General features: G+C 51.3%; 48 protein-coding genes (2 of these 48 cut by a window edge). 11 read left to right on the forward strand and 37 right to left on the reverse strand.

Going from position 1 to position 57,671, the window contains the following annotated elements; genetic code table 11:
* The 4 genes from ACPYIV_RS09900 to guaB form a co-directional block, all read left to right on the forward strand.
* On the forward strand, positions 1-549 hold the 3' portion of the coding sequence (locus tag ACPYIV_RS09900; protein WP_425886430.1) for a DUF452 family protein. 117 nt of this gene lie to the left of the window's left edge; 549 of the gene's 666 nt are visible here — the last part of the coding sequence; the start codon falls outside the window, past its left edge; its stop codon occupies positions 547-549.
* Entirely contained in the window at positions 537-1,301 is a 765-nt protein-coding gene (gene bioC, locus ACPYIV_RS09905) for a malonyl-ACP O-methyltransferase BioC (protein ID WP_425886431.1), read from the forward strand. Before ACPYIV_RS09900 ends, bioC begins: the two co-directional genes overlap by 13 nt.
* Before the next feature lie 6 nt (positions 1,302-1,307).
* Entirely contained in the window at positions 1,308-1,985 is a 678-nt protein-coding gene (gene bioD, locus ACPYIV_RS09910; RefSeq protein ID WP_293732784.1) for a dethiobiotin synthase, read from the forward strand.
* A 429-nt stretch (positions 1,986-2,414) separates the two neighbouring features.
* Positions 2,415-3,890, forward strand: a complete 1,476-nt coding sequence (gene guaB / locus ACPYIV_RS09915; protein WP_293733289.1) for an IMP dehydrogenase — start codon at positions 2,415-2,417, stop codon at positions 3,888-3,890.
* Between the two features lie 165 nt (positions 3,891-4,055).
* Here the strand turns inward: guaB and ACPYIV_RS09920 are convergent, their stop codons facing one another.
* From ACPYIV_RS09920 to ACPYIV_RS09930, 3 genes are read right to left on the reverse strand one after another with little or no spacing between them, the layout of a single operon-like run.
* Positions 4,056-5,357 (reverse strand): sensor histidine kinase, encoded by a 1,302-nt coding sequence (locus tag ACPYIV_RS09920; protein WP_293739470.1) that lies wholly within the window; start codon positions 5,355-5,357, stop codon positions 4,056-4,058.
* Positions 5,358-5,369: 12 nt separating this feature from the next.
* A complete protein-coding gene (locus ACPYIV_RS09925) occupies positions 5,370-6,743 on the reverse strand; it encodes a sigma-54-dependent transcriptional regulator (RefSeq protein WP_425886432.1) in 1,374 nt (457 codons plus the stop codon).
* A 57-nt stretch (positions 6,744-6,800) separates the two neighbouring features.
* Positions 6,801-8,282 (reverse strand): TolC family protein, encoded by a 1,482-nt coding sequence (locus ACPYIV_RS09930; protein ID WP_293739472.1) that lies wholly within the window; start codon positions 8,280-8,282, stop codon positions 6,801-6,803.
* Positions 8,283-8,446: 164 nt separating this feature from the next.
* Between ACPYIV_RS09930 and ACPYIV_RS09935 the strand changes: the two genes are divergently transcribed.
* The 3 genes from ACPYIV_RS09935 (at position 8,447) to ACPYIV_RS09945 (ending at position 9,704) form a co-directional block, all read left to right on the forward strand.
* Entirely contained in the window at positions 8,447-8,818 is a 372-nt protein-coding gene (locus ACPYIV_RS09935) for a diacylglycerol kinase family protein (protein WP_293733285.1), read from the forward strand.
* Positions 8,819-8,914: 96 nt separating this feature from the next.
* Positions 8,915-9,124 carry a hypothetical protein gene (locus ACPYIV_RS09940; RefSeq protein WP_293733284.1) on the forward strand — a complete coding sequence of 70 codons (210 nt, stop codon included), beginning with the start codon at positions 8,915-8,917 and terminating at the stop codon, positions 9,122-9,124.
* 22 nt (positions 9,125-9,146) lie between these two features.
* Entirely contained in the window at positions 9,147-9,704 is a 558-nt protein-coding gene (locus ACPYIV_RS09945) for a phosphatase PAP2 family protein (protein WP_293739473.1), read from the forward strand.
* Positions 9,705-9,779: 75 nt separating this feature from the next.
* On the opposite strand, the gene ACPYIV_RS09950 is transcribed toward ACPYIV_RS09945, so the two are convergent.
* The 6 genes from ACPYIV_RS09950 to ACPYIV_RS09975 are packed head-to-tail and all read right to left on the reverse strand — an operon-like array spanning position 9,780 to position 17,658.
* Positions 9,780-11,075, reverse strand: a complete 1,296-nt coding sequence (locus tag ACPYIV_RS09950; protein WP_425886433.1) for an ABC transporter permease — start codon at positions 11,073-11,075, stop codon at positions 9,780-9,782.
* A gap of 7 nt (positions 11,076-11,082) precedes the next feature.
* Complete coding sequence (locus tag ACPYIV_RS09955; protein ID WP_425886434.1) at positions 11,083-12,384, reverse strand: ABC transporter permease; 1,302 nt, start codon at positions 12,382-12,384, stop codon at positions 11,083-11,085.
* A gap of 24 nt (positions 12,385-12,408) precedes the next feature.
* Complete coding sequence (locus tag ACPYIV_RS09960; protein WP_425886435.1) at positions 12,409-13,689, reverse strand: ABC transporter permease; 1,281 nt, start codon at positions 13,687-13,689, stop codon at positions 12,409-12,411.
* A gap of 13 nt (positions 13,690-13,702) precedes the next feature.
* A complete protein-coding gene (locus tag ACPYIV_RS09965; RefSeq protein ID WP_425886436.1) occupies positions 13,703-15,010 on the reverse strand; it encodes an ABC transporter permease in 1,308 nt (435 codons plus the stop codon).
* Positions 15,011-15,039: 29 nt separating this feature from the next.
* Entirely contained in the window at positions 15,040-16,305 is a 1,266-nt protein-coding gene (locus ACPYIV_RS09970; protein ID WP_425886437.1) for an ABC transporter permease, read from the reverse strand.
* A 12-nt stretch (positions 16,306-16,317) separates the two neighbouring features.
* Positions 16,318-17,658: an ABC transporter permease gene (locus ACPYIV_RS09975; protein WP_425886438.1), complete on the reverse strand. Its 1,341-nt coding sequence runs from the start codon at positions 17,656-17,658 to the stop codon at positions 16,318-16,320.
* A 119-nt stretch (positions 17,659-17,777) separates the two neighbouring features.
* On the opposite strand from ACPYIV_RS09975, the gene ACPYIV_RS09980 reads away from it, so the two are divergent.
* The gene (locus tag ACPYIV_RS09980) at positions 17,778-18,560 is read left to right on the forward strand and encodes a DNA-binding domain-containing protein (RefSeq protein WP_293739480.1); all 783 of its coding nucleotides are present in this window, start codon (positions 17,778-17,780) and stop codon (positions 18,558-18,560) included.
* Between the two features lie 186 nt (positions 18,561-18,746).
* Here the strand turns inward: ACPYIV_RS09980 and ACPYIV_RS09985 are convergent, their stop codons facing one another.
* The 10 genes from ACPYIV_RS09985 to ACPYIV_RS10030 all read right to left on the reverse strand — a co-directional run bounded on the left by ACPYIV_RS09985 (position 18,747) and on the right by ACPYIV_RS10030 (position 29,411).
* A complete protein-coding gene (locus tag ACPYIV_RS09985) occupies positions 18,747-19,412 on the reverse strand; it encodes an ABC transporter ATP-binding protein (protein WP_293733275.1) in 666 nt (221 codons plus the stop codon).
* Positions 19,413-19,617: 205 nt separating this feature from the next.
* Positions 19,618-20,892, reverse strand: a complete 1,275-nt coding sequence (locus ACPYIV_RS09990; protein WP_425886439.1) for an ABC transporter permease — start codon at positions 20,890-20,892, stop codon at positions 19,618-19,620.
* A 6-nt stretch (positions 20,893-20,898) separates the two neighbouring features.
* On the reverse strand, positions 20,899-22,170 hold the full coding sequence (locus tag ACPYIV_RS09995) for an ABC transporter permease (RefSeq protein ID WP_425886440.1): 1,272 nt from the start codon (positions 22,168-22,170) through the stop codon (positions 20,899-20,901).
* Positions 22,171-22,328: 158 nt separating this feature from the next.
* Positions 22,329-22,682: a type II toxin-antitoxin system RelE/ParE family toxin gene (locus tag ACPYIV_RS10000; protein WP_293733274.1), complete on the reverse strand. Its 354-nt coding sequence runs from the start codon at positions 22,680-22,682 to the stop codon at positions 22,329-22,331.
* A gap of 5 nt (positions 22,683-22,687) precedes the next feature.
* Positions 22,688-22,963 (reverse strand): hypothetical protein, encoded by a 276-nt coding sequence (locus ACPYIV_RS10005; protein ID WP_293739481.1) that lies wholly within the window; start codon positions 22,961-22,963, stop codon positions 22,688-22,690.
* A gap of 65 nt (positions 22,964-23,028) precedes the next feature.
* Complete coding sequence (locus ACPYIV_RS10010; RefSeq protein ID WP_425886441.1) at positions 23,029-24,300, reverse strand: ABC transporter permease; 1,272 nt, start codon at positions 24,298-24,300, stop codon at positions 23,029-23,031.
* A 10-nt stretch (positions 24,301-24,310) separates the two neighbouring features.
* Entirely contained in the window at positions 24,311-25,573 is a 1,263-nt protein-coding gene (locus ACPYIV_RS10015) for an ABC transporter permease (protein WP_300761337.1), read from the reverse strand.
* 15 nt (positions 25,574-25,588) lie between these two features.
* On the reverse strand, positions 25,589-26,857 hold the full coding sequence (locus ACPYIV_RS10020; RefSeq protein WP_425886442.1) for an ABC transporter permease: 1,269 nt from the start codon (positions 26,855-26,857) through the stop codon (positions 25,589-25,591).
* 16 nt (positions 26,858-26,873) lie between these two features.
* Complete coding sequence (locus ACPYIV_RS10025) at positions 26,874-28,145, reverse strand: ABC transporter permease (protein ID WP_425886443.1); 1,272 nt, start codon at positions 28,143-28,145, stop codon at positions 26,874-26,876.
* A gap of 18 nt (positions 28,146-28,163) precedes the next feature.
* Positions 28,164-29,411, reverse strand: coding sequence for an efflux RND transporter periplasmic adaptor subunit (locus ACPYIV_RS10030; RefSeq protein ID WP_293733268.1), 1,248 nt, complete (start codon positions 29,409-29,411; stop codon positions 28,164-28,166).
* 204 nt (positions 29,412-29,615) lie between these two features.
* Between ACPYIV_RS10030 and ACPYIV_RS10035 the strand changes: the two genes are divergently transcribed.
* Positions 29,616-30,464, forward strand: a complete 849-nt coding sequence (locus ACPYIV_RS10035) for a PepSY-like domain-containing protein (protein ID WP_293733267.1) — start codon at positions 29,616-29,618, stop codon at positions 30,462-30,464.
* Between the two features lie 192 nt (positions 30,465-30,656).
* On the opposite strand, the gene galB is transcribed toward ACPYIV_RS10035, so the two are convergent.
* Positions 30,657-33,161 carry a beta-galactosidase GalB gene (gene galB / locus ACPYIV_RS10040; protein ID WP_425886444.1) on the reverse strand — a complete coding sequence of 835 codons (2,505 nt, stop codon included), beginning with the start codon at positions 33,159-33,161 and terminating at the stop codon, positions 30,657-30,659.
* 86 nt (positions 33,162-33,247) lie between these two features.
* Between galB and ACPYIV_RS10045 the strand changes: the two genes are divergently transcribed.
* Complete coding sequence (locus tag ACPYIV_RS10045) at positions 33,248-34,561, forward strand: anaerobic C4-dicarboxylate transporter family protein (protein WP_425886445.1); 1,314 nt, start codon at positions 33,248-33,250, stop codon at positions 34,559-34,561.
* A gap of 63 nt (positions 34,562-34,624) precedes the next feature.
* On the opposite strand, the gene ACPYIV_RS10050 is transcribed toward ACPYIV_RS10045, so the two are convergent.
* The 15 genes from ACPYIV_RS10050 to nrfH form a co-directional block, all read right to left on the reverse strand.
* Entirely contained in the window at positions 34,625-35,965 is a 1,341-nt protein-coding gene (locus tag ACPYIV_RS10050) for an aspartate kinase (RefSeq protein ID WP_425886446.1), read from the reverse strand.
* A 29-nt stretch (positions 35,966-35,994) separates the two neighbouring features.
* A complete protein-coding gene (locus ACPYIV_RS10055; protein WP_425886447.1) occupies positions 35,995-37,725 on the reverse strand; it encodes an ATP-binding protein in 1,731 nt (576 codons plus the stop codon).
* A gap of 4 nt (positions 37,726-37,729) precedes the next feature.
* Entirely contained in the window at positions 37,730-38,851 is a 1,122-nt protein-coding gene (locus ACPYIV_RS10060) for a sensor protein KdpD (protein ID WP_425886448.1), read from the reverse strand.
* A gap of 16 nt (positions 38,852-38,867) precedes the next feature.
* Entirely contained in the window at positions 38,868-39,623 is a 756-nt protein-coding gene (locus ACPYIV_RS10065) for a TorF family putative porin (protein ID WP_425886449.1), read from the reverse strand.
* A 21-nt stretch (positions 39,624-39,644) separates the two neighbouring features.
* Positions 39,645-40,226, reverse strand: coding sequence for a K(+)-transporting ATPase subunit C (locus tag ACPYIV_RS10070; protein ID WP_008154837.1), 582 nt, complete (start codon positions 40,224-40,226; stop codon positions 39,645-39,647).
* A gap of 114 nt (positions 40,227-40,340) precedes the next feature.
* On the reverse strand, positions 40,341-42,383 hold the full coding sequence (kdpB, locus tag ACPYIV_RS10075; RefSeq protein ID WP_008154835.1) for a potassium-transporting ATPase subunit KdpB: 2,043 nt from the start codon (positions 42,381-42,383) through the stop codon (positions 40,341-40,343).
* 37 nt (positions 42,384-42,420) lie between these two features.
* Positions 42,421-44,133 (reverse strand): potassium-transporting ATPase subunit KdpA, encoded by a 1,713-nt coding sequence (gene kdpA / locus ACPYIV_RS10080; RefSeq protein ID WP_425886450.1) that lies wholly within the window; start codon positions 44,131-44,133, stop codon positions 42,421-42,423.
* A gap of 21 nt (positions 44,134-44,154) precedes the next feature.
* Entirely contained in the window at positions 44,155-44,277 is a 123-nt protein-coding gene (locus tag ACPYIV_RS10085) for a potassium-transporting ATPase subunit F (RefSeq protein WP_081450212.1), read from the reverse strand.
* Positions 44,278-44,580: 303 nt separating this feature from the next.
* On the reverse strand, positions 44,581-45,921 hold the full coding sequence (locus ACPYIV_RS10090; RefSeq protein ID WP_425886514.1) for a sigma-54-dependent transcriptional regulator: 1,341 nt from the start codon (positions 45,919-45,921) through the stop codon (positions 44,581-44,583).
* A 622-nt stretch (positions 45,922-46,543) separates the two neighbouring features.
* Positions 46,544-47,209 carry a Crp/Fnr family transcriptional regulator gene (locus ACPYIV_RS10095; protein WP_293739492.1) on the reverse strand — a complete coding sequence of 222 codons (666 nt, stop codon included), beginning with the start codon at positions 47,207-47,209 and terminating at the stop codon, positions 46,544-46,546.
* Positions 47,210-47,277: 68 nt separating this feature from the next.
* Complete coding sequence (locus tag ACPYIV_RS10100; RefSeq protein ID WP_425886451.1) at positions 47,278-48,588, reverse strand: alginate export family protein; 1,311 nt, start codon at positions 48,586-48,588, stop codon at positions 47,278-47,280.
* Positions 48,589-48,613: 25 nt separating this feature from the next.
* Positions 48,614-49,408 (reverse strand): cytochrome c biogenesis protein, encoded by a 795-nt coding sequence (locus tag ACPYIV_RS10105; protein ID WP_293739494.1) that lies wholly within the window; start codon positions 49,406-49,408, stop codon positions 48,614-48,616.
* 1 nt (position 49,409) lies between these two features.
* Positions 49,410-50,648, reverse strand: a complete 1,239-nt coding sequence (locus tag ACPYIV_RS10110) for a cytochrome c biogenesis protein ResB (protein ID WP_299363557.1) — start codon at positions 50,646-50,648, stop codon at positions 49,410-49,412.
* A gap of 1 nt (position 50,649) precedes the next feature.
* Positions 50,650-52,137, reverse strand: a complete 1,488-nt coding sequence (gene nrfA / locus ACPYIV_RS10115) for an ammonia-forming cytochrome c nitrite reductase (protein WP_293739496.1) — start codon at positions 52,135-52,137, stop codon at positions 50,650-50,652.
* A 24-nt stretch (positions 52,138-52,161) separates the two neighbouring features.
* Positions 52,162-52,752 (reverse strand): cytochrome c nitrite reductase small subunit, encoded by a 591-nt coding sequence (gene nrfH, locus ACPYIV_RS10120; RefSeq protein WP_301705196.1) that lies wholly within the window; start codon positions 52,750-52,752, stop codon positions 52,162-52,164.
* A gap of 94 nt (positions 52,753-52,846) precedes the next feature.
* On the opposite strand from nrfH, the gene ACPYIV_RS10125 reads away from it, so the two are divergent.
* Positions 52,847-53,683 (forward strand): OmpA family protein, encoded by an 837-nt coding sequence (locus ACPYIV_RS10125; protein WP_293734312.1) that lies wholly within the window; start codon positions 52,847-52,849, stop codon positions 53,681-53,683.
* 71 nt (positions 53,684-53,754) lie between these two features.
* On the opposite strand, the gene ACPYIV_RS10130 is transcribed toward ACPYIV_RS10125, so the two are convergent.
* A complete protein-coding gene (locus ACPYIV_RS10130; protein WP_425886452.1) occupies positions 53,755-54,606 on the reverse strand; it encodes a fimbrillin family protein in 852 nt (283 codons plus the stop codon).
* A gap of 136 nt (positions 54,607-54,742) precedes the next feature.
* Positions 54,743-57,671, reverse strand: the 3' portion of a protein-coding gene (locus ACPYIV_RS10135) for an InlB B-repeat-containing protein (RefSeq protein WP_425886453.1). 524 nt of this gene lie beyond the right edge of the window; 2,929 of the gene's 3,453 nt are visible here — the last part of the coding sequence; the start codon falls outside the window, past its right edge; its stop codon occupies positions 54,743-54,745.

The following is a 57,671-nucleotide window of genomic DNA, read 5'->3' on the forward strand; positions in this document are numbered from 1 at the left end:
TGGATCTGCTACGACTATCGTGACGCCCTCTTCCCGATGGAAGAACTTTCTGCCTATCAGCAAATCTGTTTAGTCGCCTGGTCTTTAGGTGTATGGGTAGCATCAGCCATATTTGCAGAGATGAACCTCCCCTTTACCGAAGCTATCGCCATCAATGGGACCCCCTACCCGATCCATGACCAGTGGGGCATCCCCGAAACCATTTTCCAGGGGACATTGGAGAATGTAACCGAAGAAGGCCTGCACCGCTTCAACCGCAGGATGTGCAGCAAACGCGACATTCTGCAAGCCTATGAGTCGATTCCGCCCCGCCCGCTCGATGAAATCCGGGAAGAGTTGCAAGCCCTCTATGCCGCAATAAGGAAAACGCCCCCATCCGCCCCACTCTTTAGCGGATGGACCCATGTCCTTATCTCCTCCGGTGACCGCATCTTTCCCACCGGCAACCAATTTGCTTTCTGGCAAGGCCGCTGTCCGGTTGCCGAGATAGAGGCTCCCCATTATCCCTTTTATTTATGGAAACAATGGAATGAAATATGGAACCGATAGAGACCAAATGCATACATACCCGATTCACCCGTGCCCTCTCGAGTTATGATAATCATGCCGATGCCCAACACCGCATCAGCCGGAAGCTGGCTTCCCTCCTTGTCCGCCACCAGGCGAATACCCGTTACAAGCGGTTATTGGAGATCGGTTGCGGCACCGGTGGACTCACGCAAGCGTTGAAACGGCAAGCCCATATCGACGAATGGGTATTGAACGACCTCTGCGAAGGTTGCCGGGAAAAGATCAACCTTCTCTTCCCTGGCTCCCCTCCCCGTTTCATTGCCGGGGATGCCGAGGCGCTACCCTTCCCCGGCAAGTTTGACTTGATAGCCTCCGCCTCTGTTTTCCAATGGATGAAAGAGCCGGAAGCGTTCCTTCGTAAACTGGCAGGGTTGCTGGTTCCACAGGGCGTGCTCCTGCTAAGCACCTTTATCCCCGATAACCTCCATGAAATAAAGGTATTAACCGGGAAAGGACTCGCATATCCGTCCGCCGACACGCTTGCCGGATGGCTATCCGCAGATTTCAACCTGCTCCACCGGGAAGAGGAAGCAATCGTCCTCACCTTCCGGTCGCCCTTAGACGTACTGAGGCATCTGAAAGCCACCGGCGTAACGGCCACCGGAGGCAGTCCCTGGACAAAAGGCCGGCAGGCGTCATTCTGCCAACAATATTCAGACCGGTTTACCGTAACCGGCAACCAAGTAACACTCACATACCGCCCGCTCTATATCGTGGCAGTAAAAAAATAGAACAACATGAAAGGAAAAGTATTATTTATCACAGGAATCGACACCAATATCGGTAAAACATTCGCCACCGGCCTGATTGCATCCGCCCTGGCTGGACAAGGCAAACGAGTCATTACTCAGAAAATGATCCAAACGGGTTGTACAGACATCTCGGAAGACATTGAAATGCATCGGAAGATACAAGGGATTCCCTTCACGGAAGAAGACAAATCCGGTTTGACCTGCCCCTATATCTTCACCTATCCCTGCTCTCCCCACATGGCCGCCGAAAAAGACGGACGGACAATCGACCTCGCCATTATCGCCGAAGCAACCCGCAAACTACAAGAGCAATACGAATATGTCTTGCTCGAAGGCGCGGGCGGCTTAATGGTTCCGAACGACCTCCATTCGCTCACCATCGACTATGTAAAAGAACAAGGCTACCCGATCATCTTAGTCACATCCGGCAAATTGGGAAGCATCAACCACACCTTGCTAAGCCTCTATGCCTGCAAGCAATATGGAGTCCCAGTCCGGGCAGTCGCCTATAATCTCTATCCCCCCACCGATGAACTGATAACCGCCAACACCCTGGAATACCTCACCCGATACCTGGCAAGGGAATTCCCCGGAACCGCTCTTATCACCCTCCCGGAAGCATTGGCAGGAAAGGTAAACGTTGACATCAGCAGCCTGCTCTAAACCACTCGAACATGAAGCAGCCCAACCCCCTTATAGGGCAACCGCGCCAAATCCAGCAGTAACAATTCTTTATTTCTATGGAGAGAAAAAACCGTTTTTGTACCGAATAATTCTTTCTTAAGTGCCTGCTAATTCTGTAATCGGTGTCAGTGATTTTATAATCAGTGGTTGTGATTATATAATTGCTGGCACTGATTTTATAATCACTGGCACTGATTACAGAATTGATAGGCACTCCGATGTTTTTTATGCCTATGTAGATAAGTTTTCTTATAGCAGGGATAGATTATTACTTATATTATGTAGTCCATAAGATCGTATCGCTTAAAAATGAATTTGGTGCGGTCGCCCCAACCCCCTTCCAATATGCCTTGGTACATTGGAAAATTATTCTTACATTTGCGCGCAATATAATTAAAGCATTAGTCTATGTCATTTATTGCAGACAGAGTGGTTATGGACGGATTAACGTTCGATGATGTATTGTTGATTCCGGCCTATTCGGAAGTCCTCCCCCGAAATGTCGATCTTACGACAAAGTTTTCCCGCAACATTTCTTTGAATATCCCGATGGTTTCAGCTGCCATGGATACGGTTACCGAAGCTAAGATGGCAATCGCTATCGCTCGCGAAGGCGGTATCGGTGTGATACATAAGAATATGACAATCGCCGAACAGGCCAAGCAGGTCCAGAGTGTGAAACGTGCTGAGAACGGCATGATCTATGATCCCGTTACCATCACGAGAGGCAAGACTGTCGGCGATGCTTTGGGGATGATGAAAGAGTATAAGATCGGTGGTATTCCCGTTGTGGATGAATCGGGTTGCTTAGTCGGTATCGTGACGAATCGTGACTTGCGTTTCGAGCGGGATATGAACCGTTCGATCGACGAGGTAATGACAAAAGAGAACCTGATTGTAGCAGACCAGTCGACCGATCTGGAAGCAGCAGCCAGCATCCTGCAACAGCATAAGATCGAAAAACTTCCGGTTGTAGACAGCCAGAATAAACTGGTCGGTCTGATTACCTATAAAGATATAACACGGGCAAAAGATAAACCGACAGCCTGCAAGGATTCAAAAGGCCGCCTTCGTGTAGCTGCAGGTGTTGGTGTAACCTTCAACACGTTCGAACGCGTAGCCGCTTTGGTCGAAGCCGGTGCGGATGCACTGGTGATCGATACGGCTCACGGCCACTCCAAAGGGGTTGTCGACGTCTTGAAGCAAATCAAAGCCCAGTACCCGCATATCGATTGTGTTGTCGGTAATATCGCTACGGGCGAAGCTGCCAAATACCTGGTAGAAGCCGGTGCGGATGCCGTAAAAGTCGGTATAGGACCGGGTTCCATCTGTACGACCCGCGTGATTGCAGGTGTGGGCGTGCCGCAGTTGTCCGCGATCTACGATGTGGCGAAAGCGCTTAAAGGCACAGGTGTTCCGTTGATTGCCGATGGCGGCTTGCGCTATTCGGGTGATATCGTGAAAGCGATTGCAGCCGGCGGATCTTCCGTCATGATGGGATCATTGTTGGCAGGTGTGGAAGAATCACCGGGCGAAACGATCATCTTCAACGGACGCAAGTTTAAATCGTATCGTGGAATGGGATCGCTGGAAGCCATGCAGAAAGGTTCGAAAGACCGCTACTTCCAGGATGTGGAAGACGATGTGAAAAAACTTGTGCCGGAAGGTATTGCTGCCCGCGTTCCGTATAAAGGTTCATTGTATGAAGTTATCTACCAGATGGTAGGCGGATTACGTGCAGGAATGGGCTATTGCGGAGCGCATAATATCGATGAACTGCATAACGCCAAGTTTACACGTATCACAAATGCGGGAGTACTAGAAAGCCATCCGCATGACGTGGCAATTACGCAGGAAGCTCCCAATTACAGCCGTGGAGAATAGTTAAAGACAGACTCTCTTTTTTAAGAATCAGGAATAACCGGCGACAACATTCAAAGATAATCCGTTAAATAATTTTGTTTTATGGTAAACAGCGCCACTCGGTTGCTGTTTACCATAATCAATGTCAGGATCAGACCCTTATTCTTGGAAAGCTATTATTCAAAACTACTCGAACAGGATTCTGAACCGCGTCAGTCCATCAGCATAGGTCCTGAGAGAGAAAGTGCAGTTGTGCTTTTGGAGCACTTCGCGGATAAAGATCAGGCCGATGCCCTGTCCGCCACGTTTGGTGGAGAAGAAGGGGCTGAACAACTTGGCCTCCGTCTCCTTATCAATGCCTTTGCCAGTGTCAGCGATTTCCAGGCAGACCGGATTACTGGAAGTGCGGATGTAGATCTCGCCGTCGTGGTCAATCGATTCGGAGGCGTTCTTGATGATGTTGACCAACACTTGCTCGAAGAGGGAATTGTCCAGATCGACAATCGGCGAAACAGGGTCCAACTCCATCACGATCCGGATATTCCGGTTCAGGCAAATCGTTTCCATAAAACGCTTGCACGAGAAGACGACGCCGTTTAGCGGCTGTGTCTTGGTTTGCGGCTCCGGTATTCGTACCACGTCGGCAAAGTTCGTGATGAAATGGCTCATGCTATAGCAGCGCTCTATCGAAACGCGCAGGACTTCACAGATATCTTCCGTATCCTGCATCTCGCTGAAGGTCGATTCGAGCGTGTCGAGTGTGGAAGTGATACCGGCAGTCGTGTTGTTCACTTCGTGGGCAATCATACGGATCACTTTCTCGTACGCTTTCTTTTCAGCTTTGAAGACTTCCTGCGTCAGCATCTCCACCAAGTAGAAAGAATGATGGAAACCGCGATCCACAAACGACGAATGTGTACATTTATATATATTGGCGTCGTTCAGGCGGACTGTCTGCGAGTCGTACAAAGGGATCAACGCCAGCTCCTCCGCCAAAGGCGAATCCAGTTCCGGCAGGCGCTTGCCCACGATATCCGACAGGAAAGGAACTCCTAACATCTTATGCGCCGTAGGATTGACAGAGAGGACTTCCTTATCGAGGTTCAGCATAATCACTCCCATCGGCGAGGCGTTGATTAACAGATCCAGGAAATGATTCTGTTCACGAAGATGCAGGCGTTCGTTCTTCAACTGTTCCATCATCTTGTTAAAGATATCGACGATGCGGTCCGCTTCCTTCTGCCCCACATGACTCAGGCGGGAACTGAAATCCTGCTCTTTCAACAGTTCCATACCGTTCCCTATTATATCCAATGGCTTAATGATCCGACTATAGAAAACAAGCAGATAGATAATCGTCAGGATCACGATGCCTTCTACGAAAAAGAACATGAAAGACGATTCCTCATAAAAAGCATGATAGGTGATAATCGCCAACACAAATAACAGCAACACGGTCAATATCCAAAACAATCCTCTTATTCTCATCTGCCCAACTGTTTATTTGTCAACCGGGATATCATATTTCTCGAGGCGGCGGTACAAAGCTGCCCGGCTGATGCCGAGTGCCGTGGCGACGTGTGAAAGATTGCCGGCATGCGTCTTCAACGCCTGGAGGATCGTTTGCTTTTCCAATTCATCCAACGTCATCCCGCCAAGCGAGGGAACGGCCCCGGTCTTTGCCGGCTGTGTCGTATGGAGGCACTGGCTTTCGAAGTCGGAGGCTTCCAAGACTGCCTTACCAGATACCAGCATGGTCCGTTCCACCAGGTTCTTCAGTTCCCGGATATTGCCGGGGTAAGGCAACTTTTGCAAGAATGCCAGGGCTTCGGACGAGAAACGGACGGTGGGCAGGCCGTTCACTTCCGACTGTTTATCGGCAAAATAGCGTGCCAGCAAGGGGATGTCGTCTTTCCGCTCGCGGAGTGCGGGCAGGTGGACGGTTATCAGGTTGATGCGGTAAAACAAATCTTCCCGGAACGTACGCTCGGTCACCATCTCGCGCAAGTTGCAGTTCGTCGCGCTGACCACACGGATATCGACTTTACGGGGACGGCTGTCGCCCAATACTTCGAACGTCTGGTCTTGCAGGACACGCAGCAGTTTCACCTGGCAGGACAGTTCGAGGTCGCCGATCTCGTCAAGGAAGATCGTCCCTTTGTTGGCCATCTCGAAACGTCCGGTGCGGTCGATGTAGGCGTCGGTAAACGCTCCTTTCTTATGGCCGAACATCTCGCTCTCGAAAAGGCTTTGCGAGAGCCCGCCGAGGTTGACTTTCACAAACGGTTCCTTAGCACGCGGGCTATTTGTATGGATCGCCTCGGCAATAAGCTCCTTACCTGTCCCGCTCTCGCCGGTTATCAGGACAGAAGCGTTGGTCGGAGCAATCCGGGAAACCGTCCCCAACACGTCCATTAGCGGGGCGCTCTGGCCTATGATCTTATCAAAATGGAATTTATTGTCGGCATCCAGTCGGTTCAGAGGTGTTTCCAGTTCCTTCTTCTGTTCGCTCAACTCGATCGCCGTGCGGATGGATTTCAGCAGCACGAGGTTATTCCAAGGTTTGGTCACAAAATCAAAAGCGCCCGCCTGCATTCCCTGTACCGCGAGCGAAATAGATCCCCATGCCGTCATCAGGATCACCGGAACATCAGGCTGGAAAATCTTCACCTGCTTCAGCAATTGTATACCTTCTTCGCCGGTGGTGGTCAGCGTAAAGTTCATATCCATCAGGATAAGCTGCGGCACCGTACGGCGTACGACAGCCAACGCTTCTTCCGGCCCAGGAACGGCTTCCGGCTCGAACCCGGCCCGTTTCAACAAGAAGGTCAGCGAGGAACGAACGGCAGCATCATCGTCTATTATCAGGATCATTGATGTATGATTTCAAATTTATGATTTATGATTTGCAAATTTATAGAATTAAATCGATCATCGCCTCACGACCTTCTCAAATTCCGCATCGAGCGTCTGGTCATTTATAAAATCATAGAGGGTGACGCTGCGGATATTATAGTAATAATTCCAATAGTCGTACAACTCCTGGATATGTTTCTGCTTGGCCTCGTCCTTCGACTGTTGTGCGTCGTTCAAGTCCAAAATGTTGATCTTGCCGATCATAAATGTCTCGATAGAGGTTTTGTAACGCTTCTCTGCAATCGCATCTGCTTCCTGTGCGATCTCCAACTGCGCGGCCTGGTTGTTGAAGTTCTCCACCAACAGAAAGATATCCTGGTTGAAGCTGATCTCCTCCTGACGGATCTTGGACAAAGTGACATCACGGTTGGACTCGGCAACCTTCACTTTTCCCCGGCGCTTTCCCCAGTCGAGGATCGGGATCGTCATGCCGACCTCCACCACCTGGTTTCCTTTCAGATGGTTATAGGCTGCATCAAACGTATGGTCTTTGCCGGTATAACCGATCGTGGCGAAGAGGTTGATATTACGCCGGTTCCCTTTAGCTGTCGCAACTTCGTAATCGGCTTCCAGCTGACGGCGGCGGATATTCTTGGCAAACGAATTGTTTTCCTGCGCTTTCTGCAGCACGACCTGGTAGATCATCCGCAGCGAAGGCGCCGACTCCGGCAGGATCGGCTCGATCACCTCCTGCTCACTCAAACCCAGAAAAGCACGAAGCTGGAACATATTGGCATTGAGGCTGGACTGTGCCTCCGTCAGTTTTCCTTTCATCTGTAAAGCGGACAGCTTCAATTGCATCAACTCACTCTCGGATATATGGCCGATCTTGCGTTTGGCAATGGCTATTTCATACAGTTTATCAGCATTTTCGAGGTTCTGCCTGGCGATCTGCAGGTTTTCGTCCGCCAGCAGCAGGTTGAAGAAATAGCCGATCGCGCTGATCGTCACCTCTTCCACGCTCTCGATATAAGCGGCTTTTGCTTCCTGGTAGCGTACAGGCTCGATGCGGCGTTTCCACTTCTGGTCGTTTACACCGAAGATCGGCTGCGTGAGTGTCAATCCGACGGGCACACTCATATATTCATTGAACGCTCCCGTCCCCAACTGCCGGTTGAAATCGAGTGAAGAGTTCAGCGAGATTTTACCGCCGGTCAATGCGATATTCTGGTCAATCGAAATCTCTCCGTTCAGACCGAGCGAGTTATTCTGCACAAAGGTGTACGAACCGTCGGACTGCTGATACTTTGAATATTGTTTGCTGTAAGAAGGGAGCGTCCCCTTGAAGTTGATCTCCGGTAACTGGTCGGCGATATGCGTACGGTACTCCCAGTAAGCCGTCTTCAGCTCGTTCAGGGCAACCGCGGCATCCACCGATTGCAATTGCGCCAGGTTGATAGCTTCTTTGAGGGTCAGCCTGACGGTATCTTGTTCCTGCGCCTGCAATACGGCGCCCGGCAGCAGAAGAGAAATAATGGCTATATAGATCTTTTTCATCGTAATAAATGTTTTATCTTTCCGTAGGCAAAAGCTATGCCAAAAAGATATATAACTGATTATCTGCAATATGCTCGAAACGATAGTGTCCGAAAACGAACAGTGTGTCCGTTTTTGAAGTATTATGTATATCTTTGTGCTGTTCTCTCAAAACAATAAATAATATGAAAAACAGCGGCTTCACTTTTCGTAAACGACTTGCCAGTTTCCGGTATGCTTTTAATGGCATCCGTTTATTGATACAAAAAGAGCACAATGCATGGATACATTGCTTTGCTGCTATTTGTGTGGTTATAGTCGGCTTTTACTTCGGTTTATCCGAGGTGGAATGGATAGCGGTCATGATTGTAATAGGAGCCGTATTATCAGCCGAAGCAGTCAATTCATCCATTGAATCACTGGCCGATTTAGTTTCTCCCGAATATAACGAAGCAATAAAAAAGACGAAAGACCTCGCAGCAGGCGCCGTTTTAATTATGGCAATAGTGGCAGCAATAGTCGGATTGATTATATTTCTTCCCAAACTGGGTTTCTGAACGGCTATTTAAAAGAATAATCACTTATTTCATTGTTTTACAATTCTCTTTGTTTATATTTGTGCCATTATTAATTAAATATTAAAACAGGAGATTATGGCACGTACAGTAAATTATCCGAAAAGAGCAGAGAAAATCAAAGAAATGATTGATGATTTAGTAAAGGAAATGGGACATTCTCCCCGTAGAATGGCTCAGAAAAACAAAATTAAACTCATTGATATTGACTTCGAAAATGTAGACGTTGTTACATTGATGCAAGTACAGGCTCGTATCAGCCGCATCATTCTTGACAGAAGTAAATAAAGCAGACGGGGCATATCTATAAATGAAACGAATTCTTACCCTATTCATTCTTTTATTCATTTGTTTATCGGGAAAAGCGCAGGAAGTTGAGATAAGCGGAAGTCGAAAGGCTGTCCGTACATCAGGCGATGTATTGGCGTTCGTAACGCCTGTAGCGAGCCTAACTACCGTAATGGTGCTGCAGGACTGGCAAGGATTGAAACAAGGCGCTTTGGCAGGAGTTTCCACTATAGGTATGACATACGCTCTAAAGTACCTGATCAAGAAAGAGCGTCCAGACGGCAGTGACAAACATTCGTTTCCTTCCATGCATACCTCGGTATCATTTACGGGGGCAGCATTTATTCAACGGCGTTACGGTTGGAAATGGGGAATCCCAGCCTACGCAATTGCCTCATATGTGGGATGGAGCCGGACATATGCCAAAAAACACGATTGGTGGGATGTAGTGGCAGGAGCCGCTCTCGGAGCCGGAAGTGCTTACATTTTCACCCGTCCGTTTGCCGCGAAGCATAACCTGTCTATCAGCCCGGTTGCAAGCGATAAACATTTCGGAATATATGCTTCCATGACATTCTAAAAGAATCAAGCCCGGTCTCGCATCACTGCGAAGCCGGGCTTTTCTACAAAAAACAAATAGTGTTATTATCGATCTTTATTCATAATGCAGGGCATCCGCCGGCGCCATCTTGGCTGCCTTATCGGCCGGAAGCCAGATCGCAGCGACAATAGCTACTGCCAGCAAAACCCAGGTTAATAAATTGGTCAGGATAAAACGCAGGACAAGACGGTCGGGCAGATACCCCAAGTTATTTTTCCCTTGTCCCAGCGTATCGATCAAATCGAGATAGACAAACTGAACCTCGATCAGCATAGCAGGCAGAACCACGACAGTCAGCAAGCAAAGCCCTTCCAATATCAGCATCTTCCGGATATCAGTACGTGTCGATCCCATCGCCATACGCAAGCCGACTTCATCACGCCGTACACGGATGCGATACCAGAAAGTACCCATCACGCAAAGCATGATATTGACTAAGAAAAATAACATCATGCCGGTATGTACCCGTACGTCGCTTGTCTGCCCGAATCTGAAATCCGTTTCGGCATTTATCCGGTTATAGGACTTGACTCCTCTCAGGTAGAAGTTCCCGATACGCAGTTCCCGACTCATCGTATTTTTAAAGTCTTGCAGGAACCGGTCGTCCGATATGGATTCGTGGTTACGGACAGCGATCTCCATCTCATTAGTTATATTATCGGATGTTATGCGTTCCGCCCTGAAAAAGGTGAGTTGTGGACGTTCATAGTCGAAACGTTTGGTATCGCCGACTACGCCCTTCACTACATAATTCACTTCGTCGGGTTTCCTCGGGCTTTCCAATATCTGCCCGATTGCATCGCCGTCCGGGAAGAAAGTCTCTTTTGCCAGATTGCCGATTACGACGGCCTTCGGATCAGACCAGTCGAAATCTTCCACCGAGACAGGCCTGCCCTCTTTTGTCGTATAGCGGAAGACTTTGAAGAAATCGGTCCGCGGGTCGAACAGGATAGCCTGCCCGCTTCCCTCGCGTGTCGTATCTTTCCGGTTGCGGAGCCAGTCGCCGTAATAGCCGCCTCCTCCGGGCGTACTCCAACTACTCAACACGGCCAGCGCTTCCACCTCTTTATACTGGCGAATCCGGTCAAGCACGCGGTAATAATTATCAACAAGGGCAGTCGAGTCGCTTTCACCCGGCTGATAGTCGGGATGTTCCTCCGGCAGCAATGCCACATCCACCTGCCAGGTATGGTTCAGGTCCCGGCAGGAAGGCAGGCTCTTATTGTATTCCAGGACAAAGAAATAGTCCACAATGTACCAAAGCAGGCAGAAGACCAGCAAAAGTTCTATTCCGATCCATAAGTTACTCCGCCTACGGTTCCATAACTGTTTAAATATATGTACTAACATAGAGCTCCTATTTTGCGTTCAACGAATTGATGATCTGACGATGTGAAGCCCTCCAGGCCGGTACCAGCGCGGAAAGCAGGTTCAGCACGAAACAGACGAGCAGTGCAATGCCGAACACCTGGTAGTTCATCAGCATGCCGGGGGTAAAAACGACATCCGCACCTTCCGGCAAAGAGTTGACAAAGCTCGCACCGATCTGCAGAATCCAGTCACGCGTGAGATAGATCAGCATATAGGAGAAAATCAAGCCGAACACTCCACCCAATACGGTGAACAAGAAGTTCTCCGAGATGATCTGAGCCATCAACGTGCCGACCGGAGCCCCGAAAGCCCTCCTGACACCCATCTCGGACAACCGCCTTTCCATACGGGAATCGGTCATGCCGGAAAGGCTGACAGACGGAACGAGCAGGAAGATCAGGATGATCAGCCCATATTGCAGCATGATCAACCCGTAATCAGGAGTGCTGTTGCTCCAATACCGGAAGCAGGACTGCCAGTAATAATCCGGTTGCCCCAATGCCGTAAAGGTTTCTTCACCAAGCGTCTTCCCGTAACGTTCCGCATTCTCTTCCGCCTCTTTCTTCAAGGCCTTCAGGTCCGTACCCTTAGAAGCTAAGATATAAGCCCGGTAATCGCCTAATGCTTGAGTATCGTACCAACTGCTGCCCGGCTTGTACCCGTCGGCCACGGTATAAGGGAACCATACCAAAGCATAGGTACTTTCGGTCACCAGCGAAGCATCTTTTACCACGCCACATACCCGGTACTGGTGGAAATCGACCGATATAGACCTACCGGTGGCCTCGGCCGTGCCAAACAGACGGCGCGCCAGGCTCTCGGCAATGACCGCCGTCCGGATAGAAGATTGCTGGTCGGCATCGGTAAACGGTTTGCCATTCAAGAAGCGGAACTCAAAGACTTTCCAGAAGTCCGTATTCACATACTTGACCGTCACCGGCAACTGTATGGGATCTCCATCCGGCTGTACCATACATTCGCCACTATTCCTTGAAATCAGCGCCACCGCCTCCACACCTTTCAAAGAGCCGAAGCAGGTGTTGACCATCCCCTCAGAAAGGGAGCTGCTGGAGTTTGAACCGTTCTTATGTTTGATCATCCCGCTCTTGGCCACCAACATCCTGTCCCGGTTTGTCTCCGGGTAAATATTGGCGATCTTTATGTAGAAGACGATCGACAGAACCATCACCATCGACACGGACAACCCCGTCCCGACAATATAGATCAGACTGAAGAGACGCTCCTGCCGGATCAGGTTCCAAGCTTGTTTAAGATAGACTTTTAGCATATCAATTCTGTTATTAATATTCGGTCATTCGTAATGCAACGCCTCCGCCGGCGCCAATCGCGATGCCTTGCGCGACGGGTACCAGGTTGCCAGGAAGATGATGACCGCCATGACCAGCCAGGTCAGCAAGGTGACAACCCCGAAACGCATCAAGCCGACCGGCATCACTTTGGCCGAAAGCACATCCATCCACACTAAGTTCACGCAGACCAGCAACGCCGGGACAGCAGCAAGCGTCAGCAGCAACAACCCCTCCCCGATCATCAAGCCCTGGATGCCGGGACGGGTCGAGCCGACAGCCATCCGGAGGCCCAGTTCGCTACGCCGGCGGTTCACGCGGAACCAAAACGTCCCGATCACCGCCAAGAAGACATTCACCAAGAAGAAGACGCCTAAGGCAGAGAACAACTTCCGCCCGCTCTCCTCCATAGAGTTAGCTAAGAAGCCGGCACGGACCTTCCGGTACTCCCTCACGTCCGACACCCAGAAGTTCCCCACCATCAGCTGCCTCTTCATCTCCTTCAGGAACTTCCCGGCATAATCCGGAGAAGCGACATCCGGACGGATACGGAAGGTGACCTGCATCTGGGTCATTTCCTCCTCGTCCATCTCCCGATCCTTAAACATATAATCCAGATCGAGCAAGGAAAAGACAACATTCACATGCCGGAGGTCATATTCGTCATTACGCACAGGCCCGGTCACAGCCACAATGCGCTTAGGAACCGAGTCGCCTGAAATACGCAATTCCGAGCCGACCACATCCGCACGGCCGAACAGCGTCTCCGCCACTCCGGCTGAAACCATCCTGTCCGTCTCCTCCGACAAGCCCGCCAACGTCTCGCCCAACTTCTCCGGCGAATCGCCCGTAGCGGAATTGATACGGAACACCCGGAAGTAATCCGGCGATACCCTCATGTTGCGGACATTCAAGCGCGTCGAATCCTTCCAGACCCCGTCCGTCATGTTGGAGCGGGTATAAGGCAGCGAGTAATAAGACACGCCTACCACCTCCACGTCGGGATGCTGCCTGATACGGTCCACGATCCGTTCGAAGTTATGCAGCGGTTCCTCGCTCCCTTCCTCATACCGGACGAACGAGGGAGCATCCGACGAGCGGAGCGAAACGACCGCCTGATATACATTATCCAGCTTGAAGCCCACCGGACGGTTCATCAACACGCCCTGCATCAAGAAATAGTCCGCTATGAACCAAAGGACAACAAACACCACCACCAACTCCGCCAACACCCAGGTGTTGCTGCGGAACTGCGACTTGATCAATTTCAATATATGCTTTATCATCGTATATTCTGTTTTATCCGTTCAACGCATCCGTTATATTCACTTTTACCGCACGCCAGGCAGGAACCATCGAAGAGAGCAGGTTCAAGACGAGGCAAACTAAGAAGGCATAGAAGAAAACCTCCATATTGAGCAGCATCCCCGGCGAAAGGAATATCGCACCGCCCGTCCCCATCAGCATAGCAAAGATGCCGGAAGAGAGCAGGATATTCCGGAACAGGAAGACCAGCACGTATGAGAACAGTAGTCCGGCAACCCCTCCGGGCAGCATCAGCAGCATATTCTCGACGAAGATCTGCGACAGCAACGTCCCGCGAGGCGCCCCGAACGCTTTGCGGACACCGATCTCGGGAATGCGGTCCTGCATATGCGACGCGTTCAGCCCCGACAGGTTCAACGCCGGAACGAGGAGGAAGAGCACCAGCACGATCGCGAGGGCGATATAGGTCGTCTTCACATCCATCTGGAGCAGGTTGCTGACCATCCGGTCGGCATAGGAAACAGGATCGCCGACAGTGATCTGCCCTTCGGTCAAGGTCGTATTGTAGCGTTTGACCTCCCGTGCCAGTTCGGCCTTAAACGCTTCCAGATCACCGGCGTCGCGCAGGAGGATGTTGGAAAGCAACAGGCCCGCCGAACCTTCCTTCTCGTCAGACATATTTTTCATAATGACTGCCATCGACGTGTAGGGGATCCAGACGTCGGCATAGACGTCGGAAGTGATGCCAGACACGTCCGCCACCACCCCGCTCACGGTATATTCGACATCGTTGATCAAGACCGCCTGTCCCGTCACATCCGTCCTTCCGAACAGCCTCCGGGCAAGAGACTCAGCAAGCACGGCACGCGGCATGCCGGACTGGAAATCAGCGTCCGTGAAAGGTTTCCCCTCCTCGAACGTAAAGGAATAGACCTTCCAAAACTGGTCGTTACACCCCATCAGGCTGACTTTAGGCGCTTCATCGTGCCCGGGTATTTGCATAAAGATATCGCCAACCAGAAAGGGCATGATTTGCGACATGGTCGTGATGGCAACCGCTTCCGGTGTCTTCAGGTTGTAGATCACTTCCTTTACGAACCGGGGGCCATTGCCACTGTTGAGCGAACCTTTGTTGTCGTTCATCTTGAAGGAGACACTCGTCACATAGCACATCCGGTCGCGGTTCACTTCCGGGGCGATGTCGGCGGTCCGGATATGGTAGACCACCGCCATCACCATCACCATCGAGATCGCGAGTCCCGTACCGATGATGTAAACGGTGCTGAAGAAGCGGTTCTGCTTCATCAGTTGCCAGGCTTGTCTGAGATATTGTTTATACATGTCTTAAGTTATGATTTAAAGTTGTGTTATCATTCGTAATGCAACGCCTCCACCGGTTCCAGCCGCGACGCCTTGCGCGAAGGGTACCAAGTAGCCAGCATGATGATCCCCGCCAGTATGCCCCAAGTCAACAAGCTGTCAACCAGCAAACGGCCGAAGGTCACCTTCATCACCTCCGTGTTGAGGAAATCGGCATGGGCCAGGTTCAGGCAGACCAGCAACGCCGGGATAGCCGTGATCGTCAGGATCAGCAGCCCTTCGCCCGATACCAGCAGCCGGATGTCACGGCGGGTGGAACCGACAGCCATGCGCAATCCCAGTTCACCCCTGCGGCGGTTCACACGGAACCAGAACGCCCCGATCACCGCCAGGAAGACATTCACCAACAGGAAGACATTCACCGCCACGCTCATCCTGTGCATATTCACCTCCATGGAGTTCTCAAGGAACCTCCGGCGGATATCCGGGAAATATTGCACGTCGGCAAGCCAGAAGTTACCGGCCGTCAGGCTTTGTTTCATCTCTTTCTTGAACGAGGCGACATAGTCGGACGAGCCCTTTATGCCGGGACGAAGGCGGAAGCAGATCTGCATCAGCGCCAGGTCATGTTCGTTGAACGCATAGATATCCTTTTCAGCCAAAGGCATGAAAGCGACGGGCCTCAACAAGTCGAACCCTTGCTTCTTGACCGGAGCCGATATGCCGTTGACGCGGTAGGTCGTGCTGTCACCCTTATTCAATGCCAGCCGTTTCCCTTGCAGGCTGCCTTTGCCGACCAACTTCTCCTCCAACGTACGGCTAACCACCCATCCGTCAGCCAAAGCGGCTGCCAACTGTTCGGGCGAGCCCCCGTCGGCGGTACGGATATCGAACACCCGGAAATAGTCCGGCGTCACGTCATAGACAAGCCCGTTGGCAGCCGAGATCGTGTCGTTCCAATACATCCGGCTATTGTTTGCATAATTGTAAGGGACCGAATGCGGTTGGCAATAGGTGACGGCCTCTACGTCGGGATGCGTACGGAGACGCTCGATGACGCGCAGATAGTTTTTCACCATCTCGTCGCTCCCCTCTTCATAGCGGACATAGGCGGGGCTGGTGGCCGGACGGGCAGCCAGCGTCACCTTGCAGACATTCTCCACCGAAAAGCCTTCCGGCTGCAACGCGACGACGCCCTGCATCAGGAACATGTCGACCGACCACCAAAGGAGGATAAAGACGATCAGTAATTCCGTGAACACCCAGGCGTTACCTTCGCCCTGTACCTTGATCAGTTTGAGTATATGTTTGAACATAGCTTTCTTCATTTAACTTTTAATAGCCTCTATCGTATTCACCTGCACGGCCCGCCATACCGGTATCACCGACGACAAGAAGTTGAGCAGCAGGCACACTAAGAAAGCATACCCGAAGACTGCCGGATTCATCATCATCCCCGGCGTCAGTTCCAGATTCGCCCCACCCGTCATCATGACGAACATCCCCGGCGTGAGCAGCAGGTTGCGGAAAAGGATGATCAGCAGGTAGGAGAACAGCAGCCCGACCAGTCCGCCGGGCAGCATCAGCACCATATTCTCGATCAAGACCTGCATGACTAATCCCATCCTGCGCGCCCCGAAAGCCTTGCGCACACCCAGTTCGGCAATCCGGTCCTGCATATGCGAGGCGTTGAGCCCCGACAGGTTGATCGCCGGGATCAACAGGAAAAGCACTACCAACAGGCAAAGGGCTATCGTTACGATGTTTACCGGCTTTACTCCTCCCGCATTCGTACCGCCGGTACCGATGCTTCCTCCCACAAACTGCGCGATAATATGCTTTCCATGCCCCTCCAGACCGTTCATCAACCGGATCTTCCCGTCGCGCAAGGTGGAGTTATAACGTTCTATCTGCTTGTCCAACTCAGCGGCCACCTCCTGTCCGGACACGCCGCGGGCGGGCAGTATGTACCCCACAAGGAACCCTCCCGAAAGATCACGCTCGCTACTTCCCGTCTCCATAACGACGGGAAGGCAGGTATAAGGAACCCACAGGTCGGCTGCCACCGAAGGGGTTATGAACGAGACATCCTTCACCACTCCGCTCACGATATATTCCACATCATCCAGCAGGAACCCCTGCCCCGACACGTCCGTCCGCGAAAAGAGCTTCTTTGCCAGCGACTCCGACACCACCACCCGGGGCAGTGCGGACTGGAACTCGGCCTCGCCGAAAGGTTTGCCGTCGATGAAGGAGAAGTCGAAAAGGCGCCAGAAACCGTCGTTCGTCCCCATCATCGACACCTTGTAAGGATCGCCATCTCCGGACAGCCGGGCATACGAGTCGCCTGCCAGTATCGACATGATCGTCGGTTCGGTCGTCACGGCCACCTCCTCAGCGGTCTGCAGGGACAGTAGGCATTCCTTTGCCGTACGGTTGCTGAAGAAGAACGAGCTCGTGCTGTTTCCCCACGCATATTCAAGGAAGGTGGCATACAGCATCCGGTCGCGATGTACCTCCGGCGCCATATTGGAAGTACGGATATGGTAGGCGATCGCCATCACCATCACCATCGAGATCGCGAGTCCCGTACCGATGATGTAGACGGTGCTGAAGAAGCTGTTCTGCTTCATCAGTTGCCAGGCTTGTCTGAGATATTGTCTATACATATATAATATGTTTGTTTATATAAGGATGATGTATCGTGTGACCGATAATCCATCCTTTTTCATTATTACCTTTTTATTATGCTTATCTTTACCATCCTAATCATTCAATCTGAACACGTATGGATAAAGAATTACCTAAATCAGCATTAGGACCGAAGCCACCCAGATCATTCATCCGCGTAAGCAAAAGCAATCTTCCGGGTTACAAAGGCTATAGAGCCAGTGTCATCTTCCGCTCCACCATCGACATCGACACGATCGCCGAACGCATTGTAGCCAAAATAGGCAACTTCAACAAAGAGACCCTCGTCACGTCGTTCGATCTGATCAAAAAAGAGATCTATAAGGCAGTCGAGGACGGTTTCAACGTCGACTTCGGCTTCGGCCGTACAGAAATCACTCCCAACGGGAGCTTCGAATACCTCGACGAGAAGTTCGACAGCAAGAAACATACGCTCGTCCCCAACCTCCGCCCTTCGCCCCAACTGAAACAGCGTACGGCACGCATCCCGGTCGAGAATATCACATTAGAGACGTTTGCCAACGCTCCCCGCCCCGCTTACGTCAGTCTCAAGATCGAACCGCGTACCGTCGATAGTACCGAGCCTTACAACCAGCTTCCTGCCGGGCGGCATCCGTTTATCTCGATCTACGGCAGCCGCCTTACGCTGATGGGCGACCTGCCCGGCGTCGGCGTCCAGCTCCGGTGTGTCGCGACCGGCGAAGAGTATTTCTATCCTTCCAGCGAGATGTCTGTCAATTCGTCGAACCGCCTTTGCTTCCTCACCGACATCGACTTTACGCCCGGTGAATGGGAGGCGGTTATCGGCAGCCAGTACACCCCCACTTATCATCTATATAAGAAGGAGCGTTACGGCTATCTCACCTTTACCGTTGTGTGACACCTCGATGCAGGTAACCATCTAACCTGCCCCATAGCTATGAGGCTTATCACCTCATAGGTTTGAGGCTATCGACCTCATAGGTTTGAGGTTTATCACCTCATAGCTATGAGGCATGTTAGATGCAAGCAAGCATCGAGCCTGCAAGACGTCCATGTCCGGGTAGTGACTGAGAGCAGCGTCTCCCTACATCACCTGCCGGCCGTCGAAGAAGCGCACGGTGCGTGAGGTCTGCTTGGCCTGTTCTTCGTTGTGAGTTACCATGACGATGGTGCGGCCGTCTTCCTTGTTCAGTTTGTGGAGCAGTTCCATGACTTCGGCCCCCATCTTGGAGTCGAGGTTACCGGTCGGCTCATCGGCGAGGATGATGTCGGGGTTGCCGACGATGGCACGGGCAATGGCGACACGCTGGCACTGGCCGCCGGAGAGCTGCGTCGGGAAGTGGCGCATGCGGTGCGAGAGGCCGACCTTTTCGAGCACGGCTTCGGCGGCTTCACGGCGTTCCTTGGCACTGACCTTGCGGTAGAGAAGGGGCAGTTCGACGTTATCGAGTACGTTCAACGAGTTGATCAGGTGGAAGGATTGGAAGACGAAGCCTAACTTCCGGTTACGGAACTCGGCTAATTGCTTGTCGTTCATATTGACTGTGTTTGTACCGGCAATCTCGACAGTACCGTAGGTCGGGGCGTCTAAGAGCCCGATGATGTTCAGCAGTGTGGATTTACCGCAACCGGAGGGGCCCATGATGCTCAGGAATTCACCTTTATTGACTGTAAGGTTCACATTCTCTAAGGCAACCGTTTCGATTTCTTTCGTCCGGTAGATCTTTTCAAGATTTGTAAGTGTTATCATAATCGTTATTGTTTGTTGTGGGCAGGTTGAGGCTGCCCGTTATTAGTATATTCCTTGTATGTACTTCCTATGGGCAAATTGCGTGCCAAAGAGGTAAGTGATTATTAATCAATTGCAATGCAAAACAAGAGGTGTCCGATATTGAACACATTGTCCGTTTTCGTCGTAGAGACGCACGGCCGTGCGTCTCTACCCCCCCGTCCATTTATTCGTCATGCAGCGTATCGGCCGGTTGCAGGCGCATGGCGCGGCAGGCAGGGAAGCCGATGCCGACGGCGACCATGATGCCGATCAGCCCGAGCGTCATCCCCATGCCGCAAAGCAGGCGGTCCGCCACCGGGATCAGCATCTCGCTCTGCTCCGTCACCTCCAGGTGCATCAGGTTCGCAAAGACGATCGCCGCAGGGATGAACGCCACGCCTAAGAGAACAAACCCCTCGGCAAGAAGGTGGCGGAAGATGCCCCGGCGCGAAGCCCCCATCGCCATCCTAAGGCCGATCTCGGCGCTGCGCTGCTGCGTGCGGAGCCAGAAGGTCCCGATGATGCCGAGGAAGACGTTGAGCAGGAAGAAGATAATGCCGGAGAAATAGACCCGTATATCGTCCGTCCACGACCGTAGCATCTCGTCGCGATAGTACGACATCGGGATTATCTCTTTCAAATAGATGTTGCCGAGGCACAGTTGCTGCGACATCTCACGTGTGAAGCCGGCAGCGAAGCGGCTATTGTCGGCATCCGGCTTCACACGGATGAAAAGGCGCATGCCATTGACCGCCTGGACACTCGAATTATGGAAATCCTCGTCCGTGCCGACCGGTTTATAATAAGCATAGCTATATTCATGAAACTCCGAATAACGTTGCGGTTCGGAGACTGCACCGATACGATAGAATACGCTGTCCCGGTCGCCCTGGTCGGTTATCTGGATCTCCTGGTTCTGTGCTTTCGAAGCATTGCCGAAAAAGTCATCGGCTACGGTAGCGGTGACCACCACCTGTTTCTCACGCAAGGCCTGTTCCAGCTTTTCACTCGGTCCGCCATCGGCCGTCTTCACCCTGAAGACGCGGAAGTAAGACGGATCAACAAAACGCACATACCCGTTACGCACCAAGGAGTCTTGCTTGAATGAAGCAAAACGGTTGTTAAAGCGATAATGGAAATGGATGTTGCTGGTAAAGCAGACATCCTCCACTTTCGGATGATGGGCCAGACGGTCACGGAGCGTCAGGAAGTCGGCCGCACCGAACCGGTTGTGCGCGGCTGTCGTATCGTAGTCGGCGCTACCTTGCGGGACGGTTGCGAGTTCCACATAATAGACATGCGAAATATCGAAGCCGACCGGCCGTGAATAGCTCTTGTAGTTGACAAACAAGGCATCTGCCGCATACCAGAGGAAAACCGACACGATTACCAATTCGAGATAGATGAGCATATTCGTTTTGCGCTCATTCCAAAGTTGTATGAAGATCATTCGTAACATAAGCCATCAACCGTTAATAGAGTTCGTAATGTTCACCCGTGACACCCGCCATGCCGGTATTCCCGCCGACATCAGGTTCATCACCAAGCAGAAAAACAAAGCAGCTAAGAAGACGTAGCCGTTGAGCATGTTCATCGACAATCCGGCCTCTCCCAGCGAAGTGACTAACAGCCAGTCGCGCAACAGCCACATGGCGACGTACGAGAGACAAAGCCCCAACAGGCCGCCCGCCAACGTGAGCACCAGATTCTCCATCAGGACCTGCCCGATGATGTTCCCCTTCGTGGCTCCGAAAGCGCGCCGTACTCCCAGCTCGGCGATTCGTTTGCGCATCCTCGACAGCGTGATCCCCGAAAGGTTCAAGGCGGGGACGAGCAGCAGGACAAACAGGATGATTGCGTAGCGGAGGTAGACTTTCGCCACCGTCCCTCCCTGCCCGACATTCGAGGCATACATCCATTCTTCGATCTGCGAGTTGGGTTGGTCGAATATTTTGGCCCGGTAGTCGGACAGCCCGGAGTTATAGAGGCGGACACGTTCATCCACTTCCTGTTTGAGATCAGTACGGCTACATCCTTCTTTCAGCAAGACATAGCAGCAGAACATACCACTAATGCCTTCATCCCAGCTCTGCTCGTAAGACGACGCAGTGGTATAGGGAATCCAAATATCGGCATACGACTTCTTTGCAAAACGGGAAACATCCTTCACTACCCCGCAAACACGGAAAACCGTAAAGTCGAGCTTTATCTCTTTGCCTACCGCCTGTTCGCTGCCGAACAGGGTGCGGGCCACGCTCTCACTGAGCACAGCTTCACGGATACCGCTCTCGAAGTTGGCCTGCGTAAAAGGCGCACCGCCGATGAAATCGAAGTCGAAGAACTTCCAGAAAGCGGGATCGGTTTCTATAATCCGGCTGTTGTAGTTGTTCAGGCCGTCCATGCTGGTTGCCGGTTGTTTGCTCCAATCGTCACGGATGACGGCTGTTACCAGTTCCGCACTCTTCAATGGGTAATAGCATCCACGTATGAAAGGCAGGCCGATGTTGCCATAAGAGATACGCCGCCCGTCTTCCTTTCCTTCCGACATCACCGAATTGAAATAATAAGAACGCCCCCGGTTCACCTCCGGCTTGAACCCTGCCGTATTCACGACATACAAGATCACGATCACCATGATCATGCAAATGGCCAAGGCTGTCCCGAGGATGGAGATCACGCTTAGCAGCTTGTTCTCCGTCAGAAGCCGGATGGCTTGTTTGAAGTATTGTTTAATCATAATCGAACTATTGTTTAATATGCCAGGATAGTAAACAAATCGCGTGCCAAACAGCTAACCCACTGATTTGATGCAAGGTGTACAAAAGCCGAATGTCCGATAATGAACAGTGGAGTCATTATCGGACATTCGGCTTTTGTACGGTTTCGGTAATCCGGTCACTCTTCGAACCGGGAAAGGGAATCGAGCAAAGCGGCGATCTCATCGGAAGAGATGGTGTCGCGGTCGGCCTTGTCATAGATCGTGAGCAGCGTTACCACACCTTCCTCATCGGCACAAATGATCGCCTCGGTATAGGTAATCACCCTCGCCCCATGACTTTTGCCCTTTCGCTTGGATGTGATGGCCATACGGACCTTACGCACACCACCACCGAGGCTGACGCCGAGGCGAGGGCTTTCTTCCAGTTCATCGATCAGATCATCCACATCATCTTTCAAGGAGCGGTATCGTTTGCTCAAACGCTTGAACTCCCGGTCGAACGTCTCATGATGGATAATAACTTTAGTCATACTAATCAATCTAAAGTTTTCAACCACTCCCGGGCATCCATAAACTTATGCCCGACATTCTTACCCTCACGCAGATCCTTCAAATCCTTCAGTCCTTCCCTTATATCGGCCAGAATCTCCTCTTTGGTAGGCTCCACATAACCGTCAGTTTCCATTTCTTTTACCCTTGCCTTTTCTTTGAGGCGGCGGAGGGAGGCAAGGGCCCTCTTGATCAGTTGCTCATTGTCATCGAGAGACATTACCTCTTGCAACAACGACATTTTCATTTCAATAGCAGACATAACGCATTCCTTTCTTTTTGGTTTACAGCCACAAAGATAACAAAGAATTATGAAAGTAGAAAGTCCTACTCATAATGTAACGCTTCCGCCGGCGCCAGCCGTACCGCTTTACGCACCGGGAACCAGATGCCGATGCAGATCATGGTGCCCATCAGGAGGTAGGTGAAGCCGAAAGTCATGAGGAAACGCATGAAGGTGAGCGGTTGCCGGTACGAATCGAGCTGATCCATATAAGCCATGTTAAAGGCGAAGATGACCAGCAGGGGCAATGTCAAGGCCAACAAGCAAAGCCCCTCGGTATACATATAGCGTTCCAGCGTGATACGGTGAGCACCCAAAGCCACCCGGAGGCCGATCTCGCCTTTGCGGTTCTGCATACGAAGCCAGAAAGTACCGATGATGCCGAAAAAGACATTTACCAGCATAAAGGCCATCAGGGACATCTTGTTATTCACTTCCCGCTCCTTCCACCCCAGATGCTGTTCGCGGAAAGAGGAGATCGGGGCAATGCCGTAGACATAGAGGTTGTTGACCTTCAACCTCTCCCACATTCCGTCCAGGAACAGGTTCATCTCGTTCTGCGTATAAGGACGTTTCATCCGGACACAAAACTCGGCGCTGCCGGCACCGAAGCTACTGACAACGGAATTGTAAGTTTCACCTTCCAAACACTGGAAATAAGAGGCTTCCGGACGCTCGTATTCATTCGTGCGGATGGAGGCGGAAACCGCTGCGATCTCGGACGACAGATCATGACCACCATGATACACGCGGCGGCCAACGACATTCGGGGCGCCATGATAGAAACCTTCCGCCATTTCCGGTGTGATCACAATCACGTTATGCCGCCCTGAGACCTTGTCGTACACCGGCTCCCCGTCGGCCGTCCGAATACGGAAAAGACGGAAATATTCAGGCGTGACGTTACGCATCTGGAATGTCTCCATATGGGCCGCATAGAGGGTGTCGCCATCCACCGGCTTGACTTCCCTCCAGGAATTACCGTTTGAATAGGGGCAGGAATAGAAGGTGACGCAAACATCCTCCACCTCCGGGTTCTGGCGGATCTGAGTCATCAACTGCGTCAGGTCTTCCGGGTCGGACGAGTGGTAGAGGGAGTCAGGGACGTAGGCCGGCGCCTTCACATCCAGTTTGCTCAACTTAAAACGCCATACGTTTTCTATGTCGAAACCGAGCGGTGCATGATATGTCCGGTAATCTACCCAGAACGTATCGACCATCATCCAGAGCACCGCTGCCACCACTAACAGCTCCGCAAATATCCAGCCGTTGCTGCGGCGCTGGTTCCACATTATCTTTAGAATATGTTTGATCATTGTATTTGGTTTATTTATTGTTTAACGCATCCACAATCTGTTCACGGGCGATGCGGATTGCCGGGAGGCCGGCGCTCAGCAAGTTCAACAGCAGGGTAAAAAAGAGGGCAGCAACGAACAGGACAGGCTTGAAAAGCATTTCGAAGGTAACCGCTGTCTCCTTTGTCAAGAGAAACGACTTGCAAAGTTGAAGCAATATTACAGACAGGACGATCCCGATCACCCCCCCGATCAGGGTGACAATCAGATTCTCACATAAGACCTGTGTCAGCAGACGCCCTTTCGTTGCCCCGAACGCCTTGCGGAGTCCCATCTCGGAGCGGCGTTTCTGGACGGACGACTGGACGACACCTGTCAGGTTCAGCGTCGGCACCAATAGCAGGAACAACAGCAAAGGAGCCGTTTCCGTCAGATATTCTTTCCATCCTCTCAAGATACCTCCGTTCATATCGTTCGATCCCAGTGCCACGTCCAAACGGGAGAACACGAAGTTCATCCCTAAAACGAACTCCCGGCCGGCAGAATTGTAACGGCCGACTACCTGCTTGACTTCCGTACGGATCGCCTCGAAATCGCTCGCCGAACGAGCCAGGATAACCCCCTGGAAACTGCCGCAGACACCTCCGCACGACATATTGTTCACATAATTCGTATTGCTGGTATAAGGGGCCCAAACATCCGCATAGGCGCTATCTGCTGCCCGTGTCGGGGCCTCCACCACTCCCGTAACCGTATAGGACACGTACCCCATCAGCACCTCTTTCCCTATCGGGTCTTCCGATCCGAAAAGCTTGCGGGCCAACGTATTCGTAATGACCACGCGAGGCAGACCGGAACTGAAATCGGCATCCGTAAACGGTTTGCCGGAAGTGAAGCGGAAATCAAAGACCTTCCAGAAGCCGGGATCGGTATACTTTATTACATACTCCTCGAACAACTGGCGATCCGGCAACAAAACAATCGCCTTGTTGCTCGCTATCGCCGTCACCGCTTCGGGCGTTTGAAGCGCATAGAGGCATTCCTTCACTACGCCGTCGGACATGGCGGTAGAGTTCCGGTTCTTACCATCCCGCGAGTCCGCCCGTATTCCCATGATATAAAGCATTCTGCCGCGGTTCGACTCCGGACGGAAACCGACCAGCTTGATTTGTAACTGAAGGATCACCACCAATATCATCGCAATGGAAAGCGCCGTACCAAGGATCGAAATCACACTGGTAAGGCGATTCTCCTTCAACATCTGGATGGCTTGTTTAAAGTATTGTTTGAACATATTCCTTATTATTTATCATTCATAATGTAAAGCCTCTGCCGGGTTCATCTTCGCAATCCTGCGTGCCGGGAACCAGATACCGACCCAGATCATACCGGCCAGCAACAGGAACGCACCACCGAAGGTGACAAGGAAGCGCCACCCCGAATAGGCCATCCGTCCCGTATCGGGCAAATCGAAATAGAGCGTATTGACAATGAAGACCAACACCAACGGGATTGTAAAAGACAACAATGAAAGCCCCTCCACATCGAGATAACGCTTCAAGGTACTCCGCGAAGCCCCCAACGCCGACCGCAGCCCCAGTTCGCCCCGACGGTATTGCGTCCGCAGCCAGAAAGCGCCGACGATGCCAAAGAAGACGTTCACCAGCATGAAGCCGACCAAAGCCGTCTTCTTTTTCAAATTGTCCAACCGCCCTTTCAGGATCACAGGACGCTGCTCTTCCAACGGGATCACGCAAGAGACATACAGGTTGTTCACTTCCAGCCGCTCGCCCATCCTATCCAGGAAGGCATCCATCTCGTCTGCCTTGAAACCGTCTTTCATGCGGACAAGGCAATCCGCGTTCTCCACTTTCGACCAAGTAAACGTTTCAACCACATCTTCGTCCGTACGCATCAACTGATACAAGCAAGCGGTGCTCACCTCAAACTCCCTCTGTCGAACCGGCGAGGTGACTGCGGCAACCGTTTCGGTATTCGTATTTTTGGGTGACCATTTGACTTGTTTGCCAATGCCCGATCCACTCTCGAAAAACTCTTTTTCCAAATCAGCTGTTATCGCCAAAGAGCCGACGTTCTTCTCCAAGATCGGGCGCAACGGATGCCCCTCCTTGTCTTGGATGCGCAGCACGTCGAAATAGGGAAGCGTCACCCGAAAGCATTGGTAGTAATTGGCTTTCACACTGGTGTCGGAATCTGCCCGTACCAATGTCGTCCAGCTATTCGACCAGGTATAGGGACAAGAATTTGTAGCGATGCAGATCTCGTCCACCTCTTCCGCCCGGCGTATGTTCTCCACCAAGCGCAACAGGTCTTCCCCTTCGGATGTGGCCAGCAACGAGTCCGGTTGGTAGCCCGGTATGCCGGCCGATTTCTTTCCGATGTTTATCTTATAGACGTTCGTAATGTCAAAACCCAACGGCTGCCGGTAGATATACCAACTGACTAACATCGAGTCCATCATCACCCAAAGCGCCCCAAACACCAGCAGCAGTTCCATAAACAACCAGCCATTGCTGCTCCGCTGGTTCCAAATCATTTTCCAAATATGCTTGATCATCTTTCTGTCCTCCTTCTTAATGGTTCCACTCCTCCCCGTCTTTCAACGCAATCACAATCTTCTGCCGGGCAATCCGCCATGCCGGCAGACCGGCCGACAACAGGTTCAGCAACAAGCAGAACAACAGTGCAGCCCCGAATGCCATCGGCTGGAACACCATCTCTCCGCTCAAAGCCGTATTGGCACTCTGAAGCAGGAAATCCTTGCCAACCGAAAGGAAAAGCAGAGACAGCCCGAAGCCTACTCCCCCGCCGATCAGCGTCGTCAATCCGTTTTCATACAACACCTGGCACAACAGGGTTCCGGTCGTCGCCCCGAACGCCTTGCGCACGCCCATCTCCGCCCGCCGTTTTTGTATAGCCGACTGCGTCACCCCCAACAGATTCAGTGCCGGTACGAGCAGCAGAAATAGCAACAGTAATCCGGTTTCCAACAGGTAGTCTTTCAGCGCCACCTTCACCTGCGCCTCAGAGCCGATGGCAACATCCAACCGAGTGATGGGGCCTCCCATGAAATTGATCTGGTTGTCCTGCTTCATCCCGTTATAACGTTCGACCTGCCGGTCCAGCTCCTGCCGGATGGCTTCAAAGTCTCCCTTCTGCCGCGCCAATAAGCAGACAAAAAAAGCACCGGTCATATTTTCTCTCGAAGTATTGGCCAAAAGGATACGGTCCGTAGTATAGGGTACCCAAACGGAAGCGAAAGCCGTGTTGGCCGCCCGGCTGGCATCTTCCACCACGCCGCAGATCGTATAGACGGCCAAGTCGATGATGACGCTCTTCCCTACCACCTCCGTCGAGCCGTAAAGCTTGCGTGCCACGCTTTCCGAGACGACCGCCACAGGAATAGCCGCATCAAAGTCTGCCTGCGTAAACGGTTTCCCAGACAAGAAGCGGAAAGAAAAGACCTGCCAAAAGCCAGGATCGGTATATTTAATCTCGTAACCCTTGTACATCCGCTTGCCCGGAATGGACAACGGCTTCAACTGCAACGCATAACCGGATACGGCTTCCGGCACCTGCAACGTGTAGAAACATTCCTTTACCGCTTCGGCCGACATGCTTCCCCGGTTCCAGCCATTGTTGGAACGGACTTCCGTCCCATTCTCTACATACATCATCCGCCCGCGGTTGTTCTCCGGATAAAAACTGGCAAACTGTACCTGGAAGACCAGAACCACTACCATAATCATGGCAATGGAGAGAGCAGTGCCCGCAACGGAAATCACACTGATGAGGCGGTTCTCCCGCAGCATGTATAATGCTTGCTTCAAATATTGTTTTACCATAAAGCCAATTATTTTTAATCAGTCCTCTATTTTCAATTTGTTCTTGTCCTTATAAGCGTTCATGTCCGAGACAACGACCTGGTCGCCTTCCTGCAAGCCACTGACCACTTCGACATATTCGAAATTACTGTCTCCCAGCTGCACTTTGCGTTTCAATAACTGGTCTCCGTTTACGACAAAGAGTTCGTATTCTCCTTTTCCTACATAATAAGAAGAGTTGGCAATGCGAAGCACATCATCCTTCACGGCATTCATCACATAGACATCGGTTTTCAAACCGGAACGGAGACGTTTATGATTGTCTTCCTCCAATTGGACTGTGAAAGAAATCACGCCGTTCTTCGACAGGGGAGTAACGTCGCTGACCGTCCCGTCCAGCTTTTCGCTACCGATCTTGATAACCGCTTTACTGCCTGCGGCAATACGGTCTCCATAAGTATCGGCGATCTCGCCTTCGATCTTGAAATGAGACAGGTCGGAAACGATTGCCACCTTTGCTCCCTGGCCTATCTGCGAACCGATCTCGTTGTTCACATAGGTCAGGATTGCCTTGCGGGGCGAACGGATCTGGGCGTCTTCCAGCGTACGCCGGGTTTCGGCAAGGCTCTTACGGAAAATATTCAGTTCCAAACTCTTCACTTTCAGATCCGCTTCGGCAAGGGCCTGTTCGTTCTTATATTTCTGCTCGTCTTCCTTCAGTTTGAGGACACTCACGTTATAATCGAGTTCCACCTGGCGGACTTTATCGGTCGTACCGGCTCCCAGGCTGTCCAGGTAACGTTCGTTACGGAGTTCGACGGCTTTACGATCCAGTTCCATGCGGGAGACTTTCAGGTTCATTTCCATTTCCGAAAGTTTGTTGTGGTTCGTCACGCGTTGCTGTTCCAGTTGCAGGCTCTTCATCTGCTCTTCGTCCAACTGCTTGTTATATTCCGTCTCAGCACTCTGCAAATCCAGTTTCAGGATAGGCGTGCCGATATCGACCGAGTCACCACCTCGCTTATACACTTCCACGATGCGGGAGTTGATCGGTGAATTGATAATCTCTTCAAACGCGGGGATCACTTTACCGGATGCACTTACCGATACTTCGATCACTCCCTTGTCGACCGTCGAAATGTTGAGGTCTTTCCGTTTCAGACTGGTCTGAAGCATAGAGATCACCACTACGATCAGAACGATAAGACCGCCGGCGACTGCTCCTATCTTGATAAACTGTTTGCGTTGTTCCTTTCTCTGTACTTCTTTTGAAATCTCTCTGTCCATATTTAGTATTGTTTTAATTCTACTTTTCCGGCATTCCCGCCTTAACGGCTTTTACAGGGCAAACTCCGTGCCAAAAACATAAACCATTGATTTCTTGAATATATACTCCGGAATGAGTGTTCAATATCGGACAGTGTGTTCGATTTTGAGAAAACTTTTCCCTCTCTACTGTTGTTTATTCGTAACAAATTAAAACGATAAATTATGAACGCTAAAATTTCAGTCTTTACAATCTTCGCAAGTTTCGCCCTGCTCTTTGCCGGCTGTAGCAAAGACGACGAAAACATACCGGGCGGTATCGAACCTCCTAAAACAATCCTGGACGCTTTCAATGCCAAATATCCGGATGCCCGCGACACAGAATGGACAGTCAATGACGATTATTATGTGATTGACTTTGAAAACAACTCCCTCGACAACACCGCCTGGTTCGACCATCTCGGCGTATGGGCCATGATCAAGACGGACTTGCCGCTTAGCCAGTTGCCGGCAGCTATCTCGACCGATATCCAACAAGGGAAATATGCCGGTTGGAAGATTGAGGAAGCCGATACCATCGGCAGGGCCGGAATGGGAACCGTATATAAGGTAGAAGTAGAAAAGGCGGAACAGGAAACCGACCTGTATTACACTTTGTACGGTGACCTGATCAAAGCGGTCGACAATGCCAAAGATGATGCGGACCAACCGATCATCGTCCCGGAAAAGGTGGTCAACCTGATGGAACTGACCTTCCAGGGAGCTGAATTGCTGGATATGGAAAACACGACTTTCGGCGTACAGTTGGCGATCCTCGACGGGAAGACTTTAAAGATCGTCGAACTGACCCAGATATATACCTGGAAAAGTACGACCTGGAAAGTTTCGGAACAGGAAGTTCCGACAGTTATCATGGATGCGTTCAAGGCTTCGGAATACGGTAGTGACCAGGTGGAATCTATTTATATGTTTATCGATGCCAACGGTGCTTTCCACAAATTCAATGTCATACACAACGGACAGGCTGTAACGGTCGAGTTCGATGTGTTCGGGAATATTGTTACTGACAAATAATGATTGATCCGTTACTTTTGGCTTGATCCAAAAGTAACCAAAAGATCAAGGCTTAACCGTCCGGTCTACTCCGGGCAAAGGTTCCGCTGTCGCCTGCGAAACTCGCTTCGCTCAGACAACGCAGGCTCCGGAGTAGCTCGCCAGCTTAAGCCGTGATCTTTCGGTTACTTTTCCATCCAGGGAAAAGTAACATCACTCGCTGATCAATTCGATCTTCGAACTCCTCACGCCAGGAGCAGAGGCTTCGAAGACAATGACGCCCGGTGTTTCTTCGGTCTGCACGACTGCTGTCAGTTGTCCTTTGAAAAGGGACATCTGCGGGGCCTGGAAAGATTCGAGTGAAGCAGGGTCACCGTTGGCAGCCGCACGGTAAGAACCGGAACCACGGACGTTAAACTTCACCTTGTGGGTAGCATCCGGGCAGAGGTTACCGTTCTTGTCGACAACACGGACGTTGATAAAAGAGAGGTCCTTGCCGTCGGCTTTCAGACGGTCACGGTCTGCGGTCAGTTCGATATGGTGAGGCCTGCCGGCAGTATGAACTTCCTCTTCGGCGACGGCGTTGCCATCCTTGTCGTAAGCAACCACTTTCAGAGTGCCCGGTTCATATTTCGTATCCATCCACATCAAGCGGTAGCGTTTCTGGCGCTCGAAACTCTTTTGGGCGGCTTCCGTATAGCTGCTGTCCAGTTCGACGCTCAAGTCTTTCGTGCGTTTACCTTGGCTTTTGCCGTTGATAAAGAGTTCGGCTGAAGGATAATTCGTGTACACAAAAACAGGCGTCACTTCCCCTTCACGTCCCGGCCAAGTCCAATGAGGCAGGATATGCAACGTACGTGCCGTTTTGTTCCAATGGCTGCGGTACAGGTAGAAACGATCCTTTGGAATACCTGCGAGGTCGATGATACCGAACAGGGAACTATGGCTTGGCCAATCCGTATAGTAAGGAGTCGGTTCACCCAGGTAGTCGAAGCCCGTCCACACGAACTCACCAATGCAATACGGCAAATCTTCATGCTGGATAAAGTCGTCTTCCGGCAGGTTGGACCAACTGCAATGTTCCACGTCGTAGCCCGAACTCTGGTGGTCGTCATATTTAGCCATCGCCTTCCGTTCGACCGGGAATTTATAAACGCCGCGGGAGCTTACCGTCGAGGCGGTTTCGCTACCTAAGACGATCCGCTGCGGCAACTTTTTATAGTTTATCTTATACTTGAAAGGACGGTAGTTGAAACCGGCCACATCCATCACGGCAGCAAAGTTGTTGTTAACCACGGCATCCGGAGCATCCATTCCCTGGGTTACGGGACGTGTCGGATCTTCGCGGTGACAGATATCCTGCAACCATTTAGCAATCTTCGTATCTCCCTCATTCCACTGGTTGGGCACTTCATTACCGATACACCACATGACAACGCTCGGATTGTTGCGGAAGTTATGAAGCAAGTTCACGAGGTCTTTCTCCGCCCATTCGTCGAAGAGTAAATTGTAACCGTTCTTACATTTCGCCACGTTCCACTCGTCAAAGCTCTCCGCCATGATCATCATACCCATTTCGTCACAAGCCCTTATCAACTCGGGAGCAGGCATATTGTGGGAGGTACGGATCGCATTGCAACCCATGTCTTTCAGGATGCGGATCTGACGGCGGATGGCAGCATCGTTGACAGCGGCACCCAACGGGCCGAGGTCGTGATGGTTACAGACACCCTTAAAGACAGTCCGCTTGCCGTTCAGGAAGAAGCCTTTGTCCGGTATAATCTCGATCGAGCGGATACCGAAAGGAGTCGTATAGACATCCTTCAGCTTGTCGCCTTCATACAGACGGGTTTCCGCAGAATACAAAGCCGGCATTTCAGGAGACCATAAGGACGGGTCTTGGATAACAAACTCCTGCTCTGCCTGATCATTGTTGTATTTCATCTGGGCAAGAGAAGTGCGGACAGCCGTCAGCTTCTGCTTGTTCGGGTTCCATACGCTGGTTTCTACGCTATATTTGGCGGGATCGGCACCTTCGGGAAGTACCACTTTGGTAAGCACGTTCACTTTGGCAAACTTTTCATTTACCGAAGGAGTCGTGATATAGGTACCCCAAACCGGGATATAGGCGTCTTCGGTAACGATCAAGTGAACATTCCGGTAAAGACCGGCGCCGGGATACCAGCGGGAAGATTCCGGCAGATTTTCCAGCCGTACGGCCAATGTGTTCTTCTGTCCGGGCTTCAAATATTTGGTAATATCGAAGTGGAAGGAGTTGTAACCATACGGCCAATAACCGACCTTTTGCCCGTTGATATAAACATTGGCATGGCTCATCGCACCGTCGAACAGGATCGTCGCCCGCTTGCCGGCCTGGAACTGCGGGACGTCGAACTCGGTGCGATACCAGCCCACACCGACAAACGGCAATCCGCCCGTACGCCCGGCATGCTCCATTGCCTCTTTCTGGCCGTCCTGCGAAATAGCGACCTCCTGTCTATCGTTCTGGGAACTGAAAGGGCCATAGATCGCCCAATCGTGTGGGACAGTCACGGACTGCCACTTGCTGTCGTCGAAAGCAGGCTTTATAAACTCATTGTTGTCTTCGCGGGTGAACTTCCAGTTTTTCTCCAACAGAAACTCACTCCGGCCTTGTGCCGACAAAGCCGACACGCACCCAAACAAGCCTACCAAAGCTGCGAAATAGATTCTTTTCATTCGTATTAATTGTTTTTGTAGTACTTAGCAGGGCAAAAATAATTAAATTTGCAACCTTTACAAACTAAATCTGCATTTTACAAGGCATGTTGTTACAATTACTATTCGTTTTAATTGCAATTATTATCGGAGCCCGCCTCGGCGGTATCGGTTTAGGTGTATTGGGAGGCCTGGGACTGGCCGTCCTTACTTTCGTATTCGGCCTGGAACCGACTTCCCCTCCCATCGACGTGATGCTGATGATCGTTGCGGTCATCGCTGCCGCCAGTTGTATGCAGGCTGCCGGCGGACTGGACCTGATGGTGAAGTGGGCGGAAAAGCTGCTGCGCAAGAACCCCTCCAAGATCACGATCCTCAGCCCGCTGGTTACTTATATATTCACCTTCATTGCGGGGACGGGGCATGTGGCTTATTCCGTCCTTCCCGTGATCGCGGAGGTGGCAACCGAAACGAAGATACGTCCCGAACGGCCGTTAGGGATTGCGGTGATCGCGTCCCAACAGGCTATAACGGCCAGTCCGATCTCGGCGGCAACCGTGGCGTTGCTCAGTATGCTGTCGGGACATAATATATCCTTGATAGACATCTTGATGATCTCCGTCCCCTGCACCCTGGCGGGTGTCCTGGCGGGAGCGTTCTGCTCGCTGCACGTCGGGAAAGAGCTGGCGGAAGATCCCGAATACTTGCGCCGCGTCGCAAACGGGGAGTTCAGCAACGATAAATATGTGGCGAAAGGAGTCGAGAACCATCGTGCCGCCCTCCTGTCAGTCGTCATATTCATAGCGGCGACAATCGGTATCGTCCTGTTCGGCTCGATGACAGAGCTTCGTCCCTGGTTCAGCCTGCCCGATGGCAGTTCCCGGCAGATGCAGATGGCGCATATCATCGAGATCCTGATGCTCTCGGCTGCCGCCCTTATCCTGCTCGTCACTCGGACGGACAGCATAAAGGCCGTACAAGGCTCCGTCTTCTCCGCCGGCATGCAAGCAGTCGTCGCGATTTTCGGTATTGCCTGGATGGGCGACACCTTCATCGGCGGGAACATGGAGGAACTGAAAGGCTCGATCGAACATATCGTAACGGAAATGCCCTGGCTTTTCGGCTTGGCCCTGTTCGTGATGTCCATCCTACTGTTCAGCCAGGCGGCAACCATCCGGGCGATGTTGCCGTTAGGAATCGCCCTCGGCATCTCTCCTTACATGCTGATCGCCCTTTTCCCCGCAGTCAACGGCTATTTCTTCATTCCCAACTATCCGACCGTAGTCGCTGCCATCAACTTCGACCGTACCGGGACGACGCATATCGGCAAATATGTCCTAAACCATTCGTTCATGATGCCGGGACTGGTCGCCACAGGAGTGTCGGTGGCATTGGGGCTGTTGATGATCCAGTTGTTTTAAAGTAAAAAAGAATACTTCGACAATTGTTCTAGCTACAGAGAAAGTAGCATATACACAGTTATTTCAAATAGCCGGCGGTAATGATTGCGAAGAGTCGAACAGGTGGGTACTCAACGCCTGCAAGGCCCGTGTTTTATCCTCCTTCCGCATGACGAGCGAGACGTTGCTACTGCTGCCTCCATACGAGATCATGCGGACGGGAATATCTTTCAGAGCCTCAATAATCAGTGCCTCGAAGCCCACATTCCGCCACTCCAGATCCCCGACAACGCAGATAATCACCATCTCTTTCTCAACAAATACCGTAGCATAAGATTCTAACCGGGCGACAATCTCCTGCAAGTATTCCGTGTTGTCGATCGTAACGGAAACCCCGATATCGGATGTCGTTACCATATCGACCGCCGTTTTGTAGAACGCGAAAGTATCGAACACATGGCTCAAGAACTTATGGGACGGAAGTTGGTTTATCGACTTGATCTTGATATAAGTTATGTCATCTTTGGCTGCCACCGCCTTGATCCGTCCTTTCTCTGCGGTATTGGAGATGAGCGTCCCCAAAGCAGACGGTTCGAAAGAGTTCAACAGACGAACCGGAATATTGCTTTCCTTGGCCGGGCGGATGCAACAGGGATGGAGAATCTTGGCCCCGAAATGTGCCAGCTTCGCCGCCTCCTCGAAGTTCAGTTGACGGACAGGTGAGGTATGGTTGACAACACGCGGATCGTTGTTGTGCATCCCGTCAATATCCGTCCATATCTGTATCTCCTCAGCATCGACAGCCGCCCCGATCAGGGAAGCGCTGTAGTCGCTCCCTCCCCGTTGCAGATTGTCGATATCACCGTATGCATTCCGACAAATAAATCCCTGGGTGATAAAGACAGACGTATCGGGATGCTGATCCAACAAGGCAACCAGCTTCTCTCGGATATAAACGGGGTCCGGTTCCCCGTCGGCAGTGATACGCATGAAGTTCAGCGCTGGCAGAAGGACAGACTCAATCCCTTGCTCTTGCAGGTAAAGATCCATCATGCCGGTGGAGATCAGTTCTCCTTGCGCCAGTATCACCTTCTCGTCAAAAACGGTAAAAGGTTTGCCAGAGAAAGACCAGACATGATTGAAATGCTCGGTGACCAATTGTAGGGCACGCTCTTTGTAGAGATCTGTCCGGTATAACGCTTCTATTTCCCGCGCATATTTCTGTTCCTGTTCACTGATCATCTTATTCGCCTCGTCCGGTGCTTTCCGGTAAAAGCATCCGGCGATACAGACCAGCGCATTCGTTGTCCCCGACATGGCCGAAAGAACCACTATCTTTCGTTCACTGCTACCTATTATGGATGCGACGTTCTTCATCCGCCGGGTCGAGCCGACGGAAGTTCCGCCAAATTTCAATACTTTCATACTGATTGTTTTGTTGTTTCTAAGCGATATTAAACATTAAAGGTAATGATAAAAGTACTCCCCTTGCCGACTTCGCTGTCCACACGGATCGTTCCACCGTGGGCTTCGACAAAGTCTTTGCTGATGGCAAGGCCGAGACCGCTTCCCTGTACTTTCGTGCCTGGAACGCGGAAATAACGGTCGAAGATACTCTGATGGTAACGCGGATCGATTCCTTTCCCAAAGTCCTGCACGAATATTTCCACCTTCTTGTCCTCCTGGCGCGCACCGATAATGATACGACCATTCTCCGGCGTGTAGTGGATGGCATTGGAAAGGAGGTTCGTGAGTACCCAGGCGATCTTCTCGCTGTCGACAAAGAGCTTGGATATTTTTTCAGGATAATCCACTTCGATATGGCAATTGAAGCGCTCCGCCTGCACACGGTTTGCCTTGATCGCATAATCGATCAGTTCAATCGGCTTCGTGATCTTCGGGTTTAGTTGTAGCTTGCCCGTCTCTACCTGTGTCATTTTCAGCAATTCGCCGGTGATTTCGAGTAGGCGGTCGCTACTTTCACGAATGCTTTCGGCAAGTGCGGCCTGCTCGTCGTTCATATCCCCGACACGTTTGTCCTTTAGCAATTTGAGGCTCATCAGGATGGCGGATATCGGGGTTTTCAACTCGTGGGAGATGGTGGAGATGAAAGTCGTCTTGGCAGAGTCGAGCTCCTTGAACTCGGTGATATTCTTCAGGAGGATCACATCGCCTGCATACTCTGTTTCGCGCCCGTCGTCATCCGTCACATGGATCGGGATGTATTTGGCCTGGAAATAGCTCTCCTTGTCGTCCGCATAGATCTTTAAAGGCTCCTTCTTCTCATCGGGCTGTATCAGCTCGCGCACCAGCCGGCGGAGCAAGTCGTTTTTCAACGCCAGTTCGGCGGCAGACTTACCCATCACATTCTCACGTTTCAGATTCAGGATGGTGAGCGCCTCGTCGTTGGCGAAAAGGATGGAACGGTCGCGGTCCAGCCCGATTATCGGTTCGGTGATGCTGTTGACGATCGCCTCGATATATTTCTTGGCCTGGATGATGTCGGCCAGCGTGCTCTTCCTGTATTCCGTCAAGCGCTCCGCCATCCGGTTGAACGAGGAGGCTACTTCGGCAAACTCCCGGTTATCTCCCAAGTCGAGCCTCTTTTCATAATTGTGGTTGGCAATCTCCAGGATGCCGCCGGTCAGTTTGCGGATTGGCGACGTGATAGAACGGGGCAAGCGGATCAGGAAAACAAAGGCGATCAGGATGCAAGCCACCGCGATGATGCAGATCCACAGCAACGCCCGGTCCGCCGTATGCTCGGCCACCTTACTCTTCCGGTAGATCGTCGCCATATTCAGGCTCATGATGTCGTTGAGTGCCATCCTGACGCGTTGGATAGTCGTGTCGTTCTGGTTCAGGTGCATCGCCTCGTACTGTGCGAGCAGATGCGCCGTCGCCGCATTCTCGTCTATCTCAGTGATATTCTTCTGCTGCAAATCCAGATTCTTTTCGAACTCCGCGCGTGCCTGCGGATCGGTCTTGATCCGTTCGAGGGCATCCAGCATCCGGCGGGAATAGAGAAGCGAATTATAATTATCCGCCAGGATATTCTGCGTGTCGGAAGACATATCCGAAATGTTCCGCACGGCCAACCCGCCCAGCAGAACGATCATTGTAAACAGCAAACCGATCCCGTAGGTCAGTTTCGTCTTTATTTTCAGGCTCAAGAACTTATACATACGCTTATGCTATTATTATCAGGTCAATATTCAACTGCGACAAACTATTTAAGAACCTCCTGTATTGGAAAACCGACAGCAAGACGGAACGAAGGCTGAACGAAGGTTTGCCCACGCACACCGTGCTGATCTGTTTCTCCCTGCACACCCGGACGATACTTTCCAGGATGCTCCCGGACTGGATGCGGATCACTTCGCCGCCCAGCTCCGTAGCCAGCTTGAAATGGTTCGAAAGATAACGCTGGTTCGCCAACGGTATTCGGTCCATACTTTCATGTGGCGTCTGGACGTAGAGCACGTAGAACTTCGTATTGTAGCGTGTCGCCAAACGCGCCGCCTTGCGGATCACCTTCCGGGGCGCCTTCTCATGGCTGCTGATGCAGGCAAGGAAACGCTCGTGACGGACGCCCGTATGGACGGGGACCGAGTTTTCGACTTTCTTTTCCACCCGTAGCGCCACCTCCTTCAACGCCAGTTCGCGAAGTTGCAGGATGTTTTCGGACTTGAAGAAATTGTCCAGCGCCGTCTGCACCTTCTCCGGCCTGTAAATCTTGCCGGCTTTAAGGCGCGCCACCAGCTCGTCGGCGGTCAGGTCGATGTTGACCACCTCGTCTGCTTGTTCCAACACACTATCGGGAATGCGTTCCTTCACCTCGATGCCCGCAATATCCTGGACCTCCTCGTTCAGCCCTTCGAGATGCTGTATGTTGACAGCGGTAATCACACTTATTCCCGCTTCGAGGATATCCATCACGTCTTGCCAGCGTTTTTCATTCTTGCTGCCTTCGATGTTGGTATGTGCCAGTTCGTCTACAACCACCACTTCCGGATGAATGTTCAGGATAGCATCCAGATCCATGTCCTCAACTTCCTTTCCCTTGTAAAAAGACTTGCGGCGCGGAATCAGTGGTAAGCCACCCACCAGCGCCTCCGTCTCGGTTCTTCCATGCGTCTCGATATAGCCGATCCTGACGTCTATCCCGCTACGGAGCAGTTCGTGTGCCTCCGATAACATCCGGTACGACTTGCCTACACCGGCAATCATGCCGATGTAGATTTTGAAGTTGCCGCGCCGTGACTTTTTCAGCAAATCCAAAAAGTGTTGTACACTCTCTTCCCTGTTCATTTGTTAAAGAAACTGTTTACGGTTTCAATGTAAAGCCGAAGACCAAGTGCGCATCTTCCAACCGGGGATTCCAGATGGCCTGTGCAAAAATAGGCAAAGAAAACGAATCCGTGATCTTTATAGCGGTAGTTCCTTTCAATGCCACGTTAGTAACAGCAAATCCGTTGGTATAGTATTGGGGAGCTTCGTAAGGAACCAACCCGCAGGTGGCGGTCAGGTCGACACATTTCACCGAGAACGGGTAGTTCAGTTCGACGTAGGAAGAATAGTTCTGGTTGCCGTCGGCGTCCTTGTCCTGTCCTGCGAACATCGTGTACCAGGTCAACGATAAAGGGAACTTTTCAAGCGGGAAAGTGTAGGCAAGCCCCGCCTCGAAATGATGGGCAGTTTCATGGCTCTTGAAATTAAAATACTTGTTGGCGCCTTGTCCCGCCCACCAGAGATCAGCAATGGACAGTGTCAACCCAGAAGCACCGAACGTATAGGCGGCAGTAAGGTCTATCTCCTTATTGGCAAGACCTTCGGAAGACCGGTAACCGTCGAAATCGGTCGATCCCCAAGCTGTCAGTGAGAAGCCGGCTACACTAAAAGCCAATGTAGGTTGGAAACTCGCACCTGTCTGGTACATGCCACGCCATATGTAAGAACTTACTAAATCACTCTGGACTGCAAATTTCACCCCGGTTTCATTTTCGGAAGCTTTTGCCATTCCGAATGAGCATAAAGAAACAGTTACTACTGCTGCTACTATCTTTTTTATTATAGAGTTCATAATTTATTCCTGTTTTATTTATTAATCCTTTCTTTCTAACTTTTCCAATGCCACGTTCAATTTCAGGACATTTACTTTTTCCGGTCCGAAAAGCCCCAATAGCGGACCCTCGATATGGGCGTTGACTATCGCCATGACCTTATCGGGAGAGATACCGCGTGCCTTCGCTACACGTTGCACTTGGCTATAGGCGGCTTTCGGAGAGATGTCGGGATCGAGACCGGAAGCGCTGGCTGTGACCATTTCGACAGGAACTTGCTCACGTTTCAGGTAGGGATGATATACGAGGAACGTATCGATACGTGCTTGTATGTCCGCCAGATATTCTTCATTGGACGGCCCTTTGTTGCTACCTGCCGAGCTCGAAGCATCGTAACCATCTCCGGCATGGGACGGGCGGCCCCAAAAATAAATGTCTTTTGTGAACTGCTGCCCCACGTTAGCAGCGCCTACGATCCGACCGTTCAACTCGACCACATCAGCATTGCCTTTGTTGGGAGAAGCGACCTGGGCGAAAAGCCATAAGATAAAGATATAGCCAACACTGAATAGAATGCAGAAAGCAATCGTCAGTTTGAATGATTTAAACAGATTTGATATCATAAGATTCAACTTTTTTTCGTTTTTAATTGGGAAACACCCGCTACCCCCGGCAACCTTTCCGGACAACGTAGAAGCCTTGGCCGGGCGGCGCGCAGTGTCAAAAGATATTTATACTTAGAAAAATAGAGAAACAACCATGTCGATCAACTTGATCCCGATAAAGGGAGCGATCACACCGCCCACCCCGTAAATCAATAAGTTACGCCGTAGCAGAGCCGATGCCCCTATAGGCTTGTAAGCCACCCCGCGCAGAGCCAGCGGAATCAGGATCGGGATAATGACCGCATTAAAAATCACGGCACTCAAAATCGCACTTTCCGGACTGTGCAAATGCATGATGTTCAAAGCAGCTAACTGTGGTATCGCCACCATGAACAAGGCCGGGACGATCGCAAAATATTTCGCCACATCGTTTGCGATACTGAAAGTCGTCAGCGTTCCGCGTGTCATCAGCAATTGCTTACCGATCTCTACGATCTCAATCAGTTTTGTCGGGTCGTTGTCCAAGTCCACCATATTACCGGCCTCTTTTGCCGCCTGCGTGCCACTGTTCATTGCCACGCCGACATTTGCCTGAGCCAGTGCAGGTGCATCGTTCGTCCCGTCGCCCATCATGGCGACCAACTTGCCCGCTTCCTGTTCTTTCTTGATGTAGTTCATCTTGTCCTCCGGCTTCGCTTCGGCAATAAAATCATCTACTCCGGCTTTCTCAGCGATATACTTTGCTGTCAACGGATTGTCACCCGTGACCATCACCGTCTTGACCCCCATTTTGCGTAACCGTTCGAAACGCTCTTGGATGCCGGGTTTTATAATATCTTGCAACTCGATCACCCCAATGATGAAATCATCTTGTGCCACCACCAGCGGCGTGCCTCCGTTACCAGTAATCTTCCCAACCAATGCGGCAACCTCTTCCGGATACTTGTTTCCGGCCTCCTCGCACATCTGGCGGATAGCATCGAAAGCCCCCTTGCGAATACGGGTTCCGTCTTTCAGATCTACCCCCGAACACTTCGTCTCGGCCGTGAACTTGATCATCCGTGAACCTGATGTGCTCAAATCGCGGATGCGGACGCCACGTTCGCGTCCCAGTTCGACGATCGATTTGCCTTCCGGTGTCTCATCTGACAGGGATGCCATCAGACAAGCCTGCACAAAAGAATGTTCGTCGACCCCGGCTACCGGATAAAACTGTGTCGCTTTACGGTTGCCAATCGTGATCGTACCGGTCTTGTCGAGCAATAGGGTATCTATGTCTCCGGCTGTCTCTACAGCCTTTCCGGATTTGGTTATTACATTTGCACGCAAGGCACGATCCATTCCCGCAATACCGATCGCAGACAACAGTCCGCCAATCGTAGTCGGGATCAGACAAACAAACAAAGAGATGAAGGCCGCGATGGTGATCTGTGCTCCTGAATAGTCGGCAAGCGGTTTCAACGTGCCGCATACCACCACAAACACCAGTGTAAAACCGGCCAACAATATCGTCAAGGCAATTTCATTCGGCGTCTTTTTCCGCGAAGCTCCTTCGACAAGCGCAATCATCTTGTCGAGAAAACTCTCGCCCGGCTGTGTCGTTACCATCACCCGTATCTGGTCGGACAATACTTTTGTACCGCCCGTCACGGAACTCTTATCGCCTCCAGCTTCCCGGATGACCGGAGCCGACTCGCCCGTTATGGCACTCTCATCGATCGAAGCCAGCCCCTCGATGATCTCGCCGTCGGAAGGGATCGTATCTCCGGCCTCGCAGATAAAGATATCGCCTTTTTTCAACTGCGAACTGCTCACCGTCGTAATTTTTCCACCAGCTTCCACCCGTTTCGCAGGTGTCTCTTCGCGTGTCTTGCGCAAACTGTCGGCTTGTGCCTTACCACGTGCCTCGGCAATCGCTTCGGCAAAATTGGCGAACAGTAGTGTCAGGAAGAGTACAATGAAAACCAATATATTATAGCCGAACGATCCCTGTGCCGTATCACCTCCGGCAGCCGACCAGACCGTCACCACCAACATGACGAAGGTTACCACTTCGACAATAAACATGATCGGGTTGCGAAACATCGTTCGAGGGTCCAACTTCACGAACGACTGTTTCAGACTTTCTATTACAAGCTCCTTCGGAAACAAAGAAGCAGATCTATTCTCTTTCATCATATTATTATTCAATTCTCAAATTTGAAACTCCGGTTTACATATAGATGCTAAAATACTCCGCGATCGGTCCCAACGTCAGTGCAGGGAAGAAAGACAGGGCAGCCACAATAAAGATCACACAGAATGTCATCACGGCAAATGTCACGGTGTCCGTTTTCAAAGTCCCTGCACTTTCGGGGATAAACTTCTTCTGTGCCAATAGTCCGGCAATCGCCACCTGCCCGACAATCGGGAGGTAACGGGAGATGATCAACGCCAACCCTGTCGTGAAATTCCAGAAGAAGGTATTGTCGCCAAGCCCCTCGAAACCCGACCCGTTATTGGCGGAGGCGGAAGTGTATTCGTAAAGCATCTCGCTGAAACCGTGGAAACCGAGATTATTCAACCAACCTCCCTCCGCTTCCACAAAGGCCGGATTATACACCCAATAATAGCAAGCGACAGCTGTCCCGATCAGGATCACGAACGGATGTGTCAGTGCCACGATCGTTGCAATCTTCATCTCGCGCGCCTCCACCTTCTTTCCTAAAAATTCCGGAGTACGACCGACCATCAAGCCACTAATAAACACAGCGATAATCAGAAAAGCATAGTAATTCATGAACCCTACGCCCACACCTCCGAACCAGGTGTTTATTTGCATATTCAACATCTCCATCATCCCGCTGAGCGGCATCGTACTGTCGTGCATCCCGTTGACGGAACCGTTTGAGGTGACTGTCGTCGTACAACTCCACAGGGCCGTTGCCTCCGGACCGAGGCGAGTCTCCTTTCCTTCCATCGCGCCGGCTCCCTGGTCAATCCCCATCTGGGAGATCATGGGATTACCTTTCGTTTCGTAATAGGTGTTGATCCCTACGCTGGCGAGGTAAGCAAAAAGCATAACCCCGAAAATCGTGTAAGACAACTTTTTTCTTTTCAGATAGAATCCCAACGCAAAGACCATTGCCATCGGGAGAATCAGGATCGACCAGCACTCTACCATATTGGTCAGGTAAGTCGGGTTTTCAAGCGGATGTGACGAGTTCACCCCGAAATAACCTCCTCCGTTGGTTCCCAACTGTTTAATCGGTATGACAGCGGCGGCAGGACCTTGCGAGATCAGTTGCTCGTTACCCTCCAATGTCGTCAGCTTCATCTTTCCGTCGAATCCCATCGGTGTTCCTTCAATAATAAGGATGAACCCGACAATAAGCGACATCGGCAACAGAATACGGGTGCAACTTTTCAACAGCAGGTTCCAGAAGTTACCAATCGTATTGGTTGTCTTGGCGGCCATCGCCTTGAAGATTCCGGCAAGGGCAGCCATCCCGGTAGCTGCCGTGATAAACTGGAAGAGCATGATCACGAACAACTGGGTAAAATAGGTCAGTCCGCTTTCCCCACTATAGTGCTGGAGATTACAGTTGACCATAAAACTGATGCAGGTATTGAACGACAGGTGTGACGACTGCCCCCCATTGCCATCGGGGTTGAGAGGCAGGTACTGTTGCGTCCACAGCAGGAGCATCCCCCAAAAGAACCAAAAAAGGTTGATGGTCAGTAACGCTTTCAGAAAACTTTTCCAGCCCATCTCCTCGTTCGGATCGATCCCGCATATTTTGAAGATCCACCTTTCTACCGGGGCGAGAAAATCAAGGCATGTCTTCTCCCCTTTATATACTTTTGCGATATACTTACCCAGCGGATAAGCCAGAACGACCATGAGTACGATCTGCGCAATACTTCCTATTAATTCCGTATTCATCTTTTCACTTAAACTAATTGTTTAAAACTTCTCGGGCTTCACCAATACATAAAGCAGATACCCGAAGATAACCAAGCAGAGTACAAACAGTGCTGCAAACATACTTTCCTCCTTTTCTAAATCTTTTCGAACCAATCCACACATTTAAAGAAAAACCAGTAGCAGGCTCCCCCCACCACGCACAAAAAACCAAAAGACACAAATTCATTTTCCAACATCTTAAAATACTTTTAGTGTTAATACTATTCATCGTTTCGCATCTCTATATGCCAACGGCGTGCCAAACAGGGGAGAATTTGTGTGAAGAAAAGAATATCAGCGAGTTAAAGTTTAGGTACAAAGTTCAGGGCAAGTGACGACCCTTCCATTTTGAAAAGGTCACCTTTCCGAAATGGAATTCATCCGACAGGATTTTGAGTGCGGTCGCCCTCGGTCAAAAAACAAATATTACAACCCGTACTCCTCGATCTTCCGGTAGAGGGTGGTCAGGCCGATACCTAACAGGCGGGAAGTTTCCGTCTTGTTGCCGTTCGTATATTTTAATACTTTTTGGATATGCATCTTTTCGACGCCGCTGAGGTCGAATCCGGAATAGCTTCCGTCGGCGTTGGCTTGGGGGTTCTGCATCGTGATGGGCAGGGTGTCTGCCGTCAGGGTATCGCCGTCGGAGATAATGAGGCTGCGCTCGACGACATTGCGGAGTTCGCGGACGTTTCCTTTCCAGGGGTACTGTTTCAGAATGCGGATATAATCCGGCGAGATCGTACGGATAGTCTTTCCCATTTTGGACGAGAGCGCCGGAACGAACGCCTCGACGTGCAGGGGGATATCGTCCGCCCGTTCGCGGAGCGGAGGCAGGTGTATCTGGAAAACGGAGAGGCGGTAAAACAGGTCTTCGCGAAAATTCCCGCCGGCGATCTCCTTTGCCAGGTCGCGGTTGGTGGCAGCTATCACGCGTACATTTACTTTAATAGGCTTCGTGTCGCCGATCTTCAGGAACTCGCCGGTTTCGAGGATGCGGAGCAGTTTGGCCTGGAGGTCGAACGCCATCTCGCCGATCTCGTCGAGGAAGATCGTGCCGTTGTCGGCTTCTTCAAACAAGCCTTTCGTCTCTTTGAGTGCGCCAGTGAAGGCTCCCGCCTTATGGCCGAACATCTCGCTTTCCAGCAGGTCGCGGCTGAACGAGGAGCAGTTGATGGCGACAAAGGCTTTGCCGCTGCGCGAACTGTGCCGGTGGATGGACTGGGCGAACACTTCCTTGCCGGTTCCTGTCTCGCCGGTGAGCAGGACGGGGACGTCTGTGGCGGCTACCTTGCGGGCGAGCGCTACGGCTTCCTGTATGGCGGGCGAACGGCCGATGATAGTATCGAACGAGTATTGCCTGCCGACAGCCGTCACGGTAGCTTGCTGCTGGCGGTAGGCGGCGGTGGCCTTCTCCATCGCTTTGGCGATCAGGGGGAGGATTTTGTTGTTGTCGTCGCCTTTGGTGATGTAGTCGAACGCGCCGTTCTTGATGGCTTGCACGCCGTCGGGGATATTGCCGTGGGCGGTGAGGAGGATGACTTCCGAGAGGGGGCGCAGGCGTTTCAGTACGGTGACAAGCTCCACCCCGCTCCCGTCAGGCAAACAGACGTCGCAGAGGATCACTTCGGGATCGTTCTGTTCGAGTTGCCTGATGCCGGCTTTGCAGCTGGCAGCCTGGTACACGTCGTAGCCTTCCAACCCGATAATACGGGACAAGAGGCTTAAAATCTGTTTCTCATCGTCGATAATCAATACTTTTCCCATCTTTCTGTTCAGTTCTGAGAGGGCAAATATAGCATATAATTCAGAGATACCGGTCATAACCAGGGCAACCACATCAAAATAGAGTTCGGTTTTTGGCAGATAAATCAGCATTTAATGGGTTCACATTTTCTTCGATTATCCTCTAAATGACCGCCTCCGGTTGTTTTATTCTATTTGGGTTCACATTATTGTGATATGTTATAAGTCAACACATTACAGTGAACCCTGTGAATGTCTGATAAAATAGATTGTGATTGATAGTCCCCTCTTCCATGTTTGTTATTCAATCGCGTAATTTAATTTTACCGCCTTCACTACAAATCATTGATTAGTACTATTTTTACAGCCTGTGAACCCTGTTTCCGGTTTTATGATATAGGGGGAGCGGATTGGGGCTTGTCTCATAAAACATAGCCTGAAGGCTAAAAAATATAGCCTTTAGGGTGTTGGGGAAAAGCCTATAGGGAAGTGGGAAAAAGACAGGCATCTTTTCGGCAACGAATGCCTACCTTTTTGGGAAGGGGCAGGCATTCCTTTTCAAAACACAGGTGTATTAATTGACAGAGGCAGCTTCACGGAAAAAGACGATGTGTATTGAAACTTTTGATGCGGTAGTCTTAGGTCATAACATACAAGTCAATGCCTGTTTGTTGAGAATACGGACCTTTCCGCGGGAGATCTTGATAAATCCGCTGTCGACTAATTTGTTGATCTCTTTGGACAAGGCAGGGCGCGTGACGCCGAAATATTCGGCGAGCTGCACCTGGTTGTGCTCCATCTCGACAACGTCCGAACCGTCTTTCAGATGGTCGAGCAGATAATAAATGTAGCGGCTGCGGATGCCCCGGAACGAAAGGACGCGAAGGCGCGTCATCGTACAACGGTTACAGCTGGTGCTGACGCAAAGAAAATTGTGCAGCAGTTGGGGCATGCTGTGCATCAGGCTGAAAAAATCGGCTTTTGCGACACGCAGCAGGCTCACGTCTTCCTCGACCGTGAAGGTAGCGGGAAACTGGTTCTTTTCGGCGAAGATATGCGGGGTGGCAAAAGTACGGGGGGCCTGGATGACTTCTACGCGAACGATGTTGCCCGACACGTCCGTCACGTCTACATTGAGCTTTCCTTCCAACAGGACGTGCAGGGCGTTGCAGGAAGTCCCCTGCCGGATAATCGTCATCCCCTTCGGGTAGCGGTCGATCGTATATTCGAGCTTGTCGAGCAATTCTTCCTGCATCTTCAGGGTAAAGCCCCTGAAGAGCGGGATTTTAAATATATCATATATATCCATATCTTTTGCGTTTAGTACCAGATCTGTTCCTGTCCGGCAAAGATAGGATATTTCCGTGACTAAGCCATTCACCACTTCGTCATAAATACGCGCGGATTGATATTTAACGACAGCCATCCCCAATCCTGCCAGCTCGACGGGTGGCCGCCTTTGACGAGTTCCATCGTTTCACCGGCAAGCATCGTCGAGTAGCCGGCCGAAAGTTTCACATCTTTCATGATCTGCCAGTCCACCTGGAAGTCAAGTTCAGAGCCGAGGCCACGGCTTGCTTTCGTCTTGTTGCTGTCGTAGACGTCTCCGGTGATGGAAAAGTAATGGTAGGCGAGCGAGAGGTTCACTTTCTTCGACGGCTTGTAGGCGACGGACAGTTGGTTGTCCCACAGGCCGGGATTCGTGTTCTTGTCGATGAATTTGGAGGCGTAGAAATAGTCCATCGCGCCGTAAAACTTGTGATGGGTCCCGTACAGCGGGTCGAAGGCTTTGTACTTGCCGTCAGGATCATTGCCCGCACCGCTCAGGTAGTCGCTGCCGATGCCGATCTTCCAACGCGGATCGATCTGGTAGGCGGCGTTGACAGCCCACATGAAGGCAGAGATGTCGCGGTTGGCGACGGTCTTGCCGAACTGGTAATAGAAGGTCCCTCCGAAGGTCCAATTGCCCGGCAGGTAATAGAGGTTCGTGCCGAGGGTCTGCATATACTTCGTATCGGCTTTTTTCGTTTCGGGATCTTCCGGCTCGATGCCTAAGTTCATAAAAAGGAAAGAGGCGCGGAAATCGGGGCTAAACGTATGTTGGTACCAGAGCGTTTGCATCGTCTTATAGGGCTGTGCGCCGGGGGCGTAGTAAGTCCCGCCGATCGTCTTCTCGTCGTTCTGGTTGAAGGAGAGGATGAGGTCGAACTGGTTGGCATCGTCCCGGTAACCCAGTTTGAGGGCGTCGTGGTAACGTCCGGCCACATTCCAGTCCAGTGCGCCGAGGATGCGTTCGTCGTCGTACACTAAAGACTGGCGACCGAGCTTAGCGAAGAAACCGTGGCCGAAATCGAGTTGTGCCCAGGCTTCGTTGAGGATGAAGCGGCCGTTCTTGTCGATCTGTGGGTCTTGTCCCCACACGCCTACGTGCTGGGCGGAGAGGCCGATCGAGAGGTTGTCGCGCCCGTAGTTCATCGTGAGGCGTGCGCGGTTATTGATAAAGCCCGTCGCCTCGTCGCCTTTGTTGCGGGGGAAGAGGACGCCGTTGCGGTATTCGGCCCGGGGGCGTATCTGGATGTTCATCGAGAAGGTGTTCTCTTTCGCATCTTTATTTTCTTTTTCTTCGGCACGAAGGATGCCGGAACTCCACAGGACGAGCCCGGAAAGCAGGAACATTAGTTTCTTCATATGATCTGTTTTTTTAAGTTTATGACTATTCGATATTATACGTGTGCACGCTTTTTCCTTGTGCGGATGGCAGGTAGTTCACACCGAACCAACAGACCTGCAAAAGGACAAAGGAGAAGAGCAGCAATCCAAGTGCGGCCCGGTGGCGCGTCTGGCGGTGAAGCCGGAAATGGATGTACAGGAGGTTGCCCAGCCAGGTCGCGGCGGCCCAGGTTTCTTTCGGATCCCAACTCCAGTAGTGCCCCCAGGCTTCTTTCGCCCAGAGGGCGCCGAAGAGCATCCCGATGGTCAGGAAAGCGGTCCCCACGTAGACGAGGTTGTCGCAGAGATCCATCCGGTCGCTACCGGTTCCGGCCTCTTTGCGCCGGAAAAGCAGGTAAAAGGCGAAGATGGCAGCAGCACCCAGCACGGCGTAGGCGAACATATAGACGATGACGTGCGGGGCGAACCAAGGGCTTTGCAAGGCAGGCATCAGCGTCTTGTTGTGTATCTCCGGTTTCAGGAGGTTGATGCAGATAAACACGCCGGCAAGCAGGGTGCTGAACGAGAGGATCCATTTGTACCGCCAGCGGACGTAGGTGATCAGTCCGGCTACCGGAAGGAAGAAAGAGTACCAAAGGCGTGTCTCGCCCATCGTGCGGAGGGGCGGACGCTCCAATGAGATCCACATACCAATGATAAAGACGAAAAAGACGGCCAGCCCCAACAGGTTGAAAGCAACGGCACGCCCGAAGCGTTCCGGGCGATAGGCCATCCAGGCGCCGGCTCCCCAACAGAGGAGAGCGGGGAATGCAAAATAGATAAAATGACTCCAATCCATATCAGTTTTCCTTTCTCTTCGGTGCATAGACGAACAGGCAGACGGACCCTGCCAGCAGCATCATGATTCCGGCGTAGACTACCGGCAACCAGGGGTCGCGCACCAGTTCGAAGATGCTCGTTTCGCTCCATTTTCCCTTCGTCTCATCGTAACTGAGCTGGTAGATTTTCCATCCGGCGACGGAGAAGGGTTTGTTGACTTCGATCAGGGCGTCTTTCTTTTGTTTGTCTTGTGTGTAGACGGTCACCTCCGAGGCGAAACGTTTCGGCTCGCGTTCAGGCATGACGAGGACGGTGCCAGTATCGAGCGGCAGGGTGACGTAGGGGAACATATAGTTCCCGGAACTTACCCATCCTTCGCGGCGGCTCCCGTCTTTGCGGTTCAGCGCTTTCACATAGAGGGCGGAGGTCGCTCCTTCGGTCTGGAAACCGACGAAATTCACCGTGTCCTTATCCGCGACGCAGGCGGCCATCGGGATGAAGCCAGTCACCTCCAACGTCCAGTCCAGCAGGTCGCCGGTGAGGGGGGCTTCTTCCACCAGGAGGTTGGCGGGCTGTCCTTCAGGCAGCGCCTTGCCGGTCGTGTTGTCGATCACCATGAGTTTAGGCGGGTATTCGTCGATCGTGAAGGATTTCAGTTCGATGGCAAGCGGAAGTTCGACCAGGCCGCCGGTTTCATCCGTCGCACGCCATTCGGCGGCTCCTTCGGTCACGGGCATACGCAGTCGTCTCAGGTCACCGTTCCCCAGGATCGCCGCCCAGAGCGTGATGAACAGGCCGGCATGGTTCAGGGTGAAGGGGATGTCTTTCGGCCGGAAACGGGACAGACGGCGCAGGGTCACCAATCCCAAGACCGTCAGCATATAGAGGAACAGGAGCATGAACGGCCAAGAGGTGGTCATTTGGTTGAACCCCAGGCGGGCGATCAACCCTCCGGAAAGAGATTCTGTAGGGGCCACTTGCGGCGTGAGCCCCATCAGAATGACTAATACCAACCAAAAACACAAGGATGTTATACTGGCTTCCAACCCGGAGAACCAGCGCAGGGCTGTGCTTCTCCGGCTTAGAAGATGCAGGACGAGGATCAGGGCGAGATAGGCGCCGCCGGCCAACAGGTTGACGGGATACCGGAACAGGGCGGCATCCACCTTGCCGGTCGTGAGTTGCAGGACAAGGCCGGTTATCAGCAAACCGGCGCCTATCGCGCAACCTTCCGCATATCTCCAGGGGTTATTCCACATATCAGCTGTTTTTTACCAAACGGTTGTTTGCCTTAGCTTCTTCGAGCCACTTCGGTACGACAGTGTTCAGGAATTTTTCTTTCTGTGCGCGTTCGGCAGGGATGTCTAAGCCGATGTACTGCTGGGCTTTCTCTTTGGTCGACAGGTCGGGCATCGGGACGTCGTCCGTATAGCCTAATTTAGCCAATACCTTCGAGACTGCCAAGCGGGCTTGCAGGGCTTTGTCGGTCCCGTTGCCTAAGATACGCTGAATCTCCTGCGGGGCGTGGAAGGCGGCTCCGTGAGAGGCTACCCCGAAGTCCCAGCGCCATTGTGCCTGGCGGATCAGTTGCAGTACGGGGGCCATCTGTTCTTCGGTCGCTCCTTTATCCCACGCAAATTTGGCTTCGATATGGGCCTTTGCCAGTTCGGTTTCTAAGCGGTCGCGCATCTCACGGGCCTTGTTCTGGCGTTCGTAGACGTTATTGCGCAGGGTTTCTTCGCTTTCGCGGTGGCATACCTGGCAGGTGCGGTCGATCATGGCGAGCGGGCTCATGATGTGGTGGTCACTGTACTTCACCCCGCCTTCGCTCTTGTAAGGCATGTGGCAGTCGGCACAGGAGACGCCGCGTTGTCCGTGGATGCCCATCATCGAGAGTTCGTAGTCCGGATGCTGAGCTTTCAGGATCGGGGTGCGGCTGAGCTTGTGTTTGTAGTCGGCAAAACCGGCTTCGTCGTAGTAGGCTTCCATGTCTTCCACCGTGAAACCTTTATCCCAAGGGAAGGTCAGGTATTTGCCGTCGCCTTTGAAGTAATATTCCACGTGGCATTGTGCACAGACTAACGAACGCATTTCCTGCGGGGTGGCTTTCGTCACGTCCTTGCCCTGGCGCCGGAAAGCTTCGATCAAGGCGGGACGGCTGATGCGGAGGTTCATGTTCTCAGGCTCGTGGCAGTCGGCACAGCCGATCGGGTTCACGATTTCCTTGCCCATAGCAGACCATTTACTCTTATAGAAGTTCTCGGCTCCGATGCTCTGCATCATGCGAGGCACATCGGGGCTTTTACAGGTCCAGCAGGTGGCGGGCTGGGGACCGCCGTCTTCTTCCGTCATGGGCGAGCCTACGCGGAGGGTGTGGCGCATATCTTCGATCGCGTGCATATGGCCGCGTGGGGTCGAATAGTCTTTGGAGAAGGCGTAACCGGCCCAGAGGACAACCATATTGGGACGCTGTTCAAGGACGTCCACAGCCTGATTGCCGTTGTAGAGGCTTTTAAAACTGGTGTCCGCCGTCTCTGTCCAGGTCTGGTATTCACGCGGATAGTTCGGTTCGAACAATTCGTTTCTTCCTTCAACGTCTTTTATCTCCGTCTTCTTGTTATTGATGACGCTGGCAATCTCCGCCCTTCTCTCCGTGACGGAGGAGGCCAACATGCCTAAAACAAAAACTACGGCCATTGTCCCGGCGAACAATAACCAGCCTTGCCATGATTTTAATCTCTTTTCCATATCTGTTGTATTTTAATTTATCGGTTATTCTGTAAGCATATCTTTCAGCCATTGCGGCGTGTTTGTCTTCGGATAGGGCACAAGGGCGTTCGGGGTGGACGACAGGCTGTTCGTCCCGCCGTGAGGCACGTCCCGGTGACAGTCCCAACAGGCTTTGCCCTCTCCGGCGAGCGCCATTTCGTGGTCGATACGGCCGGTGCTGACAAATTCGGTGTTCAGTTGTGTATGGCAACGGATGCAGTTGTCCATGATGACTCCCGCGCTGCCGTCGAGTGCCTGGATGGCCTGTGGCTCGCCGCGCATAGTGAAGACCGCCGCGTGGCGCAGGCCGTCCATGCCTTTGAAAAGCCATTTCCTGGCAAAACTCTGGTGGGGTACGTGGCAATCGTTACAGGTAGCGTTGCGGCTATGCGAACTGTGGTTCCAGGTGGCATAGTAGGGAGCCATGATATGGCAATTCACACAGCCCGACGGATCATCCGACAGGTAACTCCAGGCTCTGGAGGCAAAGACGGTATAGGCTCCGAGACCACACACGACTCCCGCTGCTACGACAGCGAACAGCCTCACCCGCCGCGTGGGAAGTACCATGTCGATTATTTCTCTTATTTTCATACTGCCTTAATTATAGTTTAATTATTCGCAAATATCCTAAACCCGGTACAAGTAATGTGTAATAAATATTACATTCGCCCAAATTATTTATACGATGAAAAAAGTTCTATTAGTAGCAGTCTCCGCACTGCTTGTCTGCACTTCTTGTGTAACGAAGAAAAAGTATCTGCTGGCCGAGAACGGGCGTCTGGAAGCTATTGCCCGGGGAGACGACCTGCAGAACCAGCTTGTGAACTGCCGCGACAATAACGACGGCCTCACCTCGCGTCTTGCCGCACTTGAACGGGACACCTCCCGTATGGGCAAGAACATCCGCAACTATCAAAGCATGCTCAGCACCAACATGACGGAGCAGGAAAAACTGAATTCCCTTCTAAGCCAGAAGATGAGCGAACTGGATGAACGCGAACGCACGATCAACGAGCTGCAAGACATGATCAACGCACAGAACGAACGGGTGCAGAGCTTGCTGAACAGCGTGAAGGACGCTCTCTTAGGTTTCAGTAGCGACGAGCTGACCGTCCGCGAAAAAGACGGGAAAGTCTATGTCGCCATGTCGGACAAGCTCCTTTTCGAGTCGGGAAGCGCCCGTGTCGACAAACGGGGTAAGGAGGCTTTGGCCAAACTCGCCGAAGTCCTCAACAAGCAATCCGACATCGACGTTTATATCGAAGGCCATACCGACAGCAAGCCGATCAACACCGCGCAGTTCAAAGATAACTGGGATCTCAGTGTCATCCGTGCTACCTCGGTCGTCCGCATCCTGACAAAAGACTACGGTGTCAATCCTTTGCAGATACAGCCTTGCGGCCGTGGCGAATTCATGCCGGTTGCCGACAACGAGAATCCCGACGGCCGCGCCAAAAACCGCCGCACGGAAATCATCATGGCTCCGAAACTGGATAAGTTATACCGGATGTTGAACCAGTAAGCAAAAAGAAAGGGGAGACATCGCCCGCAAGCATCCGTCTCCCCTTTCCTTTTAAATCCAATCTATCCTGATCATTCGCCGGAAGCGATAGCCTCCACTTGATCGCCCTCTACCGTGATCGTAATATCGAACCTGTATCCGGCAGCCAAACGGATATCCGTCTTCCCGTCTACACCATCGCCACCTATCTGCGTGAGGGTAATTATCTTCCCGTTTTCATCTTTGTACGTGATCGCAACAGCCTCGTCTCCCGGTAAGAAGACTCCTTTCGCCGCTCCTTCGTCGTCAAATAGGGCAAAGGTATATTTCTCAGAAACCTTTTTATCCGTAAACTTATTATCCTTAAAAGAATAACTTCCCGACAAAGCGACATTAGACACGGATATATTGTCTTTCGTCAATTTAACGACTTCCGTAGCATCCCCTTTTGATTTGCGGACAGATATTCTTAACGAAGAAAGGCAATCCTTCAGATCTACCCATACAGCCGTATCAACAGGGGCCGATACGGAAACACCTTTGCTTGTCTTGAATCCCGTATCATACCATTCCCCCTGATCCGTAAGATCTATAGGAAGCGACAAGCTCTCCTTATCCAACTGATCGGAATACGGATGATACGTGAAGACATTAAATGCCGAAGCACCGGCAGGCAGCATAACCGCATTCGAAACATCCGCAGGTTCTAAATAGAGCGTGCCTTTATCCAGCTTCGCTTCATACTTTTTGTTCACTTGGTTTTCCGCCTCTGCATCCGTTCCCAAAAGCAAAACGCCGACAGGGGCATCCGATTGCAACGAAATGTCAGATGTTTTAAAGCTTATTGCACTCGACGCTTCCGGAATACCCGGATCGTCATCGTCCGAACAGGCATTAAAGGCCAACAAAGCCAAAATAACCATTGAATATTGAAGTAACTTCATAATAATATAATTTATTAATTTCCACAAATGTAGCGTTTATTTTCAGATAGCAATTAATTATGAAGTAAAATTGCCTGAATAGAAAAGGTATGCCTCTTTGGGAAACATACCTTCTTCTAATTATGAACTTTAAATTCTACAAGACACAGACTTTACGCGAAACCCTCTTCCCTTCATTCATAAAGCTTACGATATAAACACCTGGTTGCGGAATACGCACGTTTACCATTTTCCCTACCTTATCCCGGAAAATATATTTGCCATCTATAGAAATAACGGCAACATCAACCGGTACACAAGGATAAATCAGTAAAGAACCATCGTTAACGACAATCTGCGTTTCAGATGCAATCTCTTCTATGCTGGTAGGCACATCCGGATTTTCCGGATCAGGATCTGGCGTCGGATCAGGACCAGGACCCGGATCATTGGACTTGGTTGCAGATAATCCTGTAATAGAAACCGGCACATTTTCGACTGATGCATAATTCGGATCAGCAGAGGTAAAGACTGCCGGATATGTGTTCGTTCCGGCCTTTACTACGGTTGCCGAATCCTTCCAGCTAAATGTTCCGGCTACACTACCTGCGCTACCTCCCAACATTTGTACCTGTGCCAGTGTTTCACCGGCAGCAATATCGGTGGTTGCAGGTGCGTCAGGTGTAGGGGTAGCCCGATTAATGGTGTAAAGGAAAACTTTATTTATCTCATTCGCCTCATCTGTTGCAGGACGATAAATACGGACATAGTAAGAACCGGCATTCTTCAATTCAGCAGGTTGAGTACATTCCTCATCCTTAAAAATTGAGATCTGGGCGTTTTCAATTGTTGAGGATAATGTAATATCATGCGCCTCACCATACTCCGACGACGTTTTAGATAATGATACTTCCACATTTTCCTTCAATGTAAAACGAGGGGTAAAGATCATATTACTATTTACCGTTGTTGTAAAAGACGGTTGATTATTTTTACCTTCAGGAGCTCCTTCCTTCCATTCTACAAATCGGCTATTTTCATCCGGTACGGCTTCTACTGTAATTTCTATGCCTTCTTTTATTTCACTTTTCAACTCATCTGGTGTATAAACCTTCCCACCATTAGATATCCGGACATAACCTGCGGGTTCCGGATCCGTTCCTGTAGAACGTAATTGTGCAGCTCCGGAAATTGTTATTATCCGAGACGTACCTGTAGAGAGGTAATAGACTGTACCGTCATAATTATCCTTCTTACCATCCTTCGGTGTATAACTAAACTTCCAGACATTCCCATTTTGTTCTACCTTTAGGGTCGTATCACTACCAAGAGTTGTATTTCCGTAATTTGTTATCTTACCATCTTCTATTTTAGGAGCTTCCGTCACCGCAATCTTCGCTTTGGCAATCTCCAGCTTCTCTTTAAAATAGTCAGCATCGGAAGTATATGCCTTATAGATATCATCTGCCGGACGGGTAATAGTCAGATCGTAAGTACCGGCATTAATAGGAACACCACTTACAACGCTTCCTCCTTTTTCATACGCAACATTGAAATCCGTTGCATGCGTTTGGCTTGTACGAATGATGAAGGATTTATACTGGCCGTTGTATGTATAGGTCTGTTTGGTGTTGATGATATATTTGTCCATAATCGTTGTCAGTTCTTCGAAAGTAGCGGTGATGGCAAGATCTCCACTGACTGTCAAAGTCGCAGGGAACTGTTCGATCCGCTGACCGTTAGCAATAAGGGAGATGAATTTATATCCAGCATTTGCTGTCGGTTGGCCGATCACTACTGAAGAGTTGTATTTGACTTTACCATCATTGCTCAAATCATTGCCTTCTCCATTCTTTACAGAGACAGAACCACCGGTTGTACCCGCTATCGATAATTCATACTCTTTCGGTTTAAAAGTAGCTAACACTGTCGTTTCTCCATCAACCATTCCTGAATATACGCCCTCTTCTCCTGTCACATTCTCCCCATCGATCCATAGGGCAGACAGTTCGTAACCGGCATTCGCAAACGGAATGACTTTGAAGGGCGTACCGTCTGGCAATGCAGTACCGGATGGAATCGGTGTTCCATCGTTTTTGTACAAACGGACAATACCATTCGTTGCGGTTGCCGTAACCGGATATTCGTTTACCAGTTCTGCAAATGTAGCTTTAAATGTGACATCCTCTTTTCCCAATATATATTTAGCGGAAGAGAAGGATTTGTTATTCAAAGTCAATCCATCCAAGCTATAACCGGTTTCCGGAGTTGCCATAATATTCAATTCCGAGCCTTGTATCAAAGAGCTGCCGGATGTAACCGGTTTTCCATCAGCAGTAATAGAAAGCGACCCACCTTCCCCGGCTTCGATCATCACCTTACGGGTGATCGGGGCAAAGACGGCAGAGATCGTTCCATTTCCATTTACTTCCCAGGTTGTGGCATCGGTCTTCACGTCGTTCGACCACTTTACAAACTGATAGTTGGAAGCCGGTATAGCTTTCAGGGACAATGTTTGTCCTTTTGCATAACGGTTGTCGCTACTCATGCCGGTTGCCGAGATAGAACCGTTTTCCGGCTGGCTGACAAATACCTGATAGACGGGGATTACAGTCAGATTGATAACGGTGTCTTTCGTGACATAGTTGGCGTAGTCGTCGGGAGAGAAAGTGATGCTATAAGCACCTGTTGCCGTTGCCGGTTCATTTCCGTTTGTCCAGGCAAAAGTACCGGGTAGAGGACTCGCCCCTGCACTGGTAATCACAGAGGCTTTTCCCCCTGACAAAATAGATGCAGACAAAGGTTGTCCCTGCATAATGGTCGAAGCGGTCGGGAGTATTGTTCCTTCTGCTTTAAAATCAATATTCTGCTTGTTGCTGACAATCATTGTCATGGTATCGTTTAATGCTTCGAGTGTATCGCATCCTGCATAAGCGAAGGTGACATAATATGTACCGGCTGCTTTTCTCGAACCTTCATCGGCTGCTTCCGTACAAGCAGGATTCTTATAATAGGCCGGTGTTATTTTTGCTTCAACCTCTGCCGGAACAGTAGAAAAAGTTATTTCTGCAGCTTTATCCTTATTC

Source organism: Parabacteroides vesiculifaciens (genome assembly GCF_049860805.1).
GTDB lineage: Bacteria > Bacteroidota > Bacteroidia > Bacteroidales > Tannerellaceae > Parabacteroides.

Bases quoted from the DNA above. Each gene is read 5' to 3' on its own strand.
- galB (WP_425886444.1), bottom strand. From the start codon at position 33,161: ATGAAAAGAATCTATTTCGCAGCTTTGGTAGGCTTGTTTGGGTGCGTG.
- ACPYIV_RS10015 (WP_300761337.1), bottom strand. From the start codon at position 25,573: ATGTTCAAACAATACTTTAAACAAGCCATCCAGATGTTGAAGGAGAAT.
- ACPYIV_RS09975 (WP_425886438.1), bottom strand. From the start codon at position 17,658: ATGTATAGACAATATCTCAGACAAGCCTGGCAACTGATGAAGCAGAAC.
- ACPYIV_RS10035 (WP_293733267.1), top strand. From the start codon at position 29,616: ATGAACGCTAAAATTTCAGTCTTTACAATCTTCGCAAGTTTCGCCCTG.
- ACPYIV_RS10000 (WP_293733274.1), bottom strand. From the start codon at position 22,682: ATGACTAAAGTTATTATCCATCATGAGACGTTCGACCGGGAGTTCAAG.
- ACPYIV_RS10060 (WP_425886448.1), bottom strand. From the start codon at position 38,851: ATGAACAGGGAAGAGAGTGTACAACACTTTTTGGATTTGCTGAAAAAG.
- ACPYIV_RS10065 (WP_425886449.1), bottom strand. From the start codon at position 39,623: ATGAACTCTATAATAAAAAAGATAGTAGCAGCAGTAGTAACTGTTTCT.
- ACPYIV_RS10050 (WP_425886446.1), bottom strand. From the start codon at position 35,965: ATGAAAGTATTGAAATTTGGCGGAACTTCCGTCGGCTCGACCCGGCGG.
- ACPYIV_RS09995 (WP_425886440.1), bottom strand. From the start codon at position 22,170: ATGATTAAACAATACTTCAAACAAGCCATCCGGCTTCTGACGGAGAAC.
- bioC (WP_425886431.1), top strand. From the start codon at position 537: ATGGAACCGATAGAGACCAAATGCATACATACCCGATTCACCCGTGCC.
- ACPYIV_RS09930 (WP_293739472.1), bottom strand. From the start codon at position 8,282: ATGAAAAAGATCTATATAGCCATTATTTCTCTTCTGCTGCCGGGCGCC.
- bioD (WP_293732784.1), top strand. From the start codon at position 1,308: ATGAAAGGAAAAGTATTATTTATCACAGGAATCGACACCAATATCGGT.
- ACPYIV_RS10100 (WP_425886451.1), bottom strand. From the start codon at position 48,588: ATGAAGAAACTAATGTTCCTGCTTTCCGGGCTCGTCCTGTGGAGTTCC.
- ACPYIV_RS09950 (WP_425886433.1), bottom strand. From the start codon at position 11,075: ATGTTAGTACATATATTTAAACAGTTATGGAACCGTAGGCGGAGTAAC.
- nrfA (WP_293739496.1), bottom strand. From the start codon at position 52,137: ATGGAAAAGAGATTAAAATCATGGCAAGGCTGGTTATTGTTCGCCGGG.
- nrfH (WP_301705196.1), bottom strand. From the start codon at position 52,752: ATGAAAATAAGAGAAATAATCGACATGGTACTTCCCACGCGGCGGGTG.
- ACPYIV_RS09945 (WP_293739473.1), top strand. From the start codon at position 9,147: ATGAAACGAATTCTTACCCTATTCATTCTTTTATTCATTTGTTTATCG.
- ACPYIV_RS10055 (WP_425886447.1), bottom strand. From the start codon at position 37,725: ATGTATAAGTTCTTGAGCCTGAAAATAAAGACGAAACTGACCTACGGG.
- ACPYIV_RS09985 (WP_293733275.1), bottom strand. From the start codon at position 19,412: ATGATAACACTTACAAATCTTGAAAAGATCTACCGGACGAAAGAAATC.
- ACPYIV_RS09940 (WP_293733284.1), top strand. From the start codon at position 8,915: ATGGCACGTACAGTAAATTATCCGAAAAGAGCAGAGAAAATCAAAGAA.
- ACPYIV_RS10085 (WP_081450212.1), bottom strand. From the start codon at position 44,277: ATGTGTGGATTGGTTCGAAAAGATTTAGAAAAGGAGGAAAGTATGTTT.
- ACPYIV_RS10025 (WP_425886443.1), bottom strand. From the start codon at position 28,145: ATGGTAAAACAATATTTGAAGCAAGCATTATACATGCTGCGGGAGAAC.
- ACPYIV_RS09960 (WP_425886435.1), bottom strand. From the start codon at position 13,689: ATGATAAAGCATATATTGAAATTGATCAAGTCGCAGTTCCGCAGCAAC.
- kdpA (WP_425886450.1), bottom strand. From the start codon at position 44,133: ATGAATACGGAATTAATAGGAAGTATTGCGCAGATCGTACTCATGGTC.
- ACPYIV_RS09990 (WP_425886439.1), bottom strand. From the start codon at position 20,892: ATGTTACGAATGATCTTCATACAACTTTGGAATGAGCGCAAAACGAAT.
- kdpB (WP_008154835.1), bottom strand. From the start codon at position 42,383: ATGAAAGAGAATAGATCTGCTTCTTTGTTTCCGAAGGAGCTTGTAATA.
- ACPYIV_RS09925 (WP_425886432.1), bottom strand. From the start codon at position 6,743: ATGATCCTGATAATAGACGATGATGCTGCCGTTCGTTCCTCGCTGACC.
- ACPYIV_RS10095 (WP_293739492.1), bottom strand. From the start codon at position 47,209: ATGGATATATATGATATATTTAAAATCCCGCTCTTCAGGGGCTTTACC.
- ACPYIV_RS09935 (WP_293733285.1), top strand. From the start codon at position 8,447: ATGAAAAACAGCGGCTTCACTTTTCGTAAACGACTTGCCAGTTTCCGG.
- ACPYIV_RS10110 (WP_299363557.1), bottom strand. From the start codon at position 50,648: ATGTGGAATAACCCCTGGAGATATGCGGAAGGTTGCGCGATAGGCGCC.
- ACPYIV_RS10045 (WP_425886445.1), top strand. From the start codon at position 33,248: ATGTTGTTACAATTACTATTCGTTTTAATTGCAATTATTATCGGAGCC.
- ACPYIV_RS09980 (WP_293739480.1), top strand. From the start codon at position 17,778: ATGGATAAAGAATTACCTAAATCAGCATTAGGACCGAAGCCACCCAGA.
- ACPYIV_RS10130 (WP_425886452.1), bottom strand. From the start codon at position 54,606: ATGAAGTTACTTCAATATTCAATGGTTATTTTGGCTTTGTTGGCCTTT.
- ACPYIV_RS10090 (WP_425886514.1), bottom strand. From the start codon at position 45,921: ATGGGAAAAGTATTGATTATCGACGATGAGAAACAGATTTTAAGCCTC.
- ACPYIV_RS10070 (WP_008154837.1), bottom strand. From the start codon at position 40,226: ATGATATCAAATCTGTTTAAATCATTCAAACTGACGATTGCTTTCTGC.
- ACPYIV_RS10030 (WP_293733268.1), bottom strand. From the start codon at position 29,411: ATGGACAGAGAGATTTCAAAAGAAGTACAGAGAAAGGAACAACGCAAA.
- ACPYIV_RS10010 (WP_425886441.1), bottom strand. From the start codon at position 24,300: ATGATCAAACATATTCTAAAGATAATGTGGAACCAGCGCCGCAGCAAC.
- ACPYIV_RS10125 (WP_293734312.1), top strand. From the start codon at position 52,847: ATGAAAAAAGTTCTATTAGTAGCAGTCTCCGCACTGCTTGTCTGCACT.
- ACPYIV_RS10020 (WP_425886442.1), bottom strand. From the start codon at position 26,857: ATGATCAAGCATATTTGGAAAATGATTTGGAACCAGCGGAGCAGCAAT.
- ACPYIV_RS09965 (WP_425886436.1), bottom strand. From the start codon at position 15,010: ATGTATAAACAATATCTCAGACAAGCCTGGCAACTGATGAAGCAGAAC.
- guaB (WP_293733289.1), top strand. From the start codon at position 2,415: ATGTCATTTATTGCAGACAGAGTGGTTATGGACGGATTAACGTTCGAT.
- ACPYIV_RS10105 (WP_293739494.1), bottom strand. From the start codon at position 49,408: ATGGATTGGAGTCATTTTATCTATTTTGCATTCCCCGCTCTCCTCTGT.
- ACPYIV_RS09920 (WP_293739470.1), bottom strand. From the start codon at position 5,357: ATGAGAATAAGAGGATTGTTTTGGATATTGACCGTGTTGCTGTTATTT.
- ACPYIV_RS09955 (WP_425886434.1), bottom strand. From the start codon at position 12,384: ATGCTAAAAGTCTATCTTAAACAAGCTTGGAACCTGATCCGGCAGGAG.
- ACPYIV_RS09970 (WP_425886437.1), bottom strand. From the start codon at position 16,305: ATGTTCAAACATATACTCAAACTGATCAAGGTACAGGGCGAAGGTAAC.
- ACPYIV_RS10005 (WP_293739481.1), bottom strand. From the start codon at position 22,963: ATGTCTGCTATTGAAATGAAAATGTCGTTGTTGCAAGAGGTAATGTCT.